Raw genomic sequence first — 55,060 nt, forward strand, 5'->3', positions numbered from 1 at the left:
GCCCGAGCGAGGCGGTATGCGGCCCCAGCGCGTAGTCGGGCACGATCGCCTGCGCCACCAGGTCGGGGCGCGGCGGCTTGACCCGGGTGTCGACGTGCTGGCCGAAGTAGCTGTACGGCCAGCCATAGAAGCCGCCGTCGCGCACCGAGGTCATGTAGTCGGGCACCAGGTCGCTGCCCAGTTCGTCGCGTTCGTTCACGGCAGTCCACAGCGTCTTGCCGTCCGGCCCCCAGGCCATGCCCACCGGATTGCGCAGGCCGCTGGCGTAGAGCCGTTTGGCGCCGCTGGCGACGTCGATTTCCCAGATGGCGGCGCGGCCTTCCTCTTCCGCCATGCCGTTCTCCGCGACGTTGCTGTTCGAGCCGACCGTCGCATACAGCTTGGCGCCGTCGGCGCTGGCGATGAGGTTCTTGGTCCAGTGATGGTTGCGGCCTGAGGGCAGGTCGGTCACCTTGACGCCGGGCGCGTCGATGCGGGTCTGGCCGGCCTGGTACGGAAACCGCAGCACCGCGTCGGCATTGGCGATGTACAACTGGTCGCCGACGAGCGCCATGCCGAAGGGCGAATTCAGGCCTTCCAGGAACACGCTGCGCATCTGCGCCGCGCCATCGGGCGTCAAGCCGCGCAGCAGGGTGATGCGGTTGGCGCTGGGCGTGCGCGCGCCGGCGCGCTTCATGACGATGCCGGCGGCCCAGTCCTTGATGCCGCCGGAGGCCTCTGGCGGCTTGGGCGGCGCATTGGTCTCGGCCACCAGCACGTCGCCGTTGGGCAGCACGTACAGCCAGCGCGGGTGGTCCAGGCCGCGCGCGTAGGCGGTGACCGCCAGGCCGCTGGCAGGGGTCGGCAGGCCGGTCTCGCTCCAGCCTACCGCCTTGGCCGTGTTGACGGTGGGAATGAGGGTGGTATTGGGCGCGGGCAGTTCGGGCCGCGGACCCATGCCGGCCTCGACCGGCAGGCGCGCGACTTCGCCGCAGGCGGCCACCAGCCCGGCGGACGCGACCAACGCCGCCAACAGGTATCGAATTCGCATGGCCCGGCTCCCGGCGCGGATTGGCAGGCTTCCATCATACGACGGGGCGGCGCGGACTTTCGCGCTGCCGCATTCAGCGCATGTCGAACGCTTCCTGATGCCAGCGGACGTCGCCGCGTCCCAGCCGACGCAGGCCCTTGCGCAGCGCGGTCGCCAGCCCGGCGGGCCCGCAATACCAGACCTCGCCGACACGACCGGCGGCCACTTCGCCCTGCGCCAGCGCGGCGGCATCCAGCCGCTGGCCGGCGGCGGCGCTGTGCACCTGGAGCGTGACGTTGTCCAGCGCGGCGCAGCGTTGCCGCAGCACCTCAACGAACGGGTCGGCCTCGCCATCGCGCACGCAGTAGTGCAGCCAGACGGGCGGCATGCGGCCAGGCTCCTCGCGGGCCGCCTCCAGCCACGCCAGGAAGGGCGTGACGCCGATGCCGCCCGCCACCCACACCTGTGGGCCGGCGGCGGGGCGCGCGAAGCGGCCGTAAGGGCCTTCCACCGTGACAGGCGCGCCTTCGCGCAACGTGGCGGCCAGCCGCCTGGTGTAATCGCCCAGCGCCTTGATCTCGAACGTCACGTCGCGGCGTTCGGAGTGCGGCGCGCTGGCGATGGTGAACGGGTGCGCGCCCTCGCGCCGGTCGAAGGTGACGAAGGCGAACTGGCCGGCGGTGTGGCCGGGCCAGCGCGCATCGAGTTCACAAGTGACTTCGAGAATGCCCCCCGGACGTTGCGCCAGCGCCGTCACGCGGCCGGCGGCGCGCCGGCCCAGGCCGATGCGGCCGGCCAGCGACAGCACGGCGGCCCAGGCGCCGCCGGCCATCAGCGGCAGCAGCAGCACGCCGGTCGGCCCGGTCCAGTAATAGGCCGGCGCCAACGCCAGGGTATGGAACACCAGTATCAGGTAGGCCAGCGGCATGGCGCGGTGGATGATGCGCCAGGCATGGTAAGGAAAGCGGCGCCACAGCGTGATGACCAGCATGGCCAGCAGCGCGTAGATCGTCCATTCGCCCAGGTCCTTGGCCAATCCGCGCGAATCCGCCAGCATGGCCAGCACCGCGTCGCGCGCCGGCCGGCCCTCGGCGCCGACCAGCGCCTTCAGCGGCGTGCTGGCCAGCTTGACCAGCCAATGCGCGGCGCCGGCGCCGATGGCCAGGATGCCGGCCCATTTGTGCAGCCGGTAGACTTTGTCCATGCCGCCCAGCGGTCCCTCCAGCCCGGCTGGACGCAAGGCCAGCAGCATGATCAGCGACATCAGGCCGATGGACCAGACGCCTGTCAGGTACAGCGCCAGCTGGCGCAGCACCCAGGGCCAGGCGGCCGAGGCCGCCGGTTGCAGCAGGAGGGCGTCGACGGCCCAGGCGCCGGTCAGCGCGAGCAGGAACAGTCCCAGGGCGGTACGGGTTTTCATGGCATTTGCCTCAGTCCTTGATGCGGCTGCGCAGCACCGCGCCGGTCTGCGCATCGACGCGCAGCTTCACGCGCTGGCCTTGCGGGTTGTCGGCCTTGACGTCGTAGCCGCGGTGATGCTCCAGTTCGATCTCGGTGATGTTGCGATAGCCGGCGGCGGTCAGCACGTCGTAGATCTGACGCACGGTCAGGATCTGCGCGGCGGGCGCGGCCTGGGCGGGCGCGGTCGCGGCGGGCGCCGGCGCGGCCGGGGCCGGTTGCGGCGCGGTCTGCGCCAGCGCGGCGGCGCCGGTGAGGGTGGCGGCGCCGATGGCCAGGGCGGTCAGGGTTTTGCGGATCGGGTTCATGCGGTTTTCTCCTGAGGGTCGAAGTGGGGCCGTGGATCGGCCATGACGTCATTATTCGGGGGGGCGCATGAACCCGTTCTGAAGCCGTCATTCACCCGCCGTTCATGTTCGACACGCTATAAATGAGACGCTTGCATTCCCCTGTTTTTCCCCCGCGCGCCGGGTTACCCTGGACGCGACCGCCCGACGGAATCCCCATGACCGCACGCCTTCGTATCGGAATCTGGCTGACCGGCCTTGCGCTGGCCCTGGCGCTGGCCGTCGGGCCCGGCGCCGGCCGCGCCGACGAAAGCGACCACGAACAGGCGCGCCAGGCCTTGCAGGCCGGCAAGGTGCTGCCGTTGCGGTCCGTGCTCGATATCGTCGAACGCGACTATCCCGGCCAGGTGGTCAAGGTGGAATTCGAAGAGGATGACGGCCTCTTCCTGTACGAGATCCGCCTGCTGCAGCCCGGCGGCAATCTGGTCAAGCTGAAGATCGATGCGCGCGACGGCGCCGTGCTGGGCATGAAGGGGCGCGACATCCAATTCCGGAACCGACACTGATGCGCATACTTGTCGTCGAAGACGAACCGACCCTGGCCTCGCAACTGGCCGAGGCGCTGCGCCACGGCGGCTACACCGTCGACACGGCGGCCGACGGCGGCACCGCCCACTACATGGGCGAGGTCGAGACCTACGACGTGGTGGTGCTGGACCTGGGGCTGCCGGTGATGGACGGCCTGACGGTGCTCAAGCAGTGGCGCGCGGCCGGGCGCGGCATGCCGGTGCTGATCCTGACGGCGCGTTCCAACTGGCACGAAAAGGTCGCCGGCATCGACGCCGGCGCCGACGACTACCTGACCAAGCCTTTCCACATGGAAGAACTGCTGGCGCGCGTGCGGGCGCTGTTGCGCCGCCACAGCCACCACGCCAGCGCGCAATGGCGCTGCGGCCCGCTGATGCTCGACACGCGGCTGGCCCGCGCCACGGTCGATGGCCAGCCGCTGAACCTCACCAGCCATGAATTCAAGGTGCTGGCGGTGCTGATGCAGCGCGCCGGCGAGGTGGTCTCGCGCGGCGAGCTGATCGAACACATCTACGCGCAGGACCACGATCGCGATTCCAACACCATCGACGTGTTCATCGGCCGCCTGCGCAAGAAGCTGCCGGCCGACACCATCGAGACCGTGCGCGGGCTCGGCTACCGGCTCGCCTGTACTTCATGACGTCGCCGCGCGCGCCGGGGTCGCTGCGCTGGCGCATGCTGGCCGGCACGCTCGCCTGGATCGCGGCGATCGTCGTGCTGGCCGGATGGGGGCTGGGCAACCTGTTCCGCCAGCACATCACCGAACAACTGCGGACCGAACTGGCGCTGCACATGAACCAGTTGACGGCGGCGGTCAGCGTGGCGCCGGACGGCCGCCCGACGGTGGCCTCGCCGCTGAGCGACCCGCGCCTGGAGCAGCCGCTGTCGGGCCTGTATTGGCAGATCGACCGCCTCGATGACAGCGGCCGCGTGGTGGCCGCGGGCGTGGCGCGCTCGCGCTCGCTGTGGGACCAGGTGTTGGCGCTGCCTGCGGCCGACGACGCCGACGGCCTTCACGACATCGCCGGGCCCGAGAATCACCGCCTGAGCGCGCTGACGCGCCTGCTCAAGCCCGAGGACAGCGACGCCGGTTCGCTGCGCCTGGTGGTGGCCGCCGACCGCGCGGTGCTGGCCGAACCGATCGAACGCTTCGACCACATGCTGCTGTGGTCGCTCGGCGCGCTCGCGGCCGGAATGGTGGTGGCGGCGGTGGTGCAGGTGGCGGTGGGGCTGCGGCCCCTGGGGCGGCTGCGGCGCCAGCTCGCCGCGCAGCAGGGCCGCAACAGCGTGCGGATCGAGGGCCGTTTTCCCAGCGAGATCCAGCCGCTGGTCGACGATTTCAACCGCGTCCTGGCGGTCAACGCCGATATCGTGCAACGGGCGCGCACCCAGGCCGGCAACCTGGCGCACGCGGTCAAGACGCCGCTGACCATCCTGGGCAACGCGGCGGCGCGCGAAGAGGGCGCGTTCGCCCGCCTGGTGCGCGAACAGGTCGCCATGGCGCAGCGCCAGATCGACCACCACCTGGCGCGCGCGCGGGCCGCGGCGGCTTCCGGCACGGCGGGCGGACGCGCGCCGCTGCGGGCGCCGCTGCAGGCGCTGTTGCGCGTCATGCAGCGTCTGTACGCGGCGCGCGGGCTGGCGCTGGAGATGGACGAATTCCCCGACCGGCTTGAGTTCCGTGGCGAGGAGCAGGACCTGCAGGAGATGGTTGGCAACCTGCTCGACAACGCCTGCAAATGGGCCGCGCGGCGCGTGCGGATCGGCGCCCAGGCGGATGCGCCCGACCGCCTGCGCATCGTGATCGACGACGACGGCCCGGGCATTTCCGAGGACGAGCGCGAACGCATCTTCGAGCGCGGCGTGCGCATGGACGAGCAGCGCCCGGGTTCGGGCCTGGGGCTGGATATCGTGCGCGACCTGGCCGGCACCTACGGCGGCCAGGTCAGCGCCGGACAATCGCCGCTGGGCGGGTTGCGCGTGACGCTGATCCTGCCGGCGCTGCCGACCGGCGCCTAGCTGACCGGCCGACGCCTGGGGCCGGCGCTCAGCGCACCAGCGTCACCGGCACCTCGGCCAGTTGCACCACCTGGTTGGCGACCGAGCCGATCAGCATGCCGGCCAGCGCGCCATGGCCGCGCGTGCCCATGACGATGCGGGCGCATTGATGCTGTTGCGCGTAATGGGCGATCTCGACCGCGGGGTTGCCGAATTCGACGTGGCTGGTGTAGTCGGTGCCGGTGACGTCGAGCAGCTTGCGCGCGTCGTCGGCGGCTTCCTGGCCTTCGCGCACGTAGTATTCGTCGATCATGTCCTGGGTGACCAGCCGCGACAGGCCGGCGCGCCCCTGCGGCGGTGTCTGGATGTTGAGCAGGTGGATGCGCGCGTCGCGCGCGCCCTGCGCCAGTTGGCGCGCATGCAGCACGGCGCGGTTGGCGTTGTCGGAGCCGTCGACCGGCACGAGGATATGCAGCATGGCGGTCTCCTTACTTGACCAGGGTGACGGGCAGGTCCGTGAGGTGCAGGACCTTGGTGGCCACCGAACCCATGAACAGCGCGGAGGCTGATCCCAGTCCGCGCGTACCCATGAAGATCTCGTCGGCGTCGCTCTCCGCGGCCACGCGCGCGATGGTTTCCGCGGCGGCGCCGGTCTCGACGCGCTGGCCGAACGGCACGCCGGCCTCGGTCAGCAGCGCGCTGGCGTCACGCAGCGCGGCCTGGGCTTCTTCCTGGTGGTAGGCGTCGATGTCCGCCTGCGACAGGCCGCGGCCGATCTTGCCTGCGTGCAGGGGAATCTGCACCGTCAGCAGTTCGACCCGTTCGACCGGATCGTAGCCGCGCGCCTCGAGCATTGCCCGGACGGCGTGCACGGCGTGTTGCGAGCCATCCACGGGGATCAGAATGCGTTTCATCGACGTCTCCTTGTTGTCCGCGAGCCGCGGCGATGCGCCGCAGTGTCTCCACTGTACGAAATTATCCCGCGCCATGGGCGGTGGCGGGATGCGCGGAATCAAACGAAGCGGACCGTCCGGGCGGGGCGGCATCAGTCCTGTGCCCAAGCGGCGGGCGCCCTGGCGGCAGGGGGCCGCCAGCGACTTCAGCGCCAGCGCGCCGGCGTCTGCGCCGCCTCGGCCGGCAGGCCCAGCAGCAGGGCCGCCATGCGGCCCAGCGTGGCCGCATCGCCGGTCGTCTCCAGCGACACCGAGCCGGCGCCGTCCGGCGCCAGCAGTCCGCGCTCCTGCAATTGATGGCGCAGGCGGCGCGCCACCGGGCCGCCGGTTTCCAGCAGGGGCACGGACGCGCCCGCCGCGGCCTGGATCTCGTCGCGCAGGAAGGGAAAATGGGTGCAGCCCAGCACCAGCGCGTCGGCGCCCTGGGCCAGCAGTTCGCGCACCGGCGCCGCCACCACGCGGGCGGCGCCCGGGCCGTCGATCTCGCCGCGTTCGACCTGCAGCACCCATTCCGGACACGGCCGGAACAGGATGCGGATCTCGGGCGCCTCGCGCCGCACCAGCGCCGCGAACTTGGGGCTGGCCAGCGTGCCGGTGGTGGCGAAGACGCCGACCACGCCGCTGCGCGTCAGGTGCGCGGCCGGCTTGATGGCCGGCTCCACGCCGATGATGACAAGGTCCGGATGGCGGGCGCGCAGCAGCGCGATGGCGGCGGCGGTGGCGGTGTTGCAGGCCACCACCATGGCCTTGGCCTGGCGCGACACGAAATAGTCGGCGATGGCCAGCGCCCGCTGCTGCACGGCTTCCTGGGTCTTCTCGCCGTAGGGCACGTGGGCGGAATCCGCCAGGTACAGCAGGTGTTCCCGCGGCAGCGCTTCGCGGATGGCGCGCAGCACGCTCAGTCCGCCGACGCCGGAGTCGTATACGCCTATGGGGTGGGGGGCATGCATGGGCAAGCAGCGAGAGCCAGGATGGCGCCCAGTGTAGCGCCAGGGGCCCGTCGCCACCGCGAGAGGCTTCTTTCCCTGCGAACGGGCCTAGTCTTCCGGCGTCTCGCGATGCGCGCGCACCTCCTCGATCAACCGGCGGGTCGCGCCCGACAGCGGCGCGTCGCGCCAGATCAGGGTGAGCGGGGCGCGCAGCTCCACCGGGCCGGTGACGTTGACGTACACCACGCCCTCGATATTGACCCGGCGCAGCGAGGCCGGCACCAGCGACACGCCCAGGCCGGCCGCCACCAGGCTCAGGGTGGACAGCACGCGCGGCGCCTCCTGCGCCACCCGCGGGCTGAAGCCCGCGGCGCGGCAGCCCGAGATGATGGCGTCGTACAGGCCGGGGCCGCTGTGGCGGCGGTACAGGATCAGCGATTCCTCGGCCAGCTCCGCCAGCGCGATGCGCTTGCGGCTGCGCCCCTTGACCATCGGATGGTCGGCGGGAAAGGCGGCCAGCATGGTTTCCTCCAGCACGCTCTCGACCGCCACGCCGCGATCGGCGCCGTGCGCGCCGCGGATGAAGGCGACGTCGACCCGGCCGGCGCGCACGTCTTCCATCAGCTCGCCGGTGCTGCTTTCTTCCAGCACCAGCCGCACCTGCGGCGCGCTTTCGCGAAAGCGCCGGATCACCGATGGCACGAACGGGTGGAACGCGGCCGAGCCGGTGAAGCCGACCGTCAGCCGGCCAGCCTCGCCCAGCGACACCCGCCGCACGCCGTCGACCGCCTGATCGACCAGCGCCAGGATGCTGCGCGCGTCGGCCAACAGCGCCCGGCCGCTTTCGGTCAGTTCCATGCCGCGCGGCAGGCGGTGGAACAGCGTGACGCCGAGCTCCTGTTCCAGCACGCGGATCTGCTGGCTGAGTGGGGGCTGGCGGATGCCCAGCCGGGCGGCCGCCTTGGTCAGGTGGGATTCCTCGGCCACCGCCAGGAAATACCGCAACAACCGCAAGTCGACGGATGCCATATGTGACGGATATGAATGTTTAGTCAGTCATATATTAGACATTATCTTTGGGCGGGAGTAGGCTGCGAGCTATTCCTTCACTCCCGGCGCCGCCGCGCGCCGGCGTTTCCCGGCCGGCCACGGCCCCAAGACAATGAACGCAGCAGCTCCCGATTCCCCCGACGCCACGCGGCCACCGCCCACCTGCGGGCAACTGTTCTACGGATTCCTCATGCTCGGCCTGACGGCCTTCGGCGGCGCGTTGCCATTGGCGCGCCGCATGGTGGTCGAAAAGCACCGCTGGCTGTCCGGGGCCGAATTCACCGACCTGCTGGGCCTGTGCCAGTTCCTGCCGGGCGGCAACATCATCAACCTGTCGGTCGCACTGGGCATGAAGTTCCGCGGCCCGCGCGGCGCCTTCGCGGCGCTGATGGGCCTGATCCTGGCGCCGTCGGCCATCGTGGTGCTGCTGGGCATGGTCTACGACCGCTTCCAGAACGATCCGCACATCCAGCACCTGTTCGCCGGCCTGGCGGCCGCGGCGGCGGGGCTGCTGATCTCGATGGCGGTCAAGATCGGCGTGCCGGTGCTCAAGCGCCGCGACTGGCTGGCCGGCTTGGTGGCCACGGCCTGTTTCATCGCCATCGCGGTGCTGCGCATTCCGCTGCTGCCAACCATGGCGGTGCTCACGCCCCTGAGCATCCTGCTGGTCTGGAGGCAACGTCGATGATCCAGACCCTGATCGCCCTCGCCATCATCTTTTCGCAACTGTCGGTGCTGGCCTTCGGCGGCGGCAACACCATCCTGCCCGAAATGCAGCGCCAGGTCGTCGAGGTGCACGGCTGGATGACGGCCGCCGATTTTTCCGCGCTGTTCGCCCTGGGGCAGGCGGCGCCCGGCCCCAACCTGATGGTGGTCACGCTGGTCGGCTGGCATGTGGCCGGCTGGGCCGGCATGCTGGTCACCACCCTGGCCAAGTTCGGGCCGTCCTCGATCATCACCATCATCGCCCTGGGACTGTGGGAACGGTTCAAGGACCGCCCGTGGCGCGGCGTGATCCAGGCCGGCATCTTCCCGATGACGGTGGGGCTGGTGGCCGCCAGCGCCGCGCTGATCACGGAGGCATCGGCCCACACCTGGCTGCTGGGCGCCATTACCGCGGTGGTGGCGCTGCTGGGCAGCGTGACGCGGATCCATCCGCTGTGGCTGCTGTTCGGCGGCGCGCTGGTGGGATTGCTCGCGATCGGTTAGCGTTTAGGCTCTTGCCACCCGTGGGAGGCCGCCATGACGCTGCCGGTCAAGGATCCGGATACCGACTCGACCCAGGCCGGCGTCGCGCCGCTGCCGTTCTTCCATGCGCATCGGCGCCTGGTGCTGTGCGGGCTGCTGTTCGTCGCGGCGGCGGTGGGGTTGTGGCGCGCCGGCCTGGCGCCGAGCCGGGCGGGCCTGCTGGGCTTTGATCTTGCGGCGCTGGTGTTCCTGCTGCTGACCGGCGCCGCCTTCGGCAGGGCGACCCCCGCCACGATGCGGATCCGGGCGCAGCAGGTCGATGTCGGCCGCAGCGCCGTGCTCTGGAGCAGCGTGCTGCTGTCTTGCCTGGTGATGCTGGCGCTGTGGATGGAAATGCGCGCCGCGGGCGGCCTCGAAGGCGCGGCCGACCTGATCGCGGCGGCCGCCAGCATCGTGCTGTCGTGGCTCTACATGAACATGATCTTTGCGCTGCACTATGCGCATGGCTACTACAGCCACCGCAACGGCATGCACAAGGGCCTCGACTTTCCAGGCAAGGAGGATCCCGACTACTGGGACTTCGCCTACTTCTCGCTGGTGCTGGGCATGACGTTCCAGGTGTCGGACGTGCAGATCGTCAGCCGCCGGCTGCGGCGCACGGCGCTGCTGCACAGCGTCATCGCGTTTTTCTTCAACGTCTTCATCATCGCCATCAGCGTCAACGTCGCGGCGGGGCGGGCATGAAAAAGCCCGGCCGGGGGGCCGGGCTTCTGCATGTGCCGAACGACGGGCGGCGCGCGCTCAGGCCGCCGCCAGCCGCCACAGCGACGTGACTTCCTTCGAGCGCGCCGCGTACAAGGGATCGTCCGGATCCTTGGCGCGGCCGTGCGTGGGCCGGGTGTCGATGCGCTCCACCACGCGCAGGCCGGCCTGCTCGATCATCTCCAGCAATTGCTCGCGGGTGCGCAGGCCCAGGTGTTCGGCCAGGTCCGACAGGATCAGCCAGCCTTCGCCGTTGGGCGTCAGGTGCGCCGTCAGCCCATTGAGGAAGCCTCGCAGCATGCGGCTGTCGGGGTCGTAGACCGCGTGCTCGACCGGCGAGCTGGGGCGGGCCGGCAGCCACGGCGGGTTGCAGACCGCCAGCGAAACCCGCCCTTCGGGGAACAGGTCGGCCTGGACCACCTCGACCTGTTTGGCCAGGCCCAGCCGCTCCAGGTTCTCACGTGCGCAGGCCAGCGCCCGCGGGTCCATGTCGGTGGCGATGACGCGCTTGCCGCCGCGGCGCGCCAGCACCGCCGCCAGCACGCCGGTGCCGGTGCCGATATCGAAGGCCACGCTGCCGCGCGGCATCGGGGTGCGCGCCACCAGGTCGATGTACTCGCCCCGCAGCGGCGAAAACACGCCGTAGTGCGGGTGGATGCGGTTGTCCAGCGCGGGAATCTCCACGCCTTTCTTGCGCCATTCGAAGGCGCCGATCAGGCCCAGCAGTTCGCGCAGCGACGCCACGTACGGTTCGTCGGCGGGGCCGTGGGCTTCTTCGCAGGCCTGCCGCGCGTCCGGCGCGCGGCGCAGCGAAATGCCGTGGCCGGCGTCGAACGGAATCAGCAGCATGCCGAGGATGCGGGCGCGCTGCGACTGGATCTGGCGATGCTGGTTGAAGGCCTCCAGCATGGTTTCGACCGGCTTGCGCGGGCGCTTGTCGACGCGGCGCGTGATCGCCTGCAACAACTGGCGCGCATTCTGGAAGTCGCCGCGCCACAGCAGGCCCACGCCTTCGCACGCCAGGCGATAGGCCACGTCCGCCGTGGTGCGGTCGTCGGCCAGCACCACGCGCTTGGGCGGCGTGGCGCCGGATTCCGAGCGCCAGCGGGCGGTGTGGTGGGTCTGGTCCGGGGCTTCGCCCTCGGTCCAATGCAGTTCAGGCAGGGTCAACGGGACGCTCCGGACAAGGCGGGCTTCAGGGGCAGGACGGTCATGAAACGGGGAAATCCAGGGGGAAAAGAAAACAAGGCGCGGGCTGCCAATGTAGCAGCTTCGCGCCTTCGGGGGCGGCGGATGGCGCGCGGCGCCACCCGTCGGGGCGGTATCAGTGGAACAGCACCACGGCCTTCTGCAGCGTGATCCAGATGCCCCAGGCCAGCGGGATGCCGACGCAGGCCCAGGCGAACAGCACCAGCGCGGCCGGCGTGCGGAAGGTCGAGGCGCCCACGCCGTGGGTCTCGGCCGCCGCCGCGCGCTCATGCGCCAGGGCCTTTTCGCGCGCCAGTTCCTCGTCGCTCATGAAGTACTTGGGGTTCACCGGGCGGATCGCCAGGTTGCACAGGAAGCCCAGCACCAGCATGCCGGCCAGGATGTACATGGTGATGTCATACACCTGCGCCCGCGGCACGCCGATGGACAACTGGTATTCGCGGATGTAGTTCACCAGCACCGGCCCGAAGATGCCCGCGGCCGACCACGCCGTCAGCAGCCGGCCGTGGATGGCGCCCACCATCTGCGTGCCGAACAGGTCCGCCAGGTAGGCCGGCACGGTGGCGAAGCCGCCGCCATACATCGACAGGATGACGCAGAAGGCCGCCACGAAAAGCGCCAGCGCGCCCATGTGCGCGGTCCAGGGAATCGCCGCGTACAGCGCGAAGCCCAGCACGAAGAAGATCAGGTAGGTCATCTTGCGGCCGAGCTTGTCCGACAGGCTGGCCCAGAAGAAGCGGCCGCCGATGTTGAACAGGCTCAGCAGCCCGGTGAAGCCCGCGGCGATGGCGGCGATCGAGGCCAGTTGGGCCTTGTCGAGCTGGCCGTAGCCCAGCTCCGGCTTGTTGATGAGGCCGCCGCCGAACACTTCCTGCAGCAGCGGCGAGGCCATGCCCAGGATGCCGATGCCGGCGGTCACGTTCAGGCACAGCACCAGCCACACCAGCCAGAACTGCGGCACGCCCCAGACCCGCTTCACGTGCACGTGGCCCTGGGTGATCATGGCGTTGTTGGCGTGCCTGGCGGGGGCGGTCCAGCCCGCCGGCTTCCAGCCGGTGGGCGGCACGCGGTAGCCGAGCGCGCCCGACATCATGAAGATGAAGTACACCAGCGCCATGGTCAGGAAGGTCTGCCACACGCCCGGCGAGGTCGGCGTGGCGAAGTGGCGCATCAGCAGGTCGGCCAGCGGCGCGCCGATCATGGCGCCGCCGCCAAAGCCCATGATGGCCATGCCGGTCGCCATGCCGCGGCGGTCCGGGAACCACTTGATCAGCGTGCTGACCGGCGAGATGTAGCCCAGCCCCAGGCCGATGCCGCCGATCACGCCCGAGCCGAGCCACAGCATCCACATCTGGTGCAGGTAGACGCCGGCCGCCGAGATCACCAGGCCGCCGCACCAGCACAGCGCCGACACCACGCCCGCCTTGCGCGGACCGGCGCGCTCCAGCCAGCCGCCCCACAGCGCCGCCGAGCAGCCCAGCAGCACGAAGAACAGCGTGTACATCCACCCCATGGTGGAGATGCGCCAGTCGCAACTGGTGGTGAACAGCTCGGCCACCAGGCTCATGTCGGCCGGGCAGGCCAGCGGCTGGGCGCCGCCGACCGCCTTGGACAGCGGCAGCCAGAACACCGAAAAGCCATAGGCCATGCCGATGCACAGGTGGATGGCCAGGGCGGCCGGGGGCACCAGCCAGCGGGAAAAACCCGGTCCGGCGATGGTGCGTTCCTTGTCCAGGAAGCCCGGCTTGGCGCCGGGCAGGTCTAGCGTTGCAGTGCTTTCCATGAGGTCTCCTCGGGGTGCGGCTTTATAGCGGCGTTGGCTGGAGAAATCCAGTCCCGCCGTCTCTTGTTGAACCCTTTGCTGCGGTAAAGCTTGCTGCGTCCGCGCGCCGTCGCGGGCACGCGGATCGGTGTGGACGCGTCGGTCGGTCAGGGCACGCGCGCCAGCGGTGTCAGGCGTTCGCGGTTCTGCGTCACCGCCTCCAGCACCAGCGGATGCAATTGTTGTTCGCCGGCATCGCCGTCGGGCTGCCGCGCCAGGAAGTCCAGCAGCTCGTTGCGCATGCGGGGTTCCCAGAACTTGTGGATATGGTTGGCCACGCCTTCCACCGCTTCAGGCCGCAGCGGCATGGCTTCGAAGAATTGGCCGATGCGGTTGGCCATGCGGATCAGGTTGCCGATTTCCATGCGTGTCAGGTCTGCGAAGTGATGCGTTCGGGGTGGGAATAGAGGGTGGCGTCGTCGTTGCGCAAAAAGCCCAGCAGCGCGATGCCGGCGCTGTCGGCCAGGCGCACGGCCAACGCGGTGGGGGCAGACACCGCCGCCAGGATGCCGACGCCGGCGGCGGCGGTCTTCTGCACCATCTCGAAGCTGGCGCGGCTGGACACCAGCACCACGCCGTGCGCGGCGGGCAGGGCCTGGCGCGCCAGCGCGCCGACCAGCTTGTCGAGCGCGTTGTGGCGGCCCACATCCTCGCGCACCAGCGCCACGGCGCCGCTGGCGTCGGCCCAGCCGGCGGCGTGGGTGGCGCCGGTCAGGTCATGCAGCGCCTGGCGCGCGCGCATGTCGCGCATCGCCCGCAGCACCGCGCCCACCGGCAGCGGCGCGCCGGCCGGCACCGGCGCCACCGGCCGCAGCACCTCGGGCAGCGTCTCGACGCCGCACAGGCCGCAGCCGGTGCGCCCGGCCATGGCGCGGCGGCGTGATTTCAGCCGCGCCTCGCAGGCGCTGGATATCTCGATCTGCACCACGATGCCGTCGCATTGCGGCAGCACGTCGATGCCGCGCACGTCGGTCACGCTGTCGATGATGCCTTCCGACAGCGAAAAACCGACGGCGAAGTCCTCCAGGTCGGCGGGCGTGGCCAGCATGGTGGCGTGGCTGATGCCGTTGAACTCCAGCGCCACCGGGGTTTCCTCGGCCAGGTTGTCGCCTTCGGCGCCGGGCGCGATGGCGCCGGCCCGCACGCGGGTCACCTGGGCCGCCACGTGCTCGGGGCGGGAGGAAGGGGGAGGGGCGCTGTGGTCCATGGCGGGCTCGGCTGTCGGGTTATTTCCCCGACGTCACGGCTTCGTTCTCGCGCGAGCGTTCACGCAGCAGCTTCTGCTGGATGTCCGCGAAGCGCGACCATTGCCGCTGCCATTCCGACGGCTGGGACACGCGCGTGACCTGCACGGCCGTGACCTTGTACTCGGGGCAGTTGGTGGCCCAGTCGGAACTGTCGGTGGTGACGACGTTGGCGCCGGACTCGGGGAAGTGGAAGGTGGTGTATACCACGCCCGGCTGCACCCGGTCGGTCAGGGTCGCGCGCAGCACGGTCTCGCCCGAGCGGCTCTGGATGCCGACCCAGTCGCCTTCGGCGACGCCACGGTCTTCGGCATCCTGCGGATGGATCTCCAGCACGTCCTCGCTGTGCCACATGACGTTGGGCGTGCGGCGGGTCTGCGCGCCCACGTTGTATTGCGACAGGATGCGGCCGGTGGTCAACAGCAGCGGGAAACGGCGCGTGCTGCGCTCGTCGGTCGGCACGTACTTGGTGATCATGAACTTGCCCTTGCCGCGCACGAAGCTGTCGATGTGCATGATCGGCGTGCCTTCGGGCGCGTCGTCGTTGCACGGCCATTGCAGGCTGCCCAGCTTGTCCAGCTTCTCGTAGCTGACGCCGCTGAAGGTCGGCGTCAGGCGCGCGATCTCTTCCATGATCTCGCGCGGGTGGCGGTAGTTCATGGGATAGCCCAGCGCGTTCGACAGCGCCACGGTCACTTCCCAGTCGGCCTTGCCGTTCTTCGGCTCCATCACCTTGCGCACGCGCGAGATGCGGCGCTCGGCGTTGGTGAAGGTGCCGTCCTTTTCCAGGAACGACGAACCCGGCAGGAACACGTGCGCGTACTTGGCGGTCTCGTTCAGGAACAGGTCCTGCACCACGATGCATTCCATCGCCGCCAGCGACGCCGCCACGTGCTGCGTGTTGGGGTCGGACTGCACGATGTCCTCGCCCTGGCAGTAGAGGCCCTTGAAGGTGCCGCCCAGCGCGGCCTCGAACATGTTGGGAATGCGCAGGCCCGGCTCGGGTTGCAGCGTCACGCCCCAGTCCTGCTCGAACTGCGCCCGCGCCACGTTGTCGGAAATATGGCGGTAGCCCGGAAGCTCGTGCGGGAACGAGCCCATGTCGCACGAGCCCTGCACGTTGTTCTGGCCGCGCAGCGGGTTCACGCCCACGCCTTCGCGGCCGACGTTGCCGGTGGCCATGGCCAGGTTGGCGATGGCCATGACGGTTGTCGATCCCTGGCTGTGCTCGGTCACGCCCAGGCCGTAGTAGATCGAGCCGTTGCCGCCGGTGGCGAACAGGCGCGCCGCGCCGCGCACGGCCTGCGCCGGCACGCCGGTGATCTCGGCCATGGCCTCGGGCGAGTTCTCGGGCAGCGACACGAAGTCGCGCCATTCCTGGAATGCCTTGGCCTCGCAGCGCTCGGCCACGTAGGCCTCGTCGATCAGCCCTTCGGTGGCGATGACGTGGGCCATCGATGACAGCAGCGCGGTGTTGGTGCCGGGCCGCACCTGCAGGTGGAAGTCGGCCTTGATGTGCGGCGAACTCACCAGCTCGATGCGGCGCGGGTCGATCACGATCAGCCGCGCGCCCTGGCGCAGGCGGCGCTTCAGGCGCGAGGCGAACACCGGATGGCCGCTGGACGGGTTGGCGCCCATGACGATGACCACGTCAGTGTGCATCACCGAGTCGAAGGTCTGGGTGCCGGCGGATTCGCCCAGCGTCTGCTTCAGGCCGTAGCCCGTGGGCGAATGGCACACGCGGGCGCAGGTGTCGACGTTGTTGGTGCCGAAGGCGGCGCGCACCAGCTTCTGCACCAGCCAGGTTTCCTCGTTGGTGCAGCGCGATGAGGTGATGCCGCCGACCGCGTCGCGGCCGTACTGGCCCTGGATGCGGCGGAATTCGGAAGCCGCGTACTCGATCGCCTCTTCCCACGACACTTCGCGCCAGGAATCGGTGATGCGCTTGCGGATCATCGGCTTGAGCACGCGCTCCTTGTGGGTGGCGTAGCCCCAGGCGAAGCGGCCCTTGACGCAGGAGTGGCCGCGGTTGGCCTGGCCGTCCTTCCACGGCACCATGCGCACCACTTCCTGGCCCTTCATCTCGGCCTTGAAGCCGCAGCCCACGCCGCAATAGGCGCAGGTGGTGACCACCGAATGCTCGGCCTGGCCCATCATGATGACGGTCTTTTCCTGCAGGGTCGAGGTCGGACAGGCCTGCACGCAGGCGCCGCAGGACACGCATTCGCTGTCCAGGAACGGCTGGTCCTGCCCCGGCGACACGCGCGATTCGAAGCCCTTGCCCGAGATCGTCAGCGCGAAGGTGCCCTGGGTTTCCTCGCAGGCGCGCACGCAGCGGTTGCAGACGATGCACTTGGAGGCGTCGTAGGTGAAGTACGGGTTGGACTCGTCCTTCTCGCTCTTCAAGTGATTGGCGCCGTCGTATCCGTAGCGCACGTTGCGCAGGCCCACCACGCCGGCCATGTCCTGCAGCTCGCAGTCGCCGTTGGCCGGGCAGGTCAGACAGTCCAGCGGATGGTCGGAGATGTACAGCTCCATCACCCCGCGCCGCAGGTCGTGCAGCTTGGGCGTTTCGGTGAAGACCACCATGCCGTTCTCGGCCGGCGTGGTGCACGAGGCGGGATAGCCGCGGCGGCCCTCGATCTGCACCAGGCACAGGCGGCACGAGCCGAACGGCTCCAGGCTGTCGGTGGCGCACAGCTTGGGGATGTTGATGCCAGCCTCGGCGGCCGCGCGCATCAGCGAGGTGCCTTCGGCCACGGTGATTTCCTGGCCGTCGATGGTCAGGGTGACGGTTTTTTCGGACACCCGCGCCGGGGTGCCCAGGTCGCGGTCGCGCTTGATGACGGTTTCTAGCATGGCGGTCTCGGCTTCAGGCGGGATGGGCGGCGGACTGCGAGGACTCGATGCCGAAGTCCTGCGGGAAGTGGTTCAGCGCGGACAGCACCGGATAGGGCGCCATGCCCCCCAGCGCGCACAGCGATCCGCCCAGCATGGTGTCGCACAGGTCGCGCAGCAGGTGCACCTGCTGTTCGCGCCCCGGGCCGCCAGCGGCGATCTTGTCCAGGGTCTCCACCCCACGGGTGGAACCGATGCGACAGGGCGTGCACTTGCCACAGGACTCGATGGCGCAGAATTCCATCGCATAGCGCGCCATGCGCATCATGTCGACGCTGTCGTCGAATGCCACCAGGCCGCCGTGGCCGATCATGGCCGAGATCTGGACATAGGCTTCGTAGTCCAGCGGCACGTCCCATTGCGATTCCGGCAGGTAGGCGCCCAGCGGGCCGCCGACCTGCACCGCGCGCAGCGGCCGGCCCGAGGCGCTGCCGCCGCCGAAGGTATACAGCAGGTCTCGCAGGCTCAGGCCGAAGGCCTTTTCCACCAGTCCGCCCTGCTTGAGGTTGCCGGCCAACTGGAAGGGCAGGGTGCCGTGCGAGCGGCCTACGCCGTAGTCGCGGTAATAGGCCGCGCCCTTGGCCAGGATGATCGGCACCGTGGCCAGCGAGATCACGTTGTTGATGACCGTGGGCTTGCCGAACAGGCCCGAGATCGCCGGCAGCGGCGGCTTGGCGCGCACCACGCCGCGCTTGCCCTCGATGCTTTCCAGCAGCGAGGTCTCCTCGCCGCAGATGTAGGCGCCGGCGCCCTTGCGCACTTCCAGGTCGAAGCGGCGGCCGCTGCCGTGCACGTCGTCGCCCAGCCAGCCGACGCTGCGCGCCCGCTCGATGGCGGCCTCCAGCGTGGCGATGGCGTGCGGGTATTCGGAACGCACGTAGATGTAGCCGTAGGTCGCGCCCACCGCCAGGCCGGCGATGGTCATGCCCTCGATCAGCACGTAGGGGTCGCCTTCCATCAGCAGGCGGTCGGCGAAGGTGCCCGAATCGCCTTCGTCGGCATTGCAGACGATGTATTTGCGGTCGGCCGGCGAGCCCAGCACCGTTTTCCACTTGATGCCGGTGGGAAAGGCCGCGCCGCCGCGCCCGCGCAGGCCGGAGGTGACCATCTCTTCGACGATGGCGGCCGGCTCCATGGCCAGCGCGCGCTTCAGGCCCTGCAGGCCGCCGTGCGCGGCGTAATCCTGCAGGGACAGCGGATCGATCACGCCGACGCGGGCGAAGGTCAGGCGTTCCTGCTGCTTGAGATACGGAATTTCCTCGGTCAGGCCCAACCCCAGCGGATGCGCGCCGCCCGTCAGCCAGCCGGCGTCGAACAGGGCTGGCACGTCCTCGGGCTGCACCGGCCCGTAGGCCACGCGGCCCGCGGGCGTGCCTATCTCCACCAGCGGCTCCAGCCACAGCAGGCCGCGCGAACCGTTGCGCACCACCTGCACGGCCAGGCCGCGTTCGTCGGCGGCCAGTTCGATGGCGGCGGCCACGGCGTCGGCGTCCATGGCCAGCGCCGCGGCGTCGCGCGGCACGTAGATCAGGGTGGGAGCGCTCATTGGCCGGCCTCCCGCGCGCGATGCAGCAGGCGGTCGAGCTTGGCCGGCGTGACGCGGGCGTGCGGCTGGCCGTCCAGCATCACCGCCGGCGACTGGGCGCACAGGCCCAGGCAGTACACCGGCTCCAGCGTGAAGTCGCCGTCGCGCGTGCTGGCGTGGAAATCACAGCCCAGCGCCTGGCGCGCATGGGCGGCCAGTTGTTCGCCGCCCATCGCCTGGCAGGACTCGGCGCGGCACACTTCCAGCGTGTGGCGCCCGGCGGGTTCGCTGCGGAAGTGGGGATAGAAGGTGATGACGCCATGGACTTCGGCGCGCGACAGGTTCAGGGCCTCGGCGATGGTCTGCACCGCCTCGGCCGGAATACAGCCCAGTTCGTGCTGGACCGCGTGCAGCACCGGCAGCAAGGGGCCGGGCTGGTCTTTCAGGCGGGCCAGGATGCGGGCGGTGGTCGCCACGGCGGGGCTGGCGGAGGCCTGGGCGGCGTCCAGGGCCATGGCGCCGCCACGGGCGCCGCCGGTGGAAGCCAGATCGGATTTTGCCTCGCGCTGACGCATGGCGGTCTCCTCCAGGAGTGCTGGGCCCCGTAGGGTGGGGGCTGTTGTGATGGGAGGTCAGGCCTATTTATATGCAATGAAAAACATATAAATTTCCCCTGCCTCGCGTTATTTGTGTACTCTAAACAGGTAATTAATCGCCTTCAATAAGAAATAAATGACATATAAGTTCCGAATCGGCCTGCGGCCGCAATGGACCTTGGGTGGAGACGACGGCGCCCCCGTGCCGCTTCAGGACATGCTGGCGTTGCTGGCCGCCATCGACGCCACCGGCAACATCGCCGGCGCCTGCCGCGCCTGTGACTTGTCGTACCGGCACGCCTGGGGCGTGCTGCGGCGGTTCGAGGGCATCTTCGGCACCCAACTGCTGATCACCAACCGGCGCCAGGGCACGCAACTGTCGCCGTTCGCGCAGCGCCTGCTGTGGGCCAATCGCCGCATCGAGGCGCGGCTGATGCCCACGCTCGACAGCCTGGCCTCCGAACTGCAGGAAGAGCTGGCGCGGCTGCTGCCGGAAAACGGTCCGCACCTGCGGCTGCACGCCAGTCACGGGTTCGCGGTGGAATCGCTGATGGAACACATGGGCGGGCGCAAGCCCGGCCTGGAGCTGCGCTATCGCACCGCGATCGAGGCGCTGGCCTCGCTCGAGCGCGGCGAATGCGACCTGGCGGGCTTCCAGGTGCCGCTGGGCGACTTCGAGGCGCCGATCATGGATCGCTACGCCCAGTGGCTGCACGCCGACGAGTACCTGCTGATTCATCTGGCGGTGCGCAATACCGGGCTGTTCGTCGTGGGCGGCAACCCCAAGCGGATCCACGGCATCGCCGACCTGGCGCGCCAGGACGTGCGCTTCGTCAATCGCCAGATCGGCTCCAGCACCCGTTACCTGATCGGCCTGATGCTGCAACGCGCCGGCGTCTCGATCAGTGAAGTGCAGGGTTACGAAACCAACGAATTCACGCACATGGCGATCGCCGCCCACATCGCCAGCGGCATGGCCGACACCGGCGTGGGCGTGGAGACCGCCGCCTGCCGCTTCGGCCTGGATTTCATTCCGCTGGTGCGCGAGCGCTATTTCTTCGCCATCCGCAAGAACGCGCTGGAGACGCCCGCCATGCGCGACCTGCTGTCCATCATGCGCAGCCCCGACTACGTCGGCTACGTCGGTCAACTGGTCGGCTACGACGCGCGCGATACCGGCCGCCTGCAGACCCTTGAAGAGGCATTTTCCTAGGCGCGCCGCCGTGTGCGCCGGGCTATGATGTTCCCATGAGCAAAGTGATCCTCCTGGCTGATCGCCGCACCGAGCGTCCGGCGCCCCTGGCGCCGCCGCCCGTGGGCCAGCCCGCGCTCGACCGGCGCGCGCGGCCGCTGCGCGACCTGCGCATCTCGGTCACTGACCGCTGCAATTTCCGCTGCACCTACTGCATGCCGCGCGAGGTGTTCGACAGCGACTACGTCTTCATGCGGCATGCCGACCTGTTGTCGTTCGAGGAAATCGCGCGGCTGGCCGGCGTCTTCACCCGGCTGGGGGTCGAGAAGATCCGCCTGACCGGCGGCGAACCGCTGCTGCGCAAGCATGTGGAAAACCTGGTGGGCCTGTTGTCGGGACTGCGCACGCCCGCCGGCCACCCGCTGGAACTGACGCTCACCACCAACGGCAGCCTGCTCGAACGCAAGGCCGCGGTGCTCAAGGACGCGGGCCTGAAGCGCGTCACGGTCAGCCTGGATGCGCTGGACGCCAGCATGTTCCAGGACATGAGCGACAGCGGCTTCACGCCCGACGACGTGCTGCGCGGCATCGACGCCGCCGCGGCGGCCGGGCTGGCGCCTGTCAAGGTCAACATGGTGGTGCGGCGCGGCCTGAACGACGCGCAGATCTTGCCAATGGCCGAGCGCTTCCGCGGCAGCGGTCACATCCTGCGTTTCATCGAATACATGGACGTGGGCAACACCAACGGCTGGAACCTGACCGAAGTGGTGCCCAGCGAGGAAGTGCTGGCGCGCATCGGCGCGATTCACCCGCTGGAACCGATCTCCACCGACGATATGGGCCGCGTCGCCGAGCGTTGGCGCTATCGCGACGGAGGCGGTGAGATCGGCGTCATTTCCAGCGTCACCCATGCCTTCTGTGGCGGCTGTACGCGCGCGCGCCTGTCGCCGGAAGGCAAGCTGTTCCTGTGCCTGTTCGGCCACGAAGGCCACGACTTGCGCGCGCCGCTGCGCGACGGCGCCAGCGACGACGAACTGGCCGCCATCCTCACTGGAATCTGGGCCGCCCGCGGCGACAACTATTCCGAACAGCGCGGCCGCAACATGGCCGACCCGGCCCGCAAGGTCGAGATGAGCTACATCGGTGGTTGACCCAGCGCCCGTTTTCGACCGGCAACAGGTGGCCGGCCTGATCCTGGCCGGCGGCCAGGGCTCGCGCATGCGGGGCAGCGACAAGGGATTGGTCCTGCTGCGTGGCGAGCCGCTGGTGGCGCACGTGGCGCGGCGCCTGGCGCCGCAGGTCGGGCCGCTGCTTCTCAGCGCCAACCGCAATGCCGACAGCTACGCTCGCTATGGCCGGGTGGTGGCCGACGATACCGACGAATTGGGCGCCTGGCAGGGGCCGCTGGCGGGCCTGGCCGCCGGCCTGGCGGCGGCCGCGCCGTGCGAGTGGCTGGTGGTGACGCCATGCGACACCCCGTTCCTGCCGGCCGACCTGGCCCAGCGCCTGATCGCGTCGGCGCAAGCGGCGGGGGCGCCGCTGGCCTATGCGGTGGCCGGCGGCCAGCGCCATCCGGCCTGCATGGCGCTGCGCGCGTCGCTATTGCCGGCGCTGCGCGATTATCTCGCGGCCGGCGAACGCAAGGTCGGCCTGTGGCAGTCGCGCGTGGGAGGCGTGGGCGCGCCGTTCGATGACGCGCCCGGCGCGTTCATGAACCTGAACACGCCCGAGGAACTGGCGGCGGCCGAGCGCTACGCCAGCCAGTGACGCAGGTCGTAGTAGGGCACGCGGTCGCGGTCCTGCACCTGCACGTCGGCCGGCAGGCGCGCCAGGCCGGTCGACCACGGCAATGAACTGATCACCCCCGACCCCTGGTGGCCGTACGGCACCAGCTCGGCGTTGCCGTCGTCGGCGGCGCGGCGCTGCACCCGCAGGAATTCCTCGCGGCTGTCCAGGCGCGGATGCTCGGTGCGCAGCGGCAGCCGGCTGACCGGCGGGAACAGTTCCTCGCGGCCCTGCATGCGGCGCACCAGCGGCGACACCAGCATCGCGAACACCGCGTAGGCCGACACCGGATTGCCCGGCAGGCTGACCACCGGCTTGTCGCCGATCATGGCCAGCGCCACCGGCTTGCCCGGCTTCATGCGCACCTTCCACAGCGACAGTTCTCCGCCCAGCGCGGCCAGGGCCGGCTTGACCAGGTCGCGCTCGCCGACCGACACGCCGCCGACGCTCAGCACCAGGTCGCATTCGGCCAGCAGCGTCTTGAAGGCGCCGCGCAGGTCGTCCTCGGTGTCGCGGGCATGCAGCACCAAGGCCGGCTCGGCGGCCATGCCGCGCACCAGCGCCGCCAGCATCGGGCCGTTGGAGTTGTAGATCTGCGCCGGTTCGCGCGCGCCGCCGGGCGCCACCAGCTCGTCGCCGGTGGTCAGGACGCCCACCCGCAGGCGGCCGTAGACCGGCACGCTGGCCAGGCCCTGCGAGGCCAGCAGCGCCACGTGGGCGGCCTGCAATTGCGTGCCGGCGGGCAGCAGCGGGGCGCCGGCCAGGGTGTCTTCGCCGCGCAGGCGGATGTGCTGGCCGGGACGGGGCTGGCGCGTGATCTCGACCTGCTCGTCGGCCTCGTGCGTGTCTTCCTGCATCACCACCACGTCGGCGCCTGCGGGAATCAGGCTGCCGGTGAACAGGCGGATGGCGTGGCCGGGCTTGAGCGGCTCGGGTGTGTCGCCGGCATAGCAGCGCTGCTGGATCGGCAGGCGCGCGCCCGGCTGCCAGTCGGCCAGGCGCAGCGCGTAGCCGTCCATGGCGCTGTTGTCGGCCGGCGGAATGTCCACCGTGGCGTCGAGGTCGGCCGCCAGCACGCGTCCGGGCGCTTCGTCCAGGCCGACGTGTTCGCGGCGCGCGAGGGGAGCGGCCGCGTTGGCCAGCAGGGTCTGGGCTTGGTCGAAATCCAGCATGGGTATCAGTGGTCTTCTTGGTCGCGGGGTTGGAAGTGCGTGGCGAAATTGCAGGGGCGGTGGCCGCTGTCGAGCTGTTCGCGGATGATGCGGTTCCAGGCGGTTTCGCAGGCGTTGTTCGAACCGGGCAGGCAGAACAGCAGGGTCTGGTTGGCCTCGCCGGCAAAGGCGCGCGACTGGATGGTCGAGCTGCCGATTTCCTCGTAGGAGATCTGGCGGAACAGTTCGCCGAAGCCGGGAATCTCGCGGTCCAGCAGCGGCAGGATGGCCTGCGGCACGTGGTCGCCGTGCGAGAAGCCGGTGCCGCCGGTGGTCAGGATGACCTGCACCTCGGGGTCGGCGATCCAGTCGCTGATGACGCGCCGGATCTGGTAGATGTTGTCCTTGGCGATGTCGCGCCGCACGCATTGGTGGCCGGCCTGGGCCAGGCTGTTGGCCAGCAGGTTGCCGGAGGTGTCGTCACCGGCGCTGCGGGTGTCGCTGACCGTCAGCACGGCGCAGGCCAGCGAGACGGGGGAGGCGTCGTTCATGGAGTCTCCTTGGGGGGCGGGGTGTCGGCGTCCCAGGACTGCGTGCGGTCCTGGTCGGATTGGCGCTGTTCCACCCAGAAGCTGTCGCCACCCGCCAGGGTCTCGCGCTTCCAGAAGGGCGCGCGGGTCTTGAGCGCGTCGATGATGAATTCGCAGCCGCGAAAGGCGTCGCCGCGATGGGCGCTGGCCGCGGCCACGAACACGATCTGGGCATTGCGGGCCAGGGCGCCGACCCGGTGCACGATCACCGTGCCGTCCAGGTTCCAGCGCGCGCGGGCGGTGGCGGCGATGTCTTCGAGCTCGCGCTCGCACATGCCGGGGTAGTGTTCCAGGTAAAGCGTGTCGGTGGGCGTGTCCGGCGCGTAGTCGCGCACGTAGCCCACGAAGGTGACGATGCCGCCCACGCCCGGCCCGGCGCTGGCGCGCAGGGCGGCGGTGAGCGCGGCGCCGTCGAAGTCGGCTTCCTGCACGATGACCATGACGCTCAGCCTCCGGTGACGGGTTCGAACACCGCCACCTCGTCGCCCGCGCGGATCGGCGCCGACGGCTTGGCGTGGGTCTGGTTGATGGCCAGCTTCAGGCGGCCGGCCGGGGCCAGTTGCGGATAGCGTTCGCCAAGCGCGGCCAGCAACTGCGCACCGGTGGACTCGCCGTCGACCGGCCAGGCTTCTGAGCGCTTGCCGACCAGTTCGGCCACGCGGGCGAAGTACAGAAGATTAATCGTTGCGCCATTCACCGCTTTTACCTCCCGCCTTGTACTTCAGGCGAACTTGTTCGATCACGATGCCCTTGTCGGCCGCCTTGCACATGTCGTAGATGGTGAGCGCGGCGACGCTGCACGCGGTCATGGCTTCCATTTCGACGCCGGTCTTGTAGCTGGTGCGGCAGGTGGCCAGGATGTCGATGCGGTGCGCCGCGTCGTCCAGCGCGAATTCGACGCCGACGAACGACAGCGGCAGGCTGTGGCACAGGGGGATGAGCTCGGCGCAGCGCTTGGCCGCCAGGATGGCGGCGACGCGCGCGGTATTGAGCACTTCGCCCTTGCCCTGGCCGGGCTGCGTCAGCAGGCCGTAGGCCACCGCGTTCATGCGGACGCTGGCGGTGGCGATGGCGACGCGTTCGGTGTCGGTCTTGCCGATGACATCGACCATGCGGACCTGGCCGGCTTCATCCAGGTGGCTCAAGGTGGGGGCGGGCGTGGACATGGGAATCGGGATCGAGAATTGTTAATGATTGAAAAGAGCGGTCCCGGCAGGCCGTGGCGGGCCGCTGATGCGCCTATGATAGACGAGCCGCCACCTGCCGCGCTTTGAGGAAAGATAAGCGCGGCCGCCGTGGCCTTGGCGTCGCTCCCGCCGACCGGTTTTCAGGCCGCGCCAGGGACCCCCGCGCTGGCCCGGCTCGCGCTTTCGTGCCCCTGCGGGGGCATTTGCGCTTGTGGCGCCGCGGCGCGATGCCGCGTTGCAAAAAGCCCCCCAATTTGCTCGAAGGACGCGATAATGGCCTTCGATTCGTACCAGGAGACGCACAATGCCCTTGCGGATGCCCAAGTTCCGGTTCACCCGCCGCTTAGGCAAGATCCTCTTGGGCGTCGTGGCCACGGCGCTGATCCTCTGTGGCATCGCCGCCTGGCAGGTGCCCAAGGTGCTGCACAACGTGCTGACCCAGGACGTGGCCAAGATGCTGGGCCGCGACGTCGCGGTCGGCAAGATCACCTTCAATCCCTTCACCCTGACCGTGCGCGCGCGCGATCTCGCCGTGGCGCAGCCCGGCTCGCAGACGCCCCTGTTCACGGCCTCGGAACTGAACGTCAGCGCCGCCTGGACCTCGCTGTTCTGGTTCGCGCCGGTGGTCGACCGCTTCACGCTGCGCTCGCCGACGCTGTCGCTCGTGCGCGAGGACGTCACCCGCTTCAACTTCTCCGACGTGCAGCAGCGCGTGGCCGAGATGACGGCCCCCAAGCCGGACGAGCCGCCCAAGCCCGATGAAGGCCTGCCGCGCTTCTCGCTGAACAACATGGTGATCGAGGGCGGCGTCATCACGCTCGATGACAAAGTCACCGGCCGCAAGCAGGTGGTGGACGAATTGGCCATCGGCGTGCCGTTCATCTCCACCTTCGGCTACGCCACCGACATCGACGTGCAGCCGCGCCTGCACCTGCGCATCAACGGCAGCCCGTTCGACCTGACCGGCGTGGCGCGTCCTTTCGACAAGGTGCCGTCGTCGACGCTGCGGGTCGCCTTCAGCGGGCTGCAGTTGGAAAAATGGGCCGATGTCTGGCCCATGCCGCTGCCGTTCAAGCTCGAACGCGCGTTGCTCGACTCGAACCTGCAGGTCGTGTTCGAGCAGCCCAAGGACGCGCCGCCCAAGATCCGCGTGGTCGGCGACCTGGGCCTGCGCCAGTTCGACCTGCGCGACAGCGCCGGCGAGAGCCTGGCGGCCTGGAGCGCGCTGACCGTCACCCGCCTCGAACTCGAACCGATCGCGCGCCAGGTGTACGTGGGCGGCGTCGACCTGTGGGCGCCGCAGGTGTATGCGCGCCGTTACAGCAACCAGCGCCTGAACTGGCAGGACGTGGTCGACAAGCTCAAGCAGTTGGGCGGCCCGGCGCCGACGGCCCAACCCGCCGCGATGACCGCCGCCAAGCCGGCCGCGACCGATCCCGCCCAGGCCGCCAAGCCTGCCCCTGCGGCCACCGCCCAGGCCGCCGCCAGCAGCCCGGCGCCCGCGGCCCCGGCCGCCGCCTCCACGCCCAACGACGCCTCGCCCGCGGCCGCCACTTCCGACGCGCCACCCGCCGCCGACGCCCCGCCCAAGCCCGCCGCGCCCGCCGAATGGAAGGTGACGCTGGACGCCTTCAACATCCACGAAGGCGAGCTCTACGTCACCGACGCCATCAGCAAGCTCGACTACACCCTGACCGGCCTGGCCGTCACCGTCGAGGGCGTGGCGCTGCCGCAGGTCAAGGGCGAACCCATCAATCTCTGGCTGACCGTGGACAACAGCACCGATGGCGGCTGGATCCGCGCCAAGGGCCCGCTGGTGCTGCAACCGCTGTCGCTGGAGCTGGCGCTGCGCATGGGCAACGTCGCGCTGGCGCCGTTCGCGCCGGCCGTGCGCAGCCTGTCGCCGATCCTGTTGCAGGACGGCCGCCTCGGGCTGACCGCGCAGGTGCACGTGCTGGACAAGAACGGCGTCATCGATGCGTCCGCCACGGGCGTGCGCGCCGAGCTGGCCCAGTTCAAGGCGCGCGACGAAACCCTGAATCCCGCGCTCGACGTCGCGCTGCAGCAACTGGTCGTCACCGCCGACCGCCTGGCCATGGGCCCGGGCGCCAGTAATTTCACGCTGGCCGCGGCCGGCATCCAGGGCGGCGGCAAGCTCGACCTGAAGGGCGCCTTCACGCCGCAGCCGCTCAGCGTCAAGACGTCGGTCGACCTGTCCGGCCTGAACGTCGCCTCGTTCGCGCCGTACTTCGCCTCCAGCCTGAACGCCACCGTGCGCGCCATCACGCTGGGCGCCAAGGGCGACGCCGAATTCGCGGCCGCCAACGGCAGCGCGCCGATGAAGGCCGGCTGGAAGGGCGGGGTCGATATCACCGACGTCGACCTGCAGGACCGCGTCAACAAGGACGACTTCCTCAACTGGAAGCGCCTGGGCCTGTCCGGCATGAACGTCTCGGTGGCGGGCGAGAAGATCGTCGCCGGCCTGGGCGACATCGCGCTTGACGACTTCTATGGCCGCATCCTGCTCAATGCCCAGGGCCGCCTGAACGTCATGGACCTGGTGGCCGCGCCCGGCCAGGCCGGCGGCTCCATCACCCAGGACACGCAGACCCCCGGTCGGCGCGCCGAACCGCCGGCGCCGGCGGCCAAGGGCGGCGGCATGCCCGACATCTCGCTCAACAGCGTCACGCTGACGCGCGGCCGCATGACCTTCACTGACCGCTTCGTCAAGCCCAACTACGTGGCCGAGCTGTCCAGCATCGACGGTTCCATCACGGCCGTGTCGTCCACCAACCCACAGCCCGCCAAGGTCAAGGTCACCGGCCGCGTCTACACCACCGCGCCCCTGTCGATCAGCGGCGTGGTGCAGCCGTTCGCCAAGTACCTGTCGCTTGACCTGAAGGCCTCGGCCAAGGGCGTTGACCTGCCACGCTTCAACACCTACTCGGCCAAGTACGTCGGCTACCCGATCAAGCGTGGCAAGCTGTCGGTGGACCTGGAATACAAGATCAAGGACCGCGCGCTGCTGGCCACCAACCACGTGGTGCTGAACCAGCTCACCTTCGGCGACAAGACCAACAGCCCCGACGCCACCAAGCTGCCGGTGCTGCTGGCCGTGGCCCTGCTGAAGGACTCGCGCGGCAATATCGACATCAACCTGCCGATCTCCGGGTCGCTCGACGACCCCGAGTTCTCGGTCGGCGGCATCGTCGTGCGGGTGCTGCTGAACCTGGTGGTCAAGGCCGTCACCTCGCCCTTCAGCCTGCTGGCGTCGGCCTTTGGCGGCGGCGAGGAACTGTCATACGTGGAATTCGCGCCCGGCAGCGCCGCGCTCACCGATGACACGCTGCAGCGCATCGACACCCTGACCAAGGCGCTGGTCGATCGCCCCGCGCTCAAGATGGACCTGAGCGGCCGCGCCGATCCCAAGACCGACCTGGACGGCCTGCGCCAGGCCTGGGTCGACGCCCAGATCCGCCTGGCCAAGGCCCGCGAGGTCGCCCCGCGCGGCAAGAAGCCGAACCCGGCCGGCGTCGAGGTCTCGGGCGCCGAGCGCGCCAAGTACCTGGAAAAGGTCTACGACGACACCGACCTCAAGGACAAGCCGCGCAATTTCATCGGCATGGCCAAGTCCGTGCCGCCGCAACAGATGGAGGAGATGCTGCGCGCCGCGGCCCCGGTGGGCGACGAACAGTTGCGCCAACTGGCCGACGCGCGCGCGCAAGCGGTGTATGAGAAGCTGCAAGCCCAGGAAGGACTCGCGGATCGCGTGTTCATCGTTGCCCCGCAACTGGACGCCGATGGCATCAAGGACGAGGGCCTGCCCTCGCGCGTGGACTTCTCCCTGAAGTGAACCCCGGCGGTTCGCCAGGACGCGGCCGCGTCCGGCGGCCGTCCCTTGCCCGGAGATGCATGATGAAAGACCAGGACGCGCATTTCGACAGCCTGCTGCCGCCCCTCAAGCTGGACCGCCGTGGCTTCATCGCCACCACCGTCGCCGCCGGCTTCTCGCTGGCCGCCGGCCCCGCCGTCGCGCAGACCGCCATCAAGACCGACGCCAGCGGCCTGACCGCCGGCAAGGTGGACATCCCCACCGCCGATGGCAAGATGCCCGCCTACCGCGCCGCGCCCGCCGGCAAGAAGAACCTGCCGACGCTGCTGGTGGTGTCCGAGATCTTCGGCGTGCACGAATACATCCAGGACGTCTGCCGCCGCCTGGCCCACCTGGGCTACCTGGCCATCGCGCCCGAGCTGTTCGCGCGCCAGGGCGACCCGTCCAAATACACCGACATCCCCAAGCTGCAGGCCGAGATCATCAGCAAGGTGCCCGACAAGCAGGTGCGGGATGATCTCGACGCCACCGTCGCCTGGGCCGCCGCCCACGGCGGCAGCGACGACAAGCTCGGCATTCTCGGCTTCTGCTGGGGCGGCCGCCAAGTCTGGCTCTACGCCGCCCACAACCCCAAGCTCAAGGCCGGCGCCGCCTGGTACGGCCAGTTGGGCGGCGACCCGAGCGAACTCAAGCCCCGATCGGTCCTGAGCCTGGTCAACGACCTCAAGGCCCCGGTCCTGGGCGCCTACGGCGGCAAGGACGCCGGCATCCCCCAGACCGACGTCGACAAGATGCGCATCGAACTCGCCAAGGGCCCCGCCGCCGCCAAGGCCTCCCGCATCGACGTCTACCCCGAAGCCCCCCACGCCTTCCACGCCGACTATCGGCCGAGTTACCGCAAGGCCGAGGCGGAGCAGGCTTGGCAGAGGATGCTGGACTGGTTCAAGCAGAATGGGTTGGGTGGTTGAGGCGTTGCGGTTGTTTTGTTCTTCGTAGGCCGCCCCTGGCGTCGGCCGGGCAGGCGGGGCGCGCCCACGATTGCGGTCCGGAGCCTTCGCTCCGGACTCCCCCCTCGTCATCTTCGTTGTCGCCTTCGGCGACGGCCTTCAGATTCCCTCGGGCGCATCGAGGTTGCGCCCCGCCTGCCCGGCCGACGCCAGGGGCTACCGACATCTGCATAGGTGAGGCCGCTCGGGCGGGGTGAGGGGAGAGATCTTGCGTCGCCCGCCGGGACCGGCTGCGCGGGCAGCCGGTCCCGGCATACGCTTTAGCTGTGCGTCGTGAGAGCGGCGCTGCGCGCGGGGGGGAGGGCGCGGCACGAGGGAGATACAGGTCAAGCGCCGCGACCCTTCATGTCGCACGGGAACGTGAACGCGCGACGCAGTTTCAAAGCCAGGCGCCCAAAAGCTCCAAAGCCAATTCCACAAGCTTCAAAGCCAAGCCTGCCCACGCGCGCAGCGTTCATCCTGGCCTGCAAGACCCCGCGTAAGCCAAAAAAGGCCGCCCGCGCGGCCGCCTTTTGGCGGGCCCCGCAAACTCCTCCCACCCCCGTTGACGTGGCCAACCACGCCAAGCACCCCATTCGCCCCAGCACCGCGGGCACCAAGACATCATGAGCCCGGCGGGACGGCGCAGGCGGAGGGCGGGGCGTGTAGATGCGCCCGACGGAAACCGTAGGCAGCCGCCGCAGGCGGCAACGAGGTTGAGGACGGGGCAGTCCGGAGCGAACGCTCCGGACCGCAATCGTAGCCCCGCCCCCGCCTGCCGCCGTCCCGCCGGGCGGCTCAAGAACTCAATCCCCCGCCAGCAAAAAAACCCGCAGAGAATTCACTTCTCCGCACTCTCCCCCGGCAACCCATCACTAACCTCAGCCAACGCCGCCTTCATGTCCTCATAAGAAATCACCCGCTCATTCTGAAAACTCCCCAGCACCCCCCGGCACCCGTCGACGCCGGACCGCTTCATCTCCTCCATCATCCGCGTCCCATCCGCCAACCCCTTCTGATAGAGCCCGTCATACCCCGCCGCCGAAAACCCATATTCCTTGGCATACCGCTCCAGGTTCTTGCGCGAGGTCGCCTGGTGCTGCGCCAGGTCGGGTTCGGACGCCCCGCACGAACGGGCCGCGCCGTTGGAGGCGCCCGCGGCCACCACGAAGGATTCGAACTGGGCCTGCTCGGCCGCGTCGGGCGCGGCCCAGGCCGGGGCGGCCACGGCCATCGTAAGGGCCAGGCCGATCAGCATCTTGCGCATCGGTTTGTCTCCGCAAAGCGCCCGCGCGCGGCCATCGCGCGCGGGCATTGAACACGCCCACATTATGGCAACGAACCCCGCGCCGCCCCGCGTGTGGAGTCGTTTCAGACTGTGCGGGTTTTTTTCCCGATCTGTCCGGCGGGCCAGCAAGCGCAACAGACACGAACTATGATGAGGGCTGTGGGGCACCTCCGCCCCAATGCAACACCCCCAACACTGGAGATTTCCCCATGAGCATCAAAGTCGGCGATCGCGTGCCTGATGGCACCCTGACCGAATTCATCGAAACCGAAAGCGAAGGCTGCTCGCTCGGCCCCAACGCCTTCCAGGTCGCCGACCTGACCCGCGGCAAGACCATCGCCCTGTTCGCGCTGCCCGGCGCATTCACGCCGACCTGCTCGGCCAAGCACCTGCCCGGCTACGTCGAGCAGGCCGCCGCCCTGAAGGCCAAGGGCGTCGATGAGATCTGGTGCGTGTCCGTCAACGACGCCTTCGTCATGGGCGCCTGGGGCCGCGAACAGAAGACCGCCGGCAAGGTCCGCATGCTGGCCGACGGTTCCGCCCTCTGGACCAAGGCCCTGGGCCTGGAGCTGGACCTGATCCAGCGCGGCATGGGCGTGCGCTCGCAGCGCTATTCGGCCCTGATCGTCGACGGCGTGGTCAAGCAATTGAACGTCGAAGGCCCCGGCAAGTTCGAAGTCAGCGACGCCGCGACCCTGTTGTCGCAACTCTGATTTCCCGCGCAGTTCCCGTTTCATCGCTCAATGCGCGGGCCGCTCGCACGGCCCGCGCCGCTACTCCCCGGCAGGAGTAGCCAGACGCCATGCTCGCAACCCTCTCTTCTTTCTCGTCGCTCTATTTCGCGACCCTGCTGATGCTCATCGGCACCGGTCTGTTCAACACCTACATGGGGTTGAGGCTGACCGCGCAGTCCGTCAGCGAGATCTGGATCGGCGCCCTGATCGCCGGCTATTACCTGGGCCTGGTGTGCGGCGCGCGGCTGGGGCACAAGCTCATCATCCGCGTCGGCCACATCCGCGCCTTCGTTGCCTGTGCCGCCGTCGCCACCAGCATGATCCTGGCGCAGACGCTGGTCGACTCCATGCCGCTTTGGCTGGTGTTCCGCGTCATCTCGGGCATTGTCATGGTGACCGAATTCATGGTCATCGAAAGCTGGCTCAACGAACAGACCGAAAACCACCAGCGCGGGCGCGTGTTCTCCGTCTACATGGTGGTGTCCGGCCTGGGCACGGTGCTGGGGCAACTGGCCCTGACCGCCTACGCCACGCTCGACCTGCGGCCATTGACCCTGGTCGCCATGTGCCTGGTGCTGTGCCTGGTGCCCATCGCCGTCACGGCGCGCTCGCACCCGCCGACCCCGCTGCCGGCCGCGCTCGACATCCGTTTCTTCATGCGCCGCGTGCCGCTGTCCATGACCGTGCTGTTCGTGGCCGGCAACCTGTCCGGCGCCTTCTATGGCCTGGCGGCCGTGTACGGCGCCAAGCACGGCCTCACGACCTCGCAGGCCGCCGTGTTCGTGGCCGCCGCCGTCACCGCCGGGCTGCTGTCGCAATGGCCCATGGGCTGGCTGTCCGACCGCATCAACCGCGCCGGCCTGATCCGCTTCAATGCGTTGCTGCTGGTGGTGCTGCCGACCGTCATGTGGGGCTGGCTGACCTTGCCCTATTGGGCGCTGGTGGCCATGTCCTGCGTCTTCGGCATCCTGCAGTTCACCCTGTATCCGCTGGGCGCCGCCTTCGCCAACGACCACGTCGAATCCGAGCGCCGCGTCAGCCTGTCGGCGGTGCTGCTCATGACCTACGGCGTCGGCGCCTGCGTCGGCCCGATGATCGCCGGCCTGCTGATGTCGCTGGCCGGCCCCAGCATGTATTACGTCTTCATCTCGGCCTGCGCGCTCATCCTCGTGTGGCAGGTGCGCCCGACGCGCGTCACCGGCGCCCATCAGGTCGAGGAAGCGCCGGTGCATTTCGTGCCGATGCCGGACACGCTGCAGAGTTCGCCGGCCGCCGCGGTGCTGGACCCACGGGTCGATGTGGAGAACGACATCGGCATCGAGATGGTCCAACCCGAGCCTTCGGCCGCGCCTGCCTCGGCGCCGGTGGAAGGCGCCGGCGCGGTGGATCCCCCCATCGCGGCCATGACCGCCACGGCCGAGCCGGCGCGGGCCGAGCCCGATGCCGAGGATCAGGCGGCGCGGCAGCCCCGCACCGGCACCTGAGCGCCGGGGGCGCTCACCACGGGGTCATCAGCAGGATGGCCCCCAGCGCCAGCGCCAGGCCCACGCCGTTCAGGCGCGTCAGGGGTTCGCGGAACGCCAGTGCTCCGACCAGCGTGCCCAGCGTGATCACGCCCATGTTCATGGACGCGAACACCAGCGCGGGATGCTCGGGCAGCGCCTGGTGGGCGCGGATATAGGTGATGATGTTGCCGAAATTCACCACCCCCAGCGCCACGCCGGCCGCCAGATGGCGCGGGGCCCAGCGGGCGCGGCGCCAGAGCAGGTAGGCCAGCATCAGCGCGCTGGCCAGCGCGAACGCCAGCAGCAGGCCGCCGGCGAACCCGGTGCCGGCGCGCGCCACCTGTTTGAACAGGATGTCGACCACGCCATAGGCCACCCACACCGACAACGGCCACAACCACAGCGCGCGGCGTCCGGCCGTGTCCGTATCGCGCGCCGGCGTGGCCGCTTCGGGCTCGGGCACGGGGCGCCGCAACAGGCAGAACAGGGCGGCGAAGGCCAGCGCGATGGCGCCCAGCTTGCGGCCGCTGACCGGCTCGCCGAACAGCAGGAACGCCGCCAGCAGCGGGATGAACAGCGACAACCGCTGCGCGGCGTCGCTGCGCACCACGCCGGCATGGCGCACGGCCAGCGCCATCGCCATGAAGCCGCTGGGCAGCAGCACGCCCAGCGCCGCCAGCACCAGCCACGGCGTCTGTGGTGTCAGCAGCGCCGCGGGGTCCGGCCGCAGCACGGCCCAGCAGAGCAGGGCGGCCACGGCGTGGTTGGCCATGATGGCCTGGCGCACGTCCACCTGCCAGCGCCGCGCCAGCTTCAGCATCGCCGCCACGGCGACACTGCAGGTGACGCTGGCCAGCAGGTAGGACAGGCCCGGAGTCAGCGTCACGCCGACAGGTCCTGGTGCGTGTGCTGGCCGGCATCGATGCGCATGCCCAGGCGTTGCAGCAGGCGCTGGTCGGCCTCCATGCGCGGATTGCCCGTGGTCAGCAGCACGTCGCCGTAGAACATCGAGTTGGCGCCGGCCATGAAGCACAGCGCCTGCATGGCCTCATCCATGGCCTCGCGCCCGGCCGAGAGGCGCACCACGGCGCGCGGCATGGTGATGCGCGCCACGGCGATGGTGCGCACGAACTCGAACGGATCGAGCGGCTCGGCGTCGGCCAGCGGCGTGCCTTCCACCCGCATCAGGTTGTTGATCGGCACCGACTCGGGATAGGGCTCCATGTTGGCCAGTTGCGCGATCAGGCCGGCGCGCTCCTGGCGCGATTCGCCCATGCCGACGATGCCGCCGCAGCAGACGTTGATGCCGGCGCCACGCACGCGGTCCAGCGTATCGAGGCGGTCCTGGTAAGTGCGGGTGGTGACGATCTTGCCGTAGAACTCGGGCGAGGTGTCGAGGTTGTGGTTGTAGTAGTCCAGGCCGGCGGCCTTGAGTTGTTCGGCCTGGCCTTCGCGCAGCATGCCCAGTGTGACGCAGGTCTCCAGCCCCAGCGCCTTGACCGCGCTGACCATCTCGGCCACGGCCTCCAGGTGGTGCGGCTTGGGGCTGCGCCAGGCGGCGCCCATGCAAAAGCGCTGCGCCCCGCCTGCCTGCGCGGCGCGGGCCGCGGCCAGCACCTCGTCCAGCGGCATCAGCTTTTCCGCTTCCAGGCCGGTGTCGTAGCGCGACGACTGCGAGCAATAGCCGCAGTCCTCGGGACAGCCGCCGGTCTTGATCGACAGCAGGCTCGAGAGCTGGATGCCGTTGGGGTCGAAATGGGCGCGGTGCGTCTGCTGGGCGCGGAATACCAGGTCCATGAACGGCAGGGCATAGAGCGCCATCACTGCGGCGCTGCTCCAGGCGGGCGCGGGCTGCGCCTTGGGCGGCTTGGGAACGGGAATGTAGGCGGTCTGCATCAACGGGCTCCAGAAGGCTTGCGGGGCTCTCGCCGGCCCCGTGGAGGGCGGCCAGATCGGCGGATCGTAAGAACCTGCGCAGGGATTGCGCAATCTGGGGCGCAATGCGGATTTTGGCGGGGAGTTGCCTGGTGTTTTGCTGGAAATCGCGCTTTTTGGAGGCGGATGGAATCGAACGCGGCGGCATCTCCGCGCAGCGCGATACCCCGATTATTTTGATTCAATTTGTAAATCCGGGCGGGCGATGTCAGCCCGCGCCGGACTTGCCGCGGGGGCGGGGTTTTTCATGGCCGGTGATACCGCGGTCGCGGGCCCAGACGATGGCCGCGCTGCGCCGATGCACGCCGATCTTGCTGTAGATGGTGGCCACGTGATTGCGCACCGTGTTGCGCGACAGGCGCAACTGGCGGGCGATATCGTCGTCGTCATGGCCTTGGCACAGCAGGCCCAGCACCTCGCGCTCACGCGCGGTCAGTTGCGCCAGCTCGGCCACGTCGCGCGCCGCCGGCGCCGGGGCGCGCAATTGCGCCAGCTTCTCGATGATGCCGCGGCTGAACCATGAGGTGTCCTGCATCACCGCCTCGATCGCGGTCAGCAGCTCGGTTTCGCTGCGTTTGCGTTCGGAGATGTCCTGCATCACCAGCAGCACGCGGCGCTCGCCGCCGATCATGACCGGCTCGGCCGACGCCAGGCAAGCCAGCACGGCGCCGTCCGGCGTGGCCAGCGCGGCTTCGCGGTTGCGGATGCTCTCGCCGCGCGCCAGGCTGTCGGCCATGCCGTCGAACGGGCGCAGGCCGAGCGTGGTCAGTTCCTGGCCCGCGCCGTCCTGCGCCGACACGCCCGCGGCCTGCGCGAACGCGTCATTGATATCCAGCGCGCGCAGCGATTCGCCGTCGCACAGCGCCATCGGCACGGGCGCCAGCCGGAACGCCTTGGAGAAACGTTCCTCGCTCTGCTGCAGGGCTTCCTCGGCGCGCTTGCGCTTTTCCAGATCGATGAAGGTGAACAGCATGCACGGCTCGTCCTGCATGTCGATCGGCTGGCCGGCGACGATGACGAACCTGGCGCCGCCGTCGCCCAGCCGCAGCACGCCCTCGCGCTGGGTGATGGTCAGGCCCGCGTTCAGCTTGGCCACCGCGTCCTCCTTGTCCTCGCCGCCATCGAGCACGTCGAGTTCGTAGGCCGATTTGCCCAGCACCGCTTCGCGCGTCAGGCCCGTCATGTCCAGGAAGCCCTGGTTCACTTTCACGTAGCGCAGGTCGGACAGCCGGCAGATGAGCGCCGGCGCGGGATTGGCGGCAAAGGTGCGTTCGAAGCGCTGTTCGGCATTGAAGGCTTCGGTCTGGTCGTCCAGGATCAGCACGCGATAGTCCGTGCCGTCGTCTTCCAGCAGCAGGCCGCGCGCCCGGATGTTGCGCAGGAAGTCGGGATCGTCCTTGCGCGTCAGGTCCAGCAGCAAATCGTCGAATGCCGTGCCCGCGGCCAGTCGATCCAGCGGATATTGCCGGGCGGGAACGCGATGGTGATTGCGGTAGGTCAGCGCATAACGCTTGCGGTAGCCCGCGGGTGTGTTGCCCAACGCCTCTAGTGTGTCGATCCCATGCAGCGCCAGTGCGCTGGCGTTGGCCCAGGCGATGACGCCATCGGCCTCGAGCAGGATGATGCCTTCGTTCAGGCCTGCGATGATGCGTTGCAGGTGTTGGCGATGCGGGTGTGGAGCGGCGTTGCTGGCGGTCACGTGGGCCTCTTGGCTTGGCTGGCACAAGCGCACAGGATGCGTTGCGCGGCGCGGCCTGTCCAGAGGATAAACGGACGAGAAGGGGAACGGGCGTCTCGGCGCGGGTCGCCGCGAAAAGCAAAAAAGCTCCGGAATCCGGAGCTTTTGGCGGGCGCTTTCTGGCGCAGTGCAGGAAGACTCCTGCGGAACAACTGGATCTTGCGGCTTGCTGGGATGCACGCAAGTGCTTGGCGGAGCGGACGGGGCTCGAACCCGCGACCCCCGGCGTGACAGGCCGGTATTCTAACCAACTGAACTACCGCTCCGCAGCGGTCTACAACAACACTTGGCAGCGCACCATCTTGTCAGGACGGTTTCGCAGATCCGGTAGGCGAGCCAGCGAACTGGCGTCCCCTAGGGGATTCGAACCCCTGTACTCACCGTGAAAGGGTGATGTCCTAGGCCTCTAGACGAAGGGGACCGGAAACTGCAACTGCTCGAACTACTGTACTACTTACTGCTTTACTGGTGGAGGTAAGCGGGATCGAACCGCTGACCTCTTGCATGCCATGCAAGCGCTCTCCCAGCTGAGCTATACCCCCCAGGTTCCCTGTCGTTCCAAGCTGCAAACAACAAGGCTTACACCCTATAAATGCAAAAAGCTCCAGGGACGGAGCTCTTGAAAGGCACTGCGTAGAGCGCTTTTGGCGGAGCGGACGGGGCTCGAACCCGCGACCCCCGGCGTGACAGGCCGGTATTCTAACCAACTGAACTACCGCTCCGCAGCGGCATACTCAACTACTGTGTCACTTCAACTGCACTTTGGTACTACAAAACTCTGTACTGCTGCCAGTGAACTGGCGTCCCCTAGGGGATTCGAACCCCTGTACTCACCGTGAAAGGGTGATGTCCTAGGCCTCTAGACGAAGGGGACTTGGACTTGCTGTCGACTTGCTGTCTTTACTGCGCGTTTTACCGCGAGTTTTCCTGCTCTACTACTCTTCGCTTTGGACTGGTGGAGGTAAGCGGGATCGAACCGCTGACCTCTTGCATGCCATGCAAGCGCTCTCCCAGCTGAGCTATACCCCCGTTCTTCTAATCAACTCCTGCCACGTTTTACGTTTTTTCCGATCGCTTTCGCGGTCGTTTTTCGTATCTCGTTGCCGGTTTTGTTTAGTGCCGTTGGCGAAGAAACGAGATTATGCACGAACTAATTTCGGCGTGCAAGTCGGTTGGGTGCAAAAAACGAAAAAGTTGCATTGAAGTCGCGTTCAGGGGGACGCATGCGTGGCATGCGGGGGCATACGTTGGCATGCGGCGAGGGGCGTCAGCCGCTTCCGCGACGCCGGGCCCCGGGCGCACAATCCCGGAAAATCAACGGCTTGGACGAGTGCTATCGTGACTGCTGCGGGAACCCGGGTGGAATCCGCCATGATGTTTTGCCGGCAGGAGATTTTTTCGCATGAGCACCACGACTTCTTTTCCCACGCGTCCGCTGGGACGCAGCGACATGTCGATCACGCGCATTGGCGTGGGCGCCTGGGCGATGGGCGGCAACGCCTGGGCCATCGGCTGGGGGCCGCAGGATGACGCCGACTCGATCGCCGCCATCCGCCTCGCGGTCGATCGCGGCATCAACTGGATCGATACCGCCGCCGTCTATGGACTGGGCCATGCCGAGGAGGTGGTGGGCCGTGCGCTGGCGCAGATGAGCCCCGGCGAGCGGCCCTACGTCTTCACCAAGTGCGGCCTGACCTGGTCCCCCGAGCAGCCGCAGGCGACCCCGCGGCGCACCGGCGCGCCGGCCAGCATCCGCCGCGAAATCGAGGGGTCGCTGCGCCGGCTGCGCGTCGAGCGCATCGACCTGTACCAGATGCACTGGCCGGCCGGCGACGGCACGCCGCTGGAGGTCTATTGGCAGGAATTGCTGGACCTCAGGCGGGAGGGCAAGGTGCGCGCCGTCGGCCTGTCCAACCATAACCTGGCGCAGTTGCAGGACGCCGAGGCGCTGGGGCACGTGGAGTCGCTGCAGCCGCCGTTCTCGGCGATCCAGCGCGGCGCCGGCGCCGACCTGATTCCGTGGTGCGCGCAGAACGGCACCGGCGTCATTGTCTACAGCCCCATGCAGTCGGGCCTGTTGAGCGGCGGCTTTTCGGCCGAGCGGGCGCGGACCCTGCGCGCGGACGACTGGCGTTCGCGCAATGCCGAATTCCAGCCGCCCAACCTGGCGCGCAACCTGGCGCTGGCCGAAGCGCTCAAGCCCATCGCCGAGCGCCACGGCACGACCCAGGCCGCGGTCGCCATCGCCTGGACGCTGGCATGGCCGGGGGTCACCGGCGCCATCGTCGGCATGCGCAACGCGGCCCAGGTCGACGGCGTGCTGGGCGCGGCGGAACTGGAACTGGATAGCGATGATCTGGCGCGCATCGTGGATGCGATCGAGCTGACGGGCGCGGGAATGGGGCCGCTGCGGCCGGCCGACGACAGCGGCGCGCTGCCTGTCGACTTGTTGCGCTAGGGACGCGCCGGGAAAGGGGCGCCGGCAGAGGCCCGGGGTGGGGAGCCGGGCCAGGCCGAGGCCGACCCGTTCCGGGTTCAGGGACGGCGCGCGCGGCTGACGCCGAAGGCGGCAATCAGCGCCAGGCCGATCAGCGCCAGCGCCGACTTGTCGCCGAAGCGGGCATAAGGCGTCAGGCCGGCCATGCCCTGCACCGAGACCGGCAGCACGCCCGGCTGCAGCGGCGCCAGTTGGGCGGCAACGTTGCCCTTGGCGTCGATGGCCGCCGTGATGCCGGTGTTGGTGGCGGTCAGCATCGGCCGCGCGGTCTCGATTGTGCGCAGGCGCCCGATCTGCAGATGCTGGCGCAACGCCCAGGTATCGCCGAACCAGCCCAGGTTGCTGACGTTCACCAGAATGGTGGCGCCCGGTTCGCCATCGGGACCAGGCTGCAGCGCGGGCAGCAGGTCGGGACCGAACAGGTCTTCATAGCAGATGTTGAAGGCGATGTGCTGGCCGCCCACGGCGAATGGCGTCTGGCGCTCGCCGCCACGGTCGAAATCGCCCAGCGGGATGTTCAGCATGTCGACGAACCAGTGGAAGCCCGGCGGCACGTATTCACCCCAGGGCACCAGGTGGCGCTTGTCGTAGCGCATCGCGGTGCTGCCGCCCGTCAGTTGTTCCAGCGGCGTCCGGCCATCGAAGCCCATGACGCTGTTGGTGTAGCGGTCGCGGCCATTGCGTACGTCGTGGATCGGCACCCCCATGGCGATCACGGCATTCTGCCGCGCCGCCACCTGGCGCCAGACGTCCCAGACGCGCGGATCGAGCTGGTCCTGGAAGATCGGCAGCACCGTTTCCGGCAGGATCACCATCTGCGGCGGCGGCACCCCCGGCGCCGGCGGCATCGCCGCCAGTTCCAGGTGGCGGCGCAGGCTCTGGTCGAGCAGCGCCGGATCGAATTTCTGCGACTGCTCGATGTTGCCCTGGACCAGACGCACGTTCAGTGGTTCGCCGCTGGGCGCGGACCAGTCGATGCGGGACAGCGGCCAGCCGGCGGCGGCCAATGCCAGCGCCACCCCGGCGGCCAGCGCGTGGCGGCCGTCGCGCGGCTGCTTCTGCAGGCCCGCGGGACGCCACAGGCTGGCGAGGGCGGCGGCGGCGAAGGCCGACAGCAGGGCCATGCCGTGCACGCCCAGCAGCGGGGCCCAGCCAGCGATGGGGCTGTCGACCTGTGCGTAGCCGATGTTGAGCCACGGAAAGCCGGTCAGCAGCACCGCGCGGACCCATTCGAAGCCGGCCCACAGCGCGCCCCAGGCCAGCGTGCCGGACAGCACCCGTCCCGGCGTCGAGTCGGCCGCCAGCGGGACATAGCGCCGCGCCAGCGCGCCGGCGGTGGCCGGGAACAGCGCCAGGAAGGCCGCCAGCGCCAGCACCGCGGCCACCGCCAGCGGCGCGGCCAGGTCGCCGTAGCGGTGCAGGCTGATGAAGATCCAGTACAGCCCCAGCGCGTAAGTGGCGAAGCTGAACAGCCAGCCGCGCAGCCAGGCCTGGCGCGCCGAGGGCGCGTACAGCGTGACGCGGGCGGCCACCGCCAGCGCCAGGACCTGGGTGACGGCCAGCGCCCAGCCTGGCAGCGGGCCGGGGGCGAAGGTGAGGGCGTGGACGGCGCCGGCCAGCGTCAGGCCGGCCGCGCCCAACAGGAACGGACCGCGGGGGGCGCGACTCATGCGTCGGAGTCGGGCTGGACGCCGCGGGAGGGCGCCACGCGCTTGACGCGCAGCCAGATGGCGCGACGCGCGTCGCCGCGCGCCACTTCGAGCTTCAATCCGTCGAACTCGGCGACGTCGCCGCGGCGCGGGATGCGTCCCAACTGCCCGCCCATCCAGCCGCCGACGCTGTCGTACTCGTCGTCGGGCAACAGGCAGCCGAACACGTCGTTGAAGTGCGAGATGTCGGTGGCAGCCAGCACGCGCCACTGGTTCTCGCCCTCGGGGAAGATCGAGTCTTCCTCGGTTTCGTCGAATTCGTCCTCGATGTCGCCGACGATCTGCTCCAGCACGTCTTCCATCGTCACCAGGCCGGAGATGCCGCCGTGCTCGTCGATGACGATGGCCTGGTGGTTGCGGCTGGCGCGGAACTCGTGCAGCAGCACGTTCAGGCGCTTGGATTCGGGGATGAACACGGCCGGGCGAACCAGCGTGCGCACCTCGATGCCGGGTTCCAGCATGCAGCGCAGCAGGTCCTTGGCGAGCAGGATGCCGATGATGTTGTCGCGGTCGCCTTCGTACACCGGGAACCGCGAGTGAGCGGTTTCGATCACGTTGGCCACCAGGTAGGGAATGGGCTGCGTGACGTCGAGCAGGTCCATGCGCGAGCGCGGCACCATGATGTCGCCGACGGTGCCTTCGGACACGGCCAGCGCGCCCTTGATCATCTTGTAGGACTCCGCGTCCAGCAGGTCGCGGTCATGCGCGGCTTCCAGGATGGCCTTGATGCCTTCGCGGTCCTCGGGCTCGCGGCGCACGAGGGAAAGCAGGCGGTCTAGAAGGGATTTGGTGGCGGGTTTGGATGAGCGAGCGGGCGTCGCTTCGGGAGCAGGGTAGGGGTCAGACATCGTCCGGGAGGACAAGTTAGGGAGGGGTCAGCATAACCGAATCTGGCGCGCAATTTGTAACGCGGCCCGCGAAAATGGGGCCAACCGACGCGATCTGCGCCTTGCAGGCCGCCATTTCGCGTCGATTGCTCAGGGTTGACCCGAGGGGCGGAATCAGCGCTCCTGGTAGGGGTCGGCGATGCCCATGCGGGCCAGCGTGGCGGTTTCCAGCGCTTCCATGCGGCGGGCGTCGCGCGCCTTGATGTGGTCGTAGCCGAGCGAATGCAGCACGCCGTGCAGCGTCAGGTGGGCGGCATGGTCCAGCAGCGCCTTGCGCTGTTCGCGCGCCTCGCGCACCAGCACCGGCACGCACATCACGATGTCGCCGCGCGCCACGCCCAGCGGATCCACGCCGTATTCGAACGTCAGCACGTTGGTGGCGTAGTCGCGCTGGCGGAAATCGCGGTTCAGGCGGCGCCCCTCGGCCGCGCCCACCAGGCGCATGCTGAGCTCGGCGGCGCTGAAGTCCACCAGGCCATCCTCGGCCGCGGCGGCCAGCGCCCGCTCGGCCCAGCGGCGCAGGCGCCAGCGCGGCAGGCGGGGCTCGTCGACCCCGTACTGGACGGAAAGGGACAGGTCAGGCGTCATTTTCCGCCGCTCGGTCGTAGGCATCGACGATGCGCGCCACCAGGGGATGGCGCACCACGTCGCGGCTGGTGAAGCGGGTGGTGGCGATGCCCTGCACGTCGTGCAGCACCTTGACGGCGTGCGCCAGGCCGCTTTCCTGGCCGCGCGGCAGGTCCACCTGCGACGGGTCGCCGGTGATGACGGCCTTGCTGCCGAAGCCGATGCGCGTCAGGAACATCTTCATCTGTTCGGGCGTGGTGTTCTGCGCCTCGTCCAGGATGACGAAGGCGTGGTTCAGCGTGCGGCCGCGCATGTAGGCCAGCGGCGCGATCTCGATGGTCTGTTTCTCGAACAGGCGCTGCACTTTCTCGAAGCCCATCAGGTCGTACAGGGCGTCGTACAGCGGGCGCAGGTAGGGGTCGACCTTCTGCGCCAGATCGCCGGGCAGGAAGCCCAGCCGTTCGCCGGCTTCGACCGCCGGGCGCGTCAGCACCAGGCGCTGCACCGTGTCGCGCTCCATCGCGTCGATGGCGCAGGCCACCGCCAGCCAGGTCTTGCCGGTGCCGGCCGGACCCACGCCGAAGGTGATGTCGTGCTTGAGGATGTTGTTCAGGTAGTCGCGCTGGCGCGGCGTGCGCGGACGCAGGTCGCTGCGCTTGGTGCGCAGGGCGATGGCGTCGCTGTCGTCGTCCAGCGCCGGCAGCGGGTCGGCCTCGCGGGCCGGCGCGTCCTGCAGTTTCTCTTCCTGGCGGCCGACGCCGATCTCGACCAGCCCGAGCTGGATGTCGTCGACCGACAGCGCGCGATGCACGGCCTGCTCATGGAAACGGCGCAGCACGCGGCCGGCCAGTTCGGCCTTGTCGCCTTCGATGGTGACGCGGCTGCCGCGGCGCGAGAGCTTCACGCCCATGCCGTCGGCGAGCTGGCGCAGGTTCTCGTCCAGCGGGCCGCACAGGTTGGCCAGGTGGGTGTTGTCGCCGTCCAGGATGACGACGGCGGGCAGGCTGCGGCGGGCGCGGGGGCGGGAAGTGGTCATTCGGCCTCTTGGGAGTCGCGGTCGACGTCGGCCACCCGGGCGCGCAGCGAATTGGTGTGCGCCTCGGTGATGATGACGTCGACCATCTGTCCGATGAGCCGCGCGGGCGCGGCGAAGTTGACAATGCGGTTGTTCTCGGTGCGGCCCATCAGCTCGTTCGGGTCGCGCCGCGACGGGCCTTCCACCAGCAGGCGCTGGCGGGTGCCGATCATGTTGCGGGCGATGGCGGCGGCCTGCTCGTTGATCAGCGCCTGCAGGCGCTGCAGGCGGCGCAGCTTGACGTCCTGCGGCGTGTCGTCGTGCAGGTCGGCGGCCGGCGTGCCGGGGCGGCGCGAGTAGACGAACGAGAACGAGGTGTCGAAACCGACGTCCTCGATCAGCTTCATGGTCTTTTCGAAGTCTTCCTCGGTCTCGCCGGGGAAGCCGACGATGAAGTCCGACGACAGCGTCAGGTCGGGACGCGCGGCGCGCAGGCGGCGCACGACCGACTTGAATTCCAGCGTGGTGTAGCCGCGCTTCATGGCCGCCAGCACGCGGTCGCTGCCGGCCTGCACCGGCAGGTGCAGGAACGACACCAGCTTGGGCAGGCGGGCGTAGGCGTCCACCATGCGCTGGGTCATTTCCTTGGGGTGCGAGGTGGTGTAGCGGATGCGCTCGATGCCGGGAATCTCGTGCACGTATTCCAGCAGCATGGCGAAATCGGCGATCTCGTCGCTGTCGCTCATGCGGCCGCGGTAGGCGTTGACGTTCTGGCCCAGCAGGGTGACTTCCTTGACGCCCTGGTCGGCCAGGTCGGCCACTTCGACCAGCACGTCGTCGAACGGCCGCGAGACTTCCTCGCCGCGCGTGTAGGGCACGACACAGAAGCTGCAGTACTTGCTACAGCCTTCCATGATCGAGACGAAGGCGGTGGCGCCGTCGACGCGCGGCGGCGGCATGTTGTCGAACTTCTCGATCTCGGGGAAGCTGATGTCGACCTGCGAGCGGCCTTCGGCGCGGCGGCGCTGGATCAGGTCGGGCAGGCGGTGCAGGGTCTGCGGGCCGAACACCACGTCCACATAGGGCGCGCGCTTGACGATGGCCTCGCCTTCCTGGCTGGCGACACAGCCGCCCACGCCGATCACCAGGTTCGGGTTGGTCTTTTTCAGGTGCTGCACGCGGCCCAGGTCGGAAAAGACCTTTTCCTGGGCCTTTTCGCGCACCGAACAGGTGTTGAACAGGATGACGTCGGCTTCTTCCGGATTGTCGGTCAGTTCCAGCCCCTGGTCGCCGCGCAGCACGTCGGCCATCTTGTCCGAGTCGTACTCGTTCATCTGGCAGCCGAAGGTGCGGATGTAAAGCTTGCGGGGAGCGCCGGTGGCGGGGGCGGGCGGGACGGCGGCGGCGCCGTCTTGCGCGTGAGGCACGCGCTTGAGGGAAGTTTCTTGCATGTCGGTCGCCGTGACGGGTGTAGATCCCGGGGGCAGTGGAGAGGGGAAAAGCGGAATTTTACCCCTTGCTGCAAATTTCCTTCATGCAGACGAAATGCAGGGTTACGATAGCTGGCCCTCGCAGATTCCCTTTCCGAGAACAATTATCTTTACGCGACCGGTCCGATGACGACGAATCCCTCCCTTCCGCCGGCCGCCACGCTCGCGCCCGGCGCCGCAGCCGCCGCGACGGACGAGTTCCGCAATCCGCTGTCGACCTCCGCCTGGCTGCTGGCCGGTCTCGGGGTGGCGCTGGTGGCCGCGGTCTGCGCCCTGTGGGTCGACCTGCCGCTGGCGATCTGGATCCGGCAATCGGTCAGCGACGGGGTCAATACCTCGTTCGAGTGGATCGGCGAAATGGGCGAAAGCGGCCGCTACATCGGCGTGGCGCTGGCGTTCTACATCGTCGGCCTGGTCGGCCTGGCGCGCGGCTGGCGCAATCCGGTGCGCATGAGCTACGCCAGCATGGCGCGCGGCAGCCTGCTGATGCTGTCGACCATGGCGGTCGGCGGGCTGGTGGTGCTGGTGCTCAAGCGCTTGGTGGCGCGCGCCCGTCCCGAGCTGTTCTTCGAGAAGGGCATCTACGGACTGGGCGAGTCGTTCTCGCGCGCCAATCAGTTCAATTCCTTTCCTTCCAGCCACACCTACGCCGCCTTCGCGGTGGCGGTGACGCTCGGCATCCTGGCGCCGCGCTGGCGCTGGGCCTTCCTGTCGCTGGCCGCGCTGGTCGCCGCCAGCCGCCTGGTCAACCTGGATCACTACCTGTCCGACGTGCTGACCGCCGCCGCGATCGCCATCGCCGTGGGTCACCTGCTGGCGCCGCGGGTGCTCTGTAGCAAGTACCAATGGCCGCTGCGCGCGCCGTGGCGCTGGTGGAAGAAGGGCTGAGCGCGCCGCGAGGCGCCGCAGACGGACTTCAATGAAAATGGCCGCCATGCAGGCGGCCATTTTCATTGGCGGCAAGGTTCAGGCGAACGCCACCACCACGCGGCGGTTGGTGCGGCTTTTCTTTTCGATCTTGGTGACCATGACCGGGCCGATCTCGCCGGTGTTGGCCACGTGCGTGCCGCCACAGGGCTGGCGGTCCACGCCGGGGATCTCGATGATGCGGATGCGCGTCGCGCCGCCGGGCGGGGCGGCGCCGACCGTGCGCACCAGATCGGGCTGCGCCGCAAGTTCCTCGGGCGTGATGGTGTTGACGGTGACGTCGGTGCGGGCCTGGATCAGCGTGTTCAGGCGCTCGGTCAGGTCGGCCTTGTCGAGCGTCGACTCGGGCAGGTCGAAGTCGATGCGGGCCGAGTCGGGCGAAATGCTGCAGCCGGTGACGGGCGCCGGCACCAGCGAACCGAGCAGGTGCAGACAGGTGTGCAGGCGCATCAGCCGGTGGCGGCGCGGCCAGTCGATGCGCACGGTGACGCGGTCGCCGACCTGCGGCGCCGCGGCGCCCTCGGCCAGCACGTGCAGGATGCGGCGGCGGTCGTCGGCGTAGACGGTGTCGGCCACCGGCAGCGCGCGGCCATCGGCCAGCGTCAGCGTGCCGCTGTCGCCGGCCTGCCCGCCGCTGCGGGCGTAGCAGAGGGTCTGGTCCAGTTCGACGCCGTCGGCGCCGACGGCGATGACGGTGGCCTCGCACTGCTGCTCGTAGGGCGCGTCGTCGAAGCGCTTGAGGGTGACGCTCATGGGGATGTCTCCGTTGTCTTTCCGTGTGGTGTGGGTCAGGCCAGGATCCGGATGCCCCGGTCGGTCTCGATGGCGGCCTGCAGGCGTGGCAGGCCGTCGGCCTGTTCGATGGCGATGAGCGCGTCCGCGCCCAGCCAGGCCAGCCCCTGGCGCAGCAGCGCCGCGCGCGGGTGGGTGCCGGCCAGCGCCACGAGGGTCAGCGGCTGGCGCGGCAGGCTGACGCCGGGATAGGCGTCCACATCCCACTGGATCAGGGTCGGCAGCAGGCCGTCGCCGGCCGTTGCGCCCGCTTCGCGCCAGGCCGGCAGGCTGCCGTCGTCGGGCACCGTAAGGCGCCAGCGCAGGTCGCCGCGGGTCATGGGGATGGCGGGTGCGATGCGATCGGGGTGCCGCGCCTGCCATGCGCTCAGGTCAGCGGGCGCCTCGACTCGCGCCGCCCAGTGCGCCAGGAACGGCCCTTCGGCCAGGCGCGCCCGCATGGCCGGCTGGTCCAGGCCGAACCAGCGCGGCCGCTGCGGCGCGGGCGCGTCCGGGTCGATGGCGATTACTTCGAGGTACACGCCGCCCGTCATGCCCAGCACGCGGTTGTGGGTGCCCATGCGGGGATGCGCGCCGCCGCCCGTGGGCGCGATGCCCAGCAGGTCGGCCACGTGGCGCGTGCCGCTGTCCAGGTCGGCGGCGGCGACGACGAGATGATCGAGAGCGAGTTTCATGAGGCCTATGGTAGCGAATAAGGGGGCGGCCGTACCCGTACAGCGCGTGGGCAGGGCGTCTATACAGTGGCCTTGCCAAGCATAAAAAAACCCGCCACGCGGCGGGTTTTCCAAAAAGGGGGAAACGGCTCAGGCGACTTCGCCTTCCTCGCCTTCCTTCTTGACCGGCTTGACCAGGTCTTCGCGCTTGACGCCCATCCACATGGCCAGCGCGGCGGCGACGAACACCGACGAGTAGATGCCGAACCAGATGCCGATGGTCAGGGCCATGGCGAAGTAGTGCAGGGTGGGGCCGCCGAAGAACAGCATCGCCAGCACCATCATCTGGGTCGAACCGTGGGTGATGATGGTGCGCGAGATGGTCTGCGTGATGGCGCTGTTGATGACTTCCTGCACGTCCGCCTTGCGGTACTTGCGGAAGTTCTCGCGGATCCGGTCCATGATGACCACGGATTCGTTCACCGAGTAGCCCAGCACCGCCAGCACGCCCGCCAGCACCGACAGCGAGAACTCCCATTGGAAGAAGGCGAAGAAGCCCAGGATGATGACCACGTCGTGCAGGTTGGCGATCACGCCGGCCACCGCGAACTTCCATTCGAAGCGGAAGCCCAGGTAGACCATGATGCCGATGACCACCACTAGCAGGGCCATCAGGCCGTTGTGCAGCAGTTCCTGGCCGACCTGCGGACCGACGAACTCGACGCGGCGCAGCTCCACGCCCTGGTCGGCGGCCTTGAGCGCGGCCATGACGGTTTCGCTCTGGGTGGCCGACGTCTGGCCTTCCTGCAGGGGCAGGCGGATCATGACGTCGTGCGAGGTGCCGAAGTTCTGCACCTGGAAGTCGGTGTAGCCCAGCTTCGAGACCACGCCGCGCACGTTTTCAAGCTGCGCCGTCTGGGCGTAGTTGACTTCCATGACCGTGCCGCCGGTGAATTCGATCGACAGGTGGAAGCCGCGCGTAATGATGAAGAAGACCGCCGCCACGAAGGTGACGAGGCTGATGATGTTCAGCACCAGCGCGTGGCGCATGAACGGGATGGTGCGGTGAATCCGGAAAAATTCCATGTTTTGCCCTGGCTATTCGGCGGCGGGCGGCGTGGCCGCCCGCGCGCATGTTCAGTTGGTCTTCGGCTTCCAGACTTCGCCGATGGAGATCGACGTGAGCTTCTTCTTGCGGCCGTACCAGAGGTTGGCCAGCGCGCGCACGCCCACGACGGACGAGAACATCGAGGTCAGGATGCCCAGGCAATGGACCACCGCGAAGCCGCGGATCGGGCCGGAACCGAAGGCCAGCAGGGCCAGGCCGACAATCAGCGTGGTGAGGTTGGAGTCAAGGATCGTGCCCCAGGCGCGCTCGAAGCCATGGTGGATGGCCTGCTGTGGCGTTGCCCCGTTGCGCAATTCTTCCCGTATCCGCTCGTTGATCAGCACGTTCGAGTCGATCGCCATGCCCAGTGTCAGCGCGATGGCGGCGATGCCCGGCAGCGTCAGCGTGGCCTGCAGCATCGACAGCAGGGCCAGCAGCAGCAGCACGTTCAGGGTCAGGCCGACGGTCGAGAACACGCCGAACAGGTGGTAGTAGATGATGATGAAGACGGCGATCGCCAGGAAGCCGTACAGCGTCGAATGGAAGCCCTTCGAGATGTTGTCGGCGCCCAGGCTCGGGCCGATGGTGCGTTCCTCGATGATCGACATCGGCGCGGCCAGCGCGCCGGCGCGCAGCAGCAGGGCGGTGTCGGCGGCTTCCTCGGAGCTCATGCTGCCCGAGATCTGCACCTGGCCGCCGGCGATTTCGGTACGGATGACGGGGGCCGTGACCACTTCGCCCTTGCCGTTCTCGAACAGCAGGATGGCCATGCGCTTGCCGATGTTGTCGCGGGTGACGTCGCGGAAAATGCGCGCGCCCTTGGAGTCCAGCGTCAGGTGCACGGCGGCCTGCTGGGTCTGCGAATCGCGGCCGGGCTGGGCGTCCTGCAGGTTCTCACCGGTCAGGACCACCTGGCGGCGCACCAGGATCGGGCGGCCGTCGCGGTCGGAGTAGCGCTCCAGGCCGAACGGCACCGAACCGCCCAGCAGCGCGGCCTGCGCGGCGGGCGAGTCGTCGACCATGCGGATTTCGAGCGTGGCGGTGCGGCCCAGCAGTTCCTTGGCCTTGGCCACGTCCTGCACGCCGGGCAGCTGCACCACGATGCGGTCCGAACCCTGCTGCTGGATGACCGGTTCGGCCACGCCCAGTTCGTTGATCCGGTTGTGCAGCGTGTTGATGTTCTGTTTGAGGGCCGAGTCCTGCACGCGGGTGACGGCGGCCGGGTTCAGCGCGCCCAGCAGCAGCAGCTTGCCGTTCTCTTCGCTTTCGGTGAATTCCAGGTCGGGCAGGCGGCTGCGCAGCGTCGAGATGGCGCGGTCGCGGTCCTGCGCGTTGGCGAAGCTTGCGGCCACGCTCATGCCGGAGCGCTCGACGCCGGCCACGTTGACCTTCTGGTCGCGCAGCACCGAGCGCACGTCGGCGGCCAGCGAGTCGTAGCGGGCGGTCAGCGCGCCCTGCATGTCCACTTGCAGCAGGAAGTGCACGCCGCCGCGCAGGTCCAGGCCCAGGTACATGGGCTTGGGGGCGAACCAGCCCATGGCGCGCATCCAGCTCGGCGAGGCCGGCAGCAGGTTCAGCGCCACGGTGTAGTGCGGGTCGCCCTGGACGGTGTTGAGGGATTTGTCGATCAGATCGCGCGCCTGCAGTTGCAGGTCGGTCGACGTGAAGCGGGCGCGCACGGTGCCGAGCGTGCCGTTCTGTTCGTAGTAGACCCCGTCGTTGGGGATCTTGGCGTCGGCCAGTACCTGCTCGACCCGGTCACGCATGGCCGGATCCACCTTGATGGTGGCCTTGGCGCTGGAAACCTGGACGGCGGGCGACTCGCCGTAGAAATTGGGAAGCGTATACAGCAGGCCGATAAGGACCGCAATCAGGACCGTAATGTACTTCCAGAGGGGATAGCGGTTCATTGCCGGCTACGTCATGTAAGAGTGGAGAAAAGGCCGCCCGGGCGGCTGGCGCGGCGGGCGGCGGGGCGGCTGCCGTCGGGCCCGGGGCCCGGCGGCGGAGCTCCTATGGGACGCTTACAGGGCCTTGATGGTTCCCTTGGGCAGAACGGTCGACACCGACGACTTCTGCATGATGATCTCGACCGGCTTGTCGGCCAGTTCCGAGACTTCGACGGTGACGTAGCTGTCGTTCACCTTGGTGACCTTGCCCAGCATGCCGCCGGCGGTCACGACTTCGTCGCCCTTGGCCAGGGCGGCGATGAGGTTGCGGTGTTCCTTCTGGCGCTTCATCTGGGGACGGATCATCAGGAAATAGAGGATCACGAACATCAGGATGATGGGCAGCATGCCCATCAGCGCATTGCCTTCGGGAGCGGCCTGGGCCACGACGAGGCTGGCGGTATCGATAGCGGACATGTAATTCTCCTGCGTTTGGTCTGTTTGGGTTTGTTTGTATCGTGCTGTCGACGATCTTGTTCTGCGCCCATCCCCGCGCGAGCCATGGATAGGGCAAGCCGACTATTGTAGCGAGGTTTAAGGGCCCCCACGCCGCGCGCACTTCGTGCGCTAGCTGCCCCCCGAGGGGGCTGCCCCGCCTTGGGGCGGCCCGGCGGCGGGGCGGCCGTTCTGGCGTAGAGTTCGTCCTGTGCGCAGTGATGAGGGCGGAAACGCGAAACAAAAGTCCTTGTTCGGGTTCTCCCTGTATGGTGGATGCAAAATGCGCGGTTGCTGGCGGGAAAGTATCTCAATTGAGATACATTGGCTCGACACTATTGCAGGAATCGCCATGCCCCAGACCTCGATGCTCCACGTCCGCGTGGACGACAAGCTCAAAGCCGACGCTACCGAAAAGCTGGCCGAATTCGGCCTGACGATTTCCGACGCCGTGCGCATCCTGCTCACGCGGGTGGTCAAGGAGGGCGGCCTGCCCGCCGGGTTGACCACCGATGCCCCGGCGCACGACGCGTGGTTCCGCGCCAAAGTCCAGGAAGCCCTGGCCGACACCGGGCCGGCCGTTCCGCACCGGCAGGTCATGGACGAGGCCCAGGCGCTGATCGACAGGAAGCGCCGTGCCCGCAGTTGAGTGGTCGTCTGTCGCCAGGGCCGATCTGTTGGCCATAGTCGACTACATCTCGGATGACAATCCAGACGCTGCCCAGCGTCTGAAAGACGATATTGAAACGAAGGCGGCGCAACTGCCAGCCTGTCCCGCGCTGTCGTGCCCGTGCACGCTGGATATCTTGATCGCTAGGAGTTGTGCGTCAGAGAAGGCTATCGCAAAAATAGCTCATATATTTATCTAAGTCCGCCCTGTCACAATCGAACGAATCCCATTTTGGGTTGATCCACTCGTCCGCAGAATTCCCTTCGACCACGATAGACGGCGATGGCAATCCCATTAAGTCGCCTGGGCCTTCGGGTTCCACTACCTCGGCGAAATAGCGGGGAGTGGAGGCGTCTCCCGATGGTTCCATCGCCTTTGTCGGAAAATCAGGGCCATCCACCAGCCCGAAATCCCCGGGAAATATTGGCCATTCGTCTCCGAGCCACGGCGCGATGCTAGCAGCCGAAGCGGGGGGCATCTTTTCCGTAAACTCGGGCGGCGGTAGAGCGCCAGCAGGCCAGGGGGGAATCGTAACTGGCGCGGATGCTCCAACTTGCACGAACACTGAACCATCGTCGAGGGTTGTAGTTATCGTGTCGCTTCCGGCAATAACCGCGCCGTCATGCAGAGAAGTGATGCTGTGGATCGCTGAATAGGCATCCTTGTAGTAAGTCACGGACACGCCCTGCCGGTTGGTTCCGGCGATGGTCAAAGTAAACAGCACATACGACACGCACTCGTCATTCCCCTCACGATCAAGGCCCATCACGTTCCCGTGATAACTTGAACCACTCATGGTCGTTCCGAACTGATCTGTGTAGATAAGCCCGTCGATACCGCCAAATCCCATTTCGATGGATGCCATCAGGTCGCCGAATACACTCTTCACGAATTGGTAGCCGAGGGCGGGAAGATCGAAATTCCAGATTTTCTCGGCAAAGGCGAAGGCCATCAGTTTGCTATAGGTCTGCTCAACTTCCGGCAGGCTTCGCTGATCCAGTTGAGAGAGCCTCGCCATCAGGGCTGCGTCGGCCTTGAGCTTTTGCATGGCTTCGTCCGGCTGACCTTTGGCATCAAAATAGGCCAGATCGTGGTCCTTGCACATCGCATCCAGGGGACTTTCCTGCGTGGTTCCATCGACTCCCGGGCGTTTGAACACCGCTCCTCGAACAAGCTCGTCCCGACTCAGTTCTCCACCGCGCTGCCCCGCGGACCAATCGGGCCCGCACCAATTGCCATATATGGGAACAAGACTGGCCAGTTCATCCCAATGGGGGTTGAGGAGCCTGATATCGCCGTATTCGGAAGCCATCTTCGTTCACGCTAATCGTCAAGCACTACGGTTTCACTTCGTTATTGCCCAGTCTGGATGAGACTGTCACAGGGATGATCTCTGCATCTGCCCACGAAGGCAGTTGGATCGCAGACCATGTGGTAGTAGCGATATCCAGCATGGCCATTCCTCCAAGCCTGTTGCCCCGAGTGGAGGGCTGATCCATGTAGATCGTCGCGATATAGCCGCCGCCGGGCGCACATAGCAATTCGCGAGGCTCAAATATCGACCCCGAATCCGCAGGCATTAACTGCCACCCTTGCCGCTCGCCTTGCGAGGACAGGCGGATCACACTCAAGCCATGGCGATGCGTTTGTCCCTGGAGGCAAAGATGGCCAGCCCGGTCCTGCGACGGCAGTTCAGCATGCGAGATTCCATCAAAGGCACATGGGACTGGCACCTTGTCGTCTCCACGTCTCATTCGATAAATCTCGCTACCCCCATAGCGATCGTGGTAATCGGCGAAGAGCCCAGACGGGCCGTAGGATTGGAGGAGAATTTCGTCGTCCGAAACGTACTGCGCCTGCCCCCCTTCGACAAACTTGAACAAACCCGAGAAAGGCCGTTCCGTGCCGCTTGAAAGGTCAAATTCCCAGAGATCGAACTCTAGGAGCCGCACACGCCGACCGGGTGGCACCAAGCGCGCACTGCGCCAGAATGCGATTTTCGTCTCGTCCAGAGACATGAAAGGGGATAACTTGTTTCCTTGCGCCGCCGGAATGATCGTCAGCACACCGCCTTCGCTGGGCATCAGCGCAATTTCAGATTCATTCAGCGAACGGCGCTCCTCGTCTTCGGAGTCACCCGGAATCTTCCGACGTGACATTACGATGTAGCGCCCTTGAGGCGAATAGTGTGCGTACGTGTAGCGAAAGCCTTCAGGTAATCCGTAACGATACAAGCGGCCTGTCGTCAACTGATAGCGCATTACGTCACAACGCTGATGAATCCGCTCAACGCACTCGACGAACAACCAGTCGCTGCCATTCGGATGAATGCTCAGCGAACGGATTTCACGGCCGCCATTGGGGGGCGAGAAGAGGGTCTGCGTGGTGGGTGTTGCTACCTCGGCCGTGGACTTCGCTTTCACATCGCGATTCGGGGGCGGTGGTGTGAGAAGAGACCACCACAATGGCAAGACGCAAGCCGCCGTCAACATCGCGGCGAAAACCCACCCTCGATTTCGTTTGGTCATTGCGTCCGCATGCTTCAGAAGCCCGCAGGACTAGCGGGACAATGCCCAATACCGTATATCGATGGTCAAGGTGACAAAAGCGCCAATGCGGCTAAAGCGGACGAACCCCCATCAAGTCGCCGTCATCGATGCCTGCCCGCTACCTATGTGACGCGGTACTGCTTGCGCACGGCAACGCTGCTTTGAGACGAAACGCATACCCGCCCCGCCCCCGCGCTACTCCACCCCGCGCGCCCGGTCGGCCGCGAACTGCGCGCGCCAGGCCTCGAAGCGGCCCTCGGCGATGGCCTCGCGCATTTCCTTCATGATGGTCAGGTAGAAATGCAGGTTGTGCAGCGTGTTCAGGCGCGCGCCGGTGATCTCGTTGGCGCGCTGCAGGTGATGCAGGTAGGCG

The 55,060-nt window shown here is 68.3% G+C and carries 53 protein-coding genes and 6 tRNA genes (1 of these 59 cut by a window edge); 17 read left to right on the forward strand and 42 right to left on the reverse strand.

The window, feature by feature from the left end; all coding sequences use genetic code 11:
- The 3 genes from SB816_RS18195 to SB816_RS18205 all read right to left on the reverse strand — a co-directional run.
- On the reverse strand, positions 1–1,030 hold a 1,030-nt coding region (locus SB816_RS18195; RefSeq protein WP_410547357.1), incomplete at its 3' end, for a PQQ-dependent sugar dehydrogenase.
- Between the two features lie 73 nt (positions 1,031–1,103).
- Positions 1,104–2,429 (reverse strand): ferric reductase-like transmembrane domain-containing protein, encoded by a 1,326-nt coding sequence (locus tag SB816_RS18200; RefSeq protein WP_144655366.1) that lies wholly within the window; start codon positions 2,427–2,429, stop codon positions 1,104–1,106.
- 10 nt (positions 2,430–2,439) lie between these two features.
- Entirely contained in the window at positions 2,440–2,775 is a 336-nt protein-coding gene (locus SB816_RS18205) for a PepSY domain-containing protein (protein ID WP_053086021.1), read from the reverse strand.
- 197 nt (positions 2,776–2,972) lie between these two features.
- Here SB816_RS18205 and SB816_RS18210 point away from each other — a divergent pair, with 197 nt between their 5' ends.
- The 3 genes from SB816_RS18210 to SB816_RS18220 are packed head-to-tail and all read left to right on the forward strand — an operon-like array spanning position 2,973 to position 5,361.
- Entirely contained in the window at positions 2,973–3,320 is a 348-nt protein-coding gene (locus tag SB816_RS18210) for a PepSY domain-containing protein (protein ID WP_100503429.1), read from the forward strand.
- On the forward strand, positions 3,320–3,982 hold the full coding sequence (locus tag SB816_RS18215) for a response regulator transcription factor (protein ID WP_054500951.1): 663 nt from the start codon (positions 3,320–3,322) through the stop codon (positions 3,980–3,982). Before SB816_RS18210 ends, SB816_RS18215 begins: the two co-directional genes overlap by 1 nt.
- Positions 3,979–5,361 (forward strand): sensor histidine kinase, encoded by a 1,383-nt coding sequence (locus SB816_RS18220; RefSeq protein WP_269874405.1) that lies wholly within the window; start codon positions 3,979–3,981, stop codon positions 5,359–5,361. The genes SB816_RS18215 and SB816_RS18220 overlap by 4 nt, the downstream gene beginning before the upstream one ends.
- A gap of 28 nt (positions 5,362–5,389) precedes the next feature.
- Here SB816_RS18220 and SB816_RS18225 read toward each other — a convergent pair whose 3' ends face one another.
- The 4 genes from SB816_RS18225 to SB816_RS18240 all read right to left on the reverse strand — a co-directional run bounded on the left by SB816_RS18225 (position 5,390) and on the right by SB816_RS18240 (position 8,251).
- A complete protein-coding gene (locus tag SB816_RS18225) occupies positions 5,390–5,818 on the reverse strand; it encodes a universal stress protein (RefSeq protein WP_054500953.1) in 429 nt (142 codons plus the stop codon).
- A 10-nt stretch (positions 5,819–5,828) separates the two neighbouring features.
- On the reverse strand, positions 5,829–6,254 hold the full coding sequence (locus SB816_RS18230) for a universal stress protein (RefSeq protein ID WP_410547358.1): 426 nt from the start codon (positions 6,252–6,254) through the stop codon (positions 5,829–5,831).
- Positions 6,255–6,439: 185 nt separating this feature from the next.
- The gene (gene murI / locus SB816_RS18235; RefSeq protein ID WP_054500955.1) at positions 6,440–7,243 is read right to left on the reverse strand and encodes a glutamate racemase; all 804 of its coding nucleotides are present in this window, start codon (positions 7,241–7,243) and stop codon (positions 6,440–6,442) included.
- Positions 7,244–7,330: 87 nt separating this feature from the next.
- A complete protein-coding gene (locus tag SB816_RS18240; protein WP_054500956.1) occupies positions 7,331–8,251 on the reverse strand; it encodes a LysR substrate-binding domain-containing protein in 921 nt (306 codons plus the stop codon).
- Positions 8,252–8,384: 133 nt separating this feature from the next.
- On the opposite strand from SB816_RS18240, the gene SB816_RS18245 reads away from it, so the two are divergent.
- The 3 genes from SB816_RS18245 to SB816_RS18255 are packed head-to-tail and all read left to right on the forward strand — an operon-like array spanning position 8,385 to position 10,204.
- Complete coding sequence (locus SB816_RS18245; protein WP_054500957.1) at positions 8,385–8,960, forward strand: chromate transporter; 576 nt, start codon at positions 8,385–8,387, stop codon at positions 8,958–8,960.
- Positions 8,957–9,481, forward strand: a complete 525-nt coding sequence (locus SB816_RS18250) for a chromate transporter (protein WP_054428590.1) — start codon at positions 8,957–8,959, stop codon at positions 9,479–9,481. The genes SB816_RS18245 and SB816_RS18250 overlap by 4 nt, the downstream gene beginning before the upstream one ends.
- Before the next feature lie 33 nt (positions 9,482–9,514).
- Positions 9,515–10,204 carry a DUF1345 domain-containing protein gene (locus SB816_RS18255; protein ID WP_054500958.1) on the forward strand — a complete coding sequence of 230 codons (690 nt, stop codon included), beginning with the start codon at positions 9,515–9,517 and terminating at the stop codon, positions 10,202–10,204.
- Between the two features lie 57 nt (positions 10,205–10,261).
- On the opposite strand, the gene SB816_RS18260 is transcribed toward SB816_RS18255, so the two are convergent.
- From SB816_RS18260 to SB816_RS18290, 7 genes are all read right to left on the reverse strand, one after another.
- Positions 10,262–11,392 (reverse strand): methyltransferase, encoded by a 1,131-nt coding sequence (locus SB816_RS18260; protein ID WP_054500959.1) that lies wholly within the window; start codon positions 11,390–11,392, stop codon positions 10,262–10,264.
- 154 nt (positions 11,393–11,546) lie between these two features.
- Positions 11,547–13,214, reverse strand: coding sequence for an OFA family MFS transporter (locus SB816_RS18265; RefSeq protein WP_054500960.1), 1,668 nt, complete (start codon positions 13,212–13,214; stop codon positions 11,547–11,549).
- 146 nt (positions 13,215–13,360) lie between these two features.
- Positions 13,361–13,618, reverse strand: coding sequence for a formate dehydrogenase subunit delta (locus tag SB816_RS18270; RefSeq protein WP_006390923.1), 258 nt, complete (start codon positions 13,616–13,618; stop codon positions 13,361–13,363).
- A 5-nt stretch (positions 13,619–13,623) separates the two neighbouring features.
- Positions 13,624–14,460: a formate dehydrogenase accessory sulfurtransferase FdhD gene (fdhD, locus tag SB816_RS18275; RefSeq protein ID WP_054500961.1), complete on the reverse strand. Its 837-nt coding sequence runs from the start codon at positions 14,458–14,460 to the stop codon at positions 13,624–13,626.
- Positions 14,461–14,479: 19 nt separating this feature from the next.
- Complete coding sequence (gene fdhF, locus SB816_RS18280; protein WP_054417105.1) at positions 14,480–17,356, reverse strand: formate dehydrogenase subunit alpha; 2,877 nt, start codon at positions 17,354–17,356, stop codon at positions 14,480–14,482.
- Between the two features lie 13 nt (positions 17,357–17,369).
- Positions 17,370–18,941 (reverse strand): formate dehydrogenase beta subunit, encoded by a 1,572-nt coding sequence (locus SB816_RS18285; RefSeq protein ID WP_175167498.1) that lies wholly within the window; start codon positions 18,939–18,941, stop codon positions 17,370–17,372.
- Positions 18,938–19,495: a formate dehydrogenase subunit gamma gene (locus tag SB816_RS18290; protein ID WP_054417107.1), complete on the reverse strand. Its 558-nt coding sequence runs from the start codon at positions 19,493–19,495 to the stop codon at positions 18,938–18,940. The genes SB816_RS18285 and SB816_RS18290 overlap by 4 nt, the downstream gene beginning before the upstream one ends.
- Before the next feature lie 157 nt (positions 19,496–19,652).
- On the opposite strand from SB816_RS18290, the gene SB816_RS18295 reads away from it, so the two are divergent.
- The 3 genes from SB816_RS18295 to mobA are packed head-to-tail and all read left to right on the forward strand — an operon-like array spanning position 19,653 to position 22,475.
- Entirely contained in the window at positions 19,653–20,729 is a 1,077-nt protein-coding gene (locus SB816_RS18295) for a substrate-binding domain-containing protein (RefSeq protein WP_054417108.1), read from the forward strand.
- A 35-nt stretch (positions 20,730–20,764) separates the two neighbouring features.
- Positions 20,765–21,859 (forward strand): GTP 3',8-cyclase MoaA, encoded by a 1,095-nt coding sequence (gene moaA / locus SB816_RS18300; RefSeq protein WP_116793013.1) that lies wholly within the window; start codon positions 20,765–20,767, stop codon positions 21,857–21,859.
- Entirely contained in the window at positions 21,852–22,475 is a 624-nt protein-coding gene (gene mobA / locus SB816_RS18305) for a molybdenum cofactor guanylyltransferase MobA (protein WP_144655361.1), read from the forward strand. The genes moaA and mobA overlap by 8 nt, the downstream gene beginning before the upstream one ends.
- On the opposite strand, the gene glp is transcribed toward mobA, so the two are convergent.
- From glp to moaC, 5 genes are read right to left on the reverse strand one after another with little or no spacing between them, the layout of a single operon-like run.
- A complete protein-coding gene (glp, locus tag SB816_RS18310) occupies positions 22,460–23,665 on the reverse strand; it encodes a gephyrin-like molybdotransferase Glp (RefSeq protein WP_144655360.1) in 1,206 nt (401 codons plus the stop codon). The genes mobA and glp overlap by 16 nt on opposite strands.
- 5 nt (positions 23,666–23,670) lie before the next feature.
- Positions 23,671–24,195, reverse strand: coding sequence for a molybdenum cofactor biosynthesis protein B (gene moaB, locus SB816_RS18315; protein ID WP_026384317.1), 525 nt, complete (start codon positions 24,193–24,195; stop codon positions 23,671–23,673).
- Positions 24,192–24,674 carry a molybdenum cofactor biosynthesis protein MoaE gene (locus tag SB816_RS18320; RefSeq protein ID WP_049075647.1) on the reverse strand — a complete coding sequence of 161 codons (483 nt, stop codon included), beginning with the start codon at positions 24,672–24,674 and terminating at the stop codon, positions 24,192–24,194. The genes moaB and SB816_RS18320 overlap by 4 nt, the downstream gene beginning before the upstream one ends.
- A gap of 5 nt (positions 24,675–24,679) precedes the next feature.
- Positions 24,680–24,931, reverse strand: a complete 252-nt coding sequence (locus tag SB816_RS18325; protein ID WP_006386671.1) for a MoaD/ThiS family protein — start codon at positions 24,929–24,931, stop codon at positions 24,680–24,682.
- The gene (gene moaC, locus SB816_RS18330; protein ID WP_049075645.1) at positions 24,912–25,400 is read right to left on the reverse strand and encodes a cyclic pyranopterin monophosphate synthase MoaC; all 489 of its coding nucleotides are present in this window, start codon (positions 25,398–25,400) and stop codon (positions 24,912–24,914) included. The genes SB816_RS18325 and moaC overlap by 20 nt, the downstream gene beginning before the upstream one ends.
- Before the next feature lie 325 nt (positions 25,401–25,725).
- On the opposite strand from moaC, the gene SB816_RS18335 reads away from it, so the two are divergent.
- Both SB816_RS18335 and SB816_RS18340 read left to right on the forward strand, forming a co-directional pair.
- Positions 25,726–29,274, forward strand: a complete 3,549-nt coding sequence (locus tag SB816_RS18335) for a DUF748 domain-containing protein (RefSeq protein ID WP_410547359.1) — start codon at positions 25,726–25,728, stop codon at positions 29,272–29,274.
- A 62-nt stretch (positions 29,275–29,336) separates the two neighbouring features.
- Entirely contained in the window at positions 29,337–30,221 is an 885-nt protein-coding gene (locus SB816_RS18340) for a dienelactone hydrolase family protein (RefSeq protein WP_054500968.1), read from the forward strand.
- A gap of 859 nt (positions 30,222–31,080) precedes the next feature.
- On the opposite strand, the gene SB816_RS18345 is transcribed toward SB816_RS18340, so the two are convergent.
- A complete protein-coding gene (locus SB816_RS18345) occupies positions 31,081–31,506 on the reverse strand; it encodes a hypothetical protein (RefSeq protein ID WP_054500969.1) in 426 nt (141 codons plus the stop codon).
- A gap of 230 nt (positions 31,507–31,736) precedes the next feature.
- Between SB816_RS18345 and SB816_RS18350 the strand changes: the two genes are divergently transcribed.
- Both SB816_RS18350 and SB816_RS18355 read left to right on the forward strand, forming a co-directional pair.
- Positions 31,737–32,240 (forward strand): peroxiredoxin, encoded by a 504-nt coding sequence (locus SB816_RS18350; protein ID WP_049075637.1) that lies wholly within the window; start codon positions 31,737–31,739, stop codon positions 32,238–32,240.
- Between the two features lie 89 nt (positions 32,241–32,329).
- Positions 32,330–33,745 (forward strand): MFS transporter, encoded by a 1,416-nt coding sequence (locus tag SB816_RS18355; RefSeq protein WP_064522671.1) that lies wholly within the window; start codon positions 32,330–32,332, stop codon positions 33,743–33,745.
- Between the two features lie 13 nt (positions 33,746–33,758).
- Here the strand turns inward: SB816_RS18355 and SB816_RS18360 are convergent, their stop codons facing one another.
- The 9 genes from SB816_RS18360 to SB816_RS18400 all read right to left on the reverse strand — a co-directional run bounded on the left by SB816_RS18360 (position 33,759) and on the right by SB816_RS18400 (position 38,468).
- On the reverse strand, positions 33,759–34,646 hold the full coding sequence (locus tag SB816_RS18360) for an EamA/RhaT family transporter (protein ID WP_372414779.1): 888 nt from the start codon (positions 34,644–34,646) through the stop codon (positions 33,759–33,761).
- A 2-nt stretch (positions 34,647–34,648) separates the two neighbouring features.
- Positions 34,649–35,662 carry a biotin synthase BioB gene (gene bioB / locus SB816_RS18365; protein ID WP_054500971.1) on the reverse strand — a complete coding sequence of 338 codons (1,014 nt, stop codon included), beginning with the start codon at positions 35,660–35,662 and terminating at the stop codon, positions 34,649–34,651.
- A gap of 247 nt (positions 35,663–35,909) precedes the next feature.
- Positions 35,910–37,400 carry a PAS domain S-box protein gene (locus tag SB816_RS18370; protein ID WP_410547360.1) on the reverse strand — a complete coding sequence of 497 codons (1,491 nt, stop codon included), beginning with the start codon at positions 37,398–37,400 and terminating at the stop codon, positions 35,910–35,912.
- 228 nt (positions 37,401–37,628) lie between these two features.
- Positions 37,629–37,705, reverse strand: a tRNA-Asp gene (locus tag SB816_RS18375).
- 79 nt (positions 37,706–37,784) lie between these two features.
- A tRNA-Glu gene (locus tag SB816_RS18380) sits at positions 37,785–37,860 on the reverse strand.
- Positions 37,861–37,905: 45 nt separating this feature from the next.
- Positions 37,906–37,981, reverse strand: a tRNA-Ala gene (locus tag SB816_RS18385).
- 103 nt (positions 37,982–38,084) lie between these two features.
- Positions 38,085–38,161 (reverse strand) — tRNA-Asp (locus SB816_RS18390).
- Positions 38,162–38,237: 76 nt separating this feature from the next.
- Positions 38,238–38,313, reverse strand: a tRNA-Glu gene (locus tag SB816_RS18395).
- A 79-nt stretch (positions 38,314–38,392) separates the two neighbouring features.
- A tRNA-Ala gene (locus tag SB816_RS18400) sits at positions 38,393–38,468 on the reverse strand.
- Between the two features lie 373 nt (positions 38,469–38,841).
- On the opposite strand from SB816_RS18400, the gene SB816_RS18405 reads away from it, so the two are divergent.
- Positions 38,842–39,897 carry an aldo/keto reductase gene (locus SB816_RS18405; protein ID WP_336234939.1) on the forward strand — a complete coding sequence of 352 codons (1,056 nt, stop codon included), beginning with the start codon at positions 38,842–38,844 and terminating at the stop codon, positions 39,895–39,897.
- A 77-nt stretch (positions 39,898–39,974) separates the two neighbouring features.
- On the opposite strand, the gene lnt is transcribed toward SB816_RS18405, so the two are convergent.
- The 5 genes from lnt to miaB form a co-directional block, all read right to left on the reverse strand.
- On the reverse strand, positions 39,975–41,606 hold the full coding sequence (lnt, locus tag SB816_RS18410; protein ID WP_054500973.1) for an apolipoprotein N-acyltransferase: 1,632 nt from the start codon (positions 41,604–41,606) through the stop codon (positions 39,975–39,977).
- Positions 41,603–42,493: an HlyC/CorC family transporter gene (locus SB816_RS18415; protein ID WP_064522666.1), complete on the reverse strand. Its 891-nt coding sequence runs from the start codon at positions 42,491–42,493 to the stop codon at positions 41,603–41,605. Before SB816_RS18415 ends, lnt begins: the two co-directional genes overlap by 4 nt.
- Positions 42,494–42,646: 153 nt before the next feature.
- Positions 42,647–43,120 (reverse strand): rRNA maturation RNase YbeY, encoded by a 474-nt coding sequence (gene ybeY, locus SB816_RS18420; RefSeq protein WP_410547361.1) that lies wholly within the window; start codon positions 43,118–43,120, stop codon positions 42,647–42,649.
- Positions 43,110–44,135, reverse strand: coding sequence for a PhoH family protein (locus tag SB816_RS18425; protein ID WP_054500976.1), 1,026 nt, complete (start codon positions 44,133–44,135; stop codon positions 43,110–43,112). The genes ybeY and SB816_RS18425 overlap by 11 nt, the downstream gene beginning before the upstream one ends.
- Entirely contained in the window at positions 44,132–45,565 is a 1,434-nt protein-coding gene (miaB, locus tag SB816_RS18430) for a tRNA (N6-isopentenyl adenosine(37)-C2)-methylthiotransferase MiaB (protein ID WP_054500977.1), read from the reverse strand. Before miaB ends, SB816_RS18425 begins: the two co-directional genes overlap by 4 nt.
- A gap of 165 nt (positions 45,566–45,730) precedes the next feature.
- Between miaB and SB816_RS18435 the strand changes: the two genes are divergently transcribed.
- Positions 45,731–46,492: a phosphatase PAP2 family protein gene (locus SB816_RS18435; protein ID WP_175147124.1), complete on the forward strand. Its 762-nt coding sequence runs from the start codon at positions 45,731–45,733 to the stop codon at positions 46,490–46,492.
- Positions 46,493–46,570: 78 nt separating this feature from the next.
- Here the strand turns inward: SB816_RS18435 and SB816_RS18440 are convergent, their stop codons facing one another.
- The 5 genes from SB816_RS18440 to yajC form a co-directional block, all read right to left on the reverse strand.
- Positions 46,571–47,284: an alanyl-tRNA editing protein gene (locus SB816_RS18440; protein ID WP_410547362.1), complete on the reverse strand. Its 714-nt coding sequence runs from the start codon at positions 47,282–47,284 to the stop codon at positions 46,571–46,573.
- Positions 47,285–47,319: 35 nt separating this feature from the next.
- Positions 47,320–47,997 (reverse strand): VOC family protein, encoded by a 678-nt coding sequence (locus SB816_RS18445; protein WP_144655351.1) that lies wholly within the window; start codon positions 47,995–47,997, stop codon positions 47,320–47,322.
- 129 nt (positions 47,998–48,126) lie between these two features.
- Positions 48,127–49,062: a protein translocase subunit SecF gene (gene secF / locus SB816_RS18450; RefSeq protein WP_054500982.1), complete on the reverse strand. Its 936-nt coding sequence runs from the start codon at positions 49,060–49,062 to the stop codon at positions 48,127–48,129.
- Positions 49,063–49,113: 51 nt separating this feature from the next.
- Entirely contained in the window at positions 49,114–50,994 is a 1,881-nt protein-coding gene (secD, locus tag SB816_RS18455; RefSeq protein WP_054500983.1) for a protein translocase subunit SecD, read from the reverse strand.
- 114 nt (positions 50,995–51,108) lie between these two features.
- Complete coding sequence (gene yajC / locus SB816_RS18460) at positions 51,109–51,450, reverse strand: preprotein translocase subunit YajC (protein ID WP_006390891.1); 342 nt, start codon at positions 51,448–51,450, stop codon at positions 51,109–51,111.
- Between the two features lie 370 nt (positions 51,451–51,820).
- On the opposite strand from yajC, the gene SB816_RS18465 reads away from it, so the two are divergent.
- Both SB816_RS18465 and SB816_RS18470 read left to right on the forward strand, forming a co-directional pair.
- On the forward strand, positions 51,821–52,117 hold the full coding sequence (locus SB816_RS18465; RefSeq protein ID WP_064522932.1) for a type II toxin-antitoxin system RelB/DinJ family antitoxin: 297 nt from the start codon (positions 51,821–51,823) through the stop codon (positions 52,115–52,117).
- Complete coding sequence (locus SB816_RS18470; protein WP_231132849.1) at positions 52,104–52,337, forward strand: type II toxin-antitoxin system RelE/ParE family toxin; 234 nt, start codon at positions 52,104–52,106, stop codon at positions 52,335–52,337. Before SB816_RS18465 ends, SB816_RS18470 begins: the two co-directional genes overlap by 14 nt.
- Here SB816_RS18470 and SB816_RS18475 read toward each other — a convergent pair.
- The 3 genes from SB816_RS18475 to tgt form a co-directional block, all read right to left on the reverse strand.
- The gene (locus SB816_RS18475; RefSeq protein ID WP_269874483.1) at positions 52,296–53,450 is read right to left on the reverse strand and encodes a hypothetical protein; all 1,155 of its coding nucleotides are present in this window, start codon (positions 53,448–53,450) and stop codon (positions 52,296–52,298) included. The genes SB816_RS18470 and SB816_RS18475 overlap by 42 nt on opposite strands.
- 25 nt (positions 53,451–53,475) lie before the next feature.
- The gene (locus SB816_RS18480) at positions 53,476–54,561 is read right to left on the reverse strand and encodes a hypothetical protein (RefSeq protein WP_144655349.1); all 1,086 of its coding nucleotides are present in this window, start codon (positions 54,559–54,561) and stop codon (positions 53,476–53,478) included.
- A 321-nt stretch (positions 54,562–54,882) separates the two neighbouring features.
- On the reverse strand, positions 54,883–55,060 hold the 3' portion of the coding sequence (tgt, locus tag SB816_RS18485) for a tRNA guanosine(34) transglycosylase Tgt (RefSeq protein WP_054417124.1). The gene runs 959 nt beyond the window's last position; 178 of the gene's 1,137 nt are visible here — the last part of the coding sequence; the start codon falls outside the window, past its right edge — the gene reads right to left on this strand; its stop codon occupies positions 54,883–54,885.

Source organism: Achromobacter sp. SIMBA_011, assembly GCF_046535435.1.
GTDB classification, from domain to species: Bacteria; Pseudomonadota; Gammaproteobacteria; order Burkholderiales; family Burkholderiaceae_B; genus Achromobacter; species Achromobacter dolens.

What these genes read in the sequence shown, in the direction of transcription:
- SB816_RS18320 (WP_049075647.1), bottom strand. Translation starts at nt 24,674, where the DNA reads ATGGTCATCGTGCAGGAAGCCGACTTCGACGGCGCCGCGCTCACCGCC.
- moaB (WP_026384317.1), bottom strand. Translation starts at nt 24,195, where the DNA reads ATGAACGACGCCTCCCCCGTCTCGCTGGCCTGCGCCGTGCTGACGGTC.
- SB816_RS18425 (WP_054500976.1), bottom strand. Translation starts at nt 44,135, where the DNA reads ATGACCACTTCCCGCCCCCGCGCCCGCCGCAGCCTGCCCGCCGTCGTC.
- SB816_RS18435 (WP_175147124.1), top strand. Translation starts at nt 45,731, where the DNA reads ATGACGACGAATCCCTCCCTTCCGCCGGCCGCCACGCTCGCGCCCGGC.
- glp (WP_144655360.1), bottom strand. Translation starts at nt 23,665, where the DNA reads ATGCTGGATTTCGACCAAGCCCAGACCCTGCTGGCCAACGCGGCCGCT.
- SB816_RS18345 (WP_054500969.1), bottom strand. Translation starts at nt 31,506, where the DNA reads ATGCGCAAGATGCTGATCGGCCTGGCCCTTACGATGGCCGTGGCCGCC.
- moaA (WP_116793013.1), top strand. Translation starts at nt 20,765, where the DNA reads ATGAGCAAAGTGATCCTCCTGGCTGATCGCCGCACCGAGCGTCCGGCG.
- SB816_RS18265 (WP_054500960.1), bottom strand. Translation starts at nt 13,214, where the DNA reads ATGGAAAGCACTGCAACGCTAGACCTGCCCGGCGCCAAGCCGGGCTTC.
- miaB (WP_054500977.1), bottom strand. Translation starts at nt 45,565, where the DNA reads ATGCAAGAAACTTCCCTCAAGCGCGTGCCTCACGCGCAAGACGGCGCC.
- SB816_RS18270 (WP_006390923.1), bottom strand. Translation starts at nt 13,618, where the DNA reads ATGGAAATCGGCAACCTGATCCGCATGGCCAACCGCATCGGCCAATTC.
- SB816_RS18230 (WP_410547358.1), bottom strand. Translation starts at nt 6,254, where the DNA reads ATGAAACGCATTCTGATCCCCGTGGATGGCTCGCAACACGCCGTGCAC.
- secD (WP_054500983.1), bottom strand. Translation starts at nt 50,994, where the DNA reads ATGAACCGCTATCCCCTCTGGAAGTACATTACGGTCCTGATTGCGGTC.
- lnt (WP_054500973.1), bottom strand. Translation starts at nt 41,606, where the DNA reads ATGAGTCGCGCCCCCCGCGGTCCGTTCCTGTTGGGCGCGGCCGGCCTG.
- bioB (WP_054500971.1), bottom strand. Translation starts at nt 35,662, where the DNA reads ATGCAGACCGCCTACATTCCCGTTCCCAAGCCGCCCAAGGCGCAGCCC.
- SB816_RS18225 (WP_054500953.1), bottom strand. Translation starts at nt 5,818, where the DNA reads ATGCTGCATATCCTCGTGCCGGTCGACGGCTCCGACAACGCCAACCGC.
- SB816_RS18255 (WP_054500958.1), top strand. Translation starts at nt 9,515, where the DNA reads ATGACGCTGCCGGTCAAGGATCCGGATACCGACTCGACCCAGGCCGGC.
- SB816_RS18295 (WP_054417108.1), top strand. Translation starts at nt 19,653, where the DNA reads ATGACATATAAGTTCCGAATCGGCCTGCGGCCGCAATGGACCTTGGGT.
- SB816_RS18240 (WP_054500956.1), bottom strand. Translation starts at nt 8,251, where the DNA reads ATGGCATCCGTCGACTTGCGGTTGTTGCGGTATTTCCTGGCGGTGGCC.
- SB816_RS18445 (WP_144655351.1), bottom strand. Translation starts at nt 47,997, where the DNA reads ATGAAACTCGCTCTCGATCATCTCGTCGTCGCCGCCGCCGACCTGGAC.
- SB816_RS18200 (WP_144655366.1), bottom strand. Translation starts at nt 2,429, where the DNA reads ATGAAAACCCGTACCGCCCTGGGACTGTTCCTGCTCGCGCTGACCGGC.
- fdhF (WP_054417105.1), bottom strand. Translation starts at nt 17,356, where the DNA reads ATGCTAGAAACCGTCATCAAGCGCGACCGCGACCTGGGCACCCCGGCG.
- SB816_RS18290 (WP_054417107.1), bottom strand. Translation starts at nt 19,495, where the DNA reads ATGCGTCAGCGCGAGGCAAAATCCGATCTGGCTTCCACCGGCGGCGCC.
- SB816_RS18475 (WP_269874483.1), bottom strand. Translation starts at nt 53,450, where the DNA reads ATGGCTTCCGAATACGGCGATATCAGGCTCCTCAACCCCCATTGGGAT.
- murI (WP_054500955.1), bottom strand. Translation starts at nt 7,243, where the DNA reads ATGCATGCCCCCCACCCCATAGGCGTATACGACTCCGGCGTCGGCGGA.
- SB816_RS18340 (WP_054500968.1), top strand. Translation starts at nt 29,337, where the DNA reads ATGAAAGACCAGGACGCGCATTTCGACAGCCTGCTGCCGCCCCTCAAG.
- SB816_RS18220 (WP_269874405.1), top strand. Translation starts at nt 3,979, where the DNA reads ATGACGTCGCCGCGCGCGCCGGGGTCGCTGCGCTGGCGCATGCTGGCC.
- SB816_RS18355 (WP_064522671.1), top strand. Translation starts at nt 32,330, where the DNA reads ATGCTCGCAACCCTCTCTTCTTTCTCGTCGCTCTATTTCGCGACCCTG.
- SB816_RS18250 (WP_054428590.1), top strand. Translation starts at nt 8,957, where the DNA reads ATGATCCAGACCCTGATCGCCCTCGCCATCATCTTTTCGCAACTGTCG.
- SB816_RS18205 (WP_053086021.1), bottom strand. Translation starts at nt 2,775, where the DNA reads ATGAACCCGATCCGCAAAACCCTGACCGCCCTGGCCATCGGCGCCGCC.
- secF (WP_054500982.1), bottom strand. Translation starts at nt 49,062, where the DNA reads ATGGAATTTTTCCGGATTCACCGCACCATCCCGTTCATGCGCCACGCG.
- SB816_RS18405 (WP_336234939.1), top strand. Translation starts at nt 38,842, where the DNA reads ATGAGCACCACGACTTCTTTTCCCACGCGTCCGCTGGGACGCAGCGAC.
- SB816_RS18350 (WP_049075637.1), top strand. Translation starts at nt 31,737, where the DNA reads ATGAGCATCAAAGTCGGCGATCGCGTGCCTGATGGCACCCTGACCGAA.
- SB816_RS18440 (WP_410547362.1), bottom strand. Translation starts at nt 47,284, where the DNA reads ATGAGCGTCACCCTCAAGCGCTTCGACGACGCGCCCTACGAGCAGCAG.
- SB816_RS18210 (WP_100503429.1), top strand. Translation starts at nt 2,973, where the DNA reads ATGACCGCACGCCTTCGTATCGGAATCTGGCTGACCGGCCTTGCGCTG.
- SB816_RS18245 (WP_054500957.1), top strand. Translation starts at nt 8,385, where the DNA reads ATGAACGCAGCAGCTCCCGATTCCCCCGACGCCACGCGGCCACCGCCC.
- SB816_RS18465 (WP_064522932.1), top strand. Translation starts at nt 51,821, where the DNA reads ATGCCCCAGACCTCGATGCTCCACGTCCGCGTGGACGACAAGCTCAAA.
- moaC (WP_049075645.1), bottom strand. Translation starts at nt 25,400, where the DNA reads ATGTCCACGCCCGCCCCCACCTTGAGCCACCTGGATGAAGCCGGCCAG.
- SB816_RS18335 (WP_410547359.1), top strand. Translation starts at nt 25,726, where the DNA reads ATGCCCTTGCGGATGCCCAAGTTCCGGTTCACCCGCCGCTTAGGCAAG.
- SB816_RS18215 (WP_054500951.1), top strand. Translation starts at nt 3,320, where the DNA reads ATGCGCATACTTGTCGTCGAAGACGAACCGACCCTGGCCTCGCAACTG.
- SB816_RS18415 (WP_064522666.1), bottom strand. Translation starts at nt 42,493, where the DNA reads ATGTCTGACCCCTACCCTGCTCCCGAAGCGACGCCCGCTCGCTCATCC.
- yajC (WP_006390891.1), bottom strand. Translation starts at nt 51,450, where the DNA reads ATGTCCGCTATCGATACCGCCAGCCTCGTCGTGGCCCAGGCCGCTCCC.
- ybeY (WP_410547361.1), bottom strand. Translation starts at nt 43,120, where the DNA reads ATGACGCCTGACCTGTCCCTTTCCGTCCAGTACGGGGTCGACGAGCCC.
- SB816_RS18285 (WP_175167498.1), bottom strand. Translation starts at nt 18,941, where the DNA reads ATGAGCGCTCCCACCCTGATCTACGTGCCGCGCGACGCCGCGGCGCTG.
- fdhD (WP_054500961.1), bottom strand. Translation starts at nt 14,460, where the DNA reads ATGGACCACAGCGCCCCTCCCCCTTCCTCCCGCCCCGAGCACGTGGCG.